Raw genomic sequence first — 55283 nt, 5'->3', positions numbered from 1 at the left:
GAGCGATCAGCATGTGTTCTTTCCTTCAGTCGTGGGCGCCCGCTATATGACGCCCGCTGTACTGACAAGGGTACGGGCGGTACGACGCACACGGCGCCGTACCGCCCACACCACCCGAACCCTTACTTGGAGTAGAGCTCGACGATCAGCTGCTCCTGCACCTGGGTGTCGATCACCTGGCGCTCGGGCAGCGAGTGCACGAGGATCCGAAGCTTCGCCGGGCTGGCCTCCAGCCAGGCCGGAACCGTCTTCTCGCCGGCCTCGGCAGCGGCGACCTGGAACGGGGTCAGCTGCTTGGAGGACGGGCGGACCTCGATGATGTCGTTCGGGGAGACCCGAGCCGACGGGATGTCCGTCTTGCGGCCGTTCAGCGTGATGTGGCCGTGGCGGACCAGCTGACGGGCGTGGTCGCGGGACTTGGCGAAGCCAGCCCGGTACACCACGTTGTCCAGCCGGGACTCCAGGATGCGGAGCAGGTTCTCGCCGGTCTTGCCGGACTTCCTGTTCGCCTCCTCGTAGTACCCGCGGAACTGCTTCTCAAGGACACCGTAGATGCGCGCGCACTTCTGCTTCTCGCGCTTCTGCAGCAGGTACTCGCTGTCCTTGGTGCGCCCGCGACCGTGCTCACCCGGGGGGTAAGGACGGATCTCGATCGGGCACTTCGCGCTCTCGCACTTAGCTCCCTTGAGGAAGAGCTTCTGCTTTTCCCGACGGCAACGCTTGCAGTCGGCCCCGGTGTAACGCGCCATTGTCTTCGTTCTCCTACTTCAGCTGGTCAGACGCGGCGGCGCTTCGGCGGGCGGCAGCCGTTGTGCGGGGTCGGGGTGACGTCCTGGATCGAGCCCACCTCGAGGCCGGTGGCCTGCAGCGAGCGGATCGCGGTCTCCCGGCCGGAGCCCGGACCCTTCACGAACACGTCGACCTTGCGCATGCCGTGCTCCTGGGCACGACGGGCGGCCGACTCGGCGGCCATCTGCGCGGCGAACGGGGTCGACTTGCGCGAGCCCTTGAAGCCGACGTGGCCGGCCGAGGCCCACGAGATCACGTTGCCGGTCGGGTCGGTGATCGAAACGATGGTGTTGTTGAACGTGCTCTTGATGTGAGCGTGCCCGTGGGCAACGTTCTTCTTCTCCTTGCGGCGCACCTTCTTGGCGCCGGCCTGACGGCCCTTCGGAGGCATAGGTAATTACTCCCGTGGAGGTGGTCGGTCCTACAGCACGGACCGCTTGCAGCGTCCTGCTCTCGGACTACTTCTTGCCCGGCTTCTTCTTGCCGGCGATGGCGCGACGCGGGCCCTTGCGGGTGCGGGCGTTGGTGTGGGTGCGCTGACCGTGCACCGGCAGGCCACGGCGGTGCCGCAGGCCCTGGTAGCAGCCGATCTCCACCTTGCGCCGGATGTCCGCCTGGATCTCGCGGCGGAGGTCACCCTCGGTGCGGTAGTTGGCGTCGACCCACTGGTTGATCTTGACGAGGTCGTCCTCGGACAGATCGCGGACGCGGGTGTCCGGGTTCACGCCGGTGTTCTTCAGGGTCTCCTGGGCACGGGTGCGACCGATGCCGAAGACGTAGGTCAGAGCGACCTCGACGCGCTTTTCGCGCGGGAGGTCAACGCCTGCGAGGCGTGCCATGAATCTGGCTCCTGTTGATGTCGGAGGTCTTCCGCAGCACCGTTCCCGTAAGACTCGTTCCTAAGGCTTACGAGCCGGGTCCCCGGCCTCCACCGGGGGTGTCGTCCCCGCGCTCGCGCGAGGGGTCGGGTGACTGCGTATGTACGTGTTTTGCTGCGTCGCGCGAAGAACTGCGAGTGCGAATCAGCCGTCGTGCGTCAGCCCTGGCGCTGCTTGTGGCGCAGGTTGTCGCAGATGACCATGACCCGGCCGTGACGGCGGATCACCTTGCACTTGTCGCAGATCTTCTTGACGCTCGGCTTGACCTTCATGGGATGTGAGGTTCTCCGGGTCGTGCCAGCACCCCACGGGAGCGGGGTAACGGGCTGAGATCTACTTGTAGCGGTAGACGATCCGACCGCGCGTCAGGTCGTACGGAGACAGCTCCACCACGACCCGGTCGTCCGGCAGGATGCGGATGTAGTGCATGCGCATCTTGCCGCTGATGTGCGCGAGGACCTTGTGCCCGTTCTGGAGCTCCACCTTGAACATAGCGTTCGGCAGAGACTCGATCACGGTGCCCTCGATTTCGATGGCCCCTTGCTTCTTGGGCACGCTTCGCCTTTCGAGATCGGCTACCTTGATCGACTCGCATATACGCACGCAGGCATGCGGGTATACGTGAGCCGACGCATCAGTCTACGTCAGCCCGCGCGGAATGACGAATCGGGGTTCCGTGCCCGTGCCAGCGGCATGCCCAGCCCGGGAGATCGTTACGCCAGCGGGTCGGGGGCGGCCGTGACGCCGTACTCGGCGAGCTTCGCCTTTCCGCCGTCGACGGCGGTCAGCACCAGCGGGCCCTGCTCGGTCAGCGCCACCGAGTGCTCCCAGTGGCAGGCCCACGTACCATCGTCGGTCTTGACCGTCCAGTCGTCCTCGAGGACGTGGGTGGTCGCGGCCCCCAGGCTCACCATCGGCTCGATCGCCAGGCACATGCCGGGCACCAGCTTCGGGCCGCGGCCGCGCTTGCGGGTGACGTAGTTCAGCAGGTGCGGGTCCATGTGCATCTGCGAGCCGATGCCATGGCCGCCGTACTCCTCGATGATCCCGTACTTGCCGGTGGCCGGACGCGGCTGGCGGCGGATGTAGGACTCGATCGCCTTGGAGATGTCGACCAGCCGGTCACCGCTCCGGAACGCGGCGATCCCGGCCCACATCGACTCCTCGGTCACCCGGCTCAGCTCGTGCAGCTCGGGGGCGTGGCCGTCGCCGACGAAGACGGTGATCGCGGCGTCACCGTGCCAGCCGTCCACGATGGCGCCGGCGTCGATGGAGATGATGTCGCCGGAGCGAAGGATCGTTTCGCGGTCCGGGATGCCATGCACCACGACGTCGTTCACCGAGGTGCAGATGTTGCCGGGGAACCCTCCGTAGCCCAGGAAGTTCGGCTTGGCACCGTGGTCGGAGAGCACCTTGGCGGCGATCTCGTCCAGCTCCTTGGTGCTGGCCCCCGGTACCGCCGCCTCGGCGCAGGCCTTGTGCATCGCCGCCACGACCAGTCCCGCGGCGCGCATCTTCGCGATCTGCTCCGGGGTCTTGATCTCCACCATCGGCTCGCGCCTTCCGTCGTCAGCCAGTCCTGGGAATACAGCAACAGTACGGCCGCGGCGCCACTCGGGCGCCGCGGCCGACCGTGCTACGTCGGGAAACCGGGCCTGCGGCCCGTGGGGGTACTAGGCGGCCTTGGCGCGCTGCAGCGCGTCCATGGCGCGCTGGGTGACCTCGTCCACCTTGCCGAGCGCCGAGATCGTCACCACGAGGTTCTGCGCCTTGTAGTAGTCGATGATCGGCTCGGTCTCGTTGTGGTAGACCTCAAGGCGCTTGCGAACGGTGTCCTCGTGGTCGTCGTCGCGCTGGTACAGCTCACCGCCGCAGATGTCGCACACGCCCTCCTGCTTGGGCGGGCTGTACGTGACGTGGAAGACGTGGCTGGAGTCGTTGCGGCAGATCCGGCGGCCCGCGATCCGCTTGACCACCTCGTCCTCCGGCACCTCCAGGTCCAGCACCGCGTCCAGCGCCAGGTTCCGGTCAGCCAGGAACCGGTCCAGCGCCTTGGCCTGGGCGAGGTTGCGCGGGAAGCCGTCGAGCAGGAAGCCCTGCTCGGTGTCCGCCTGCGACAGACGGTCCTCCGCCATCGCGATGGTGACCTCGTCCGGCACCAGCTGCCCGGCGTTCATGTACTCCTGCGCCTTCTTGCCGAGCAGCGTGCCCTGGCTGATGTTGGCGCGGAAGAGGTCGCCGGTGGAGATGTGCGGGATCGACAGGTTCTTGGCGAGGTACTGGGCCTGAGTGCCCTTACCAGCGCCAGGCGGCCCGACGAGGACGATTCGCATCAGCGGAGGAACCCTTCGTAGTTGCGCTGCTGGAGCTGGCTCTCGATCTGCTTAACGGTCTCCAGGCCGACACCCACGATGATCAGAATGCTGGTGCCTCCGAAGGGGAAGTTGTTCTGGCTCCCCTGGAAGAACGCGATCGCCACCGTGGGCACGAGGGCGATCAGACCCAGGTAGAGCGAGCCCGGCCAGGTGATCCGGTTGAGCACATAGCTCAAGTACTCCGCGGTGGGTCGTCCCGCCCGGATGCCCGGGATGAAGCCACCATACTTCTTCATGTTGTCGGCAACTTCCTCGGGGTTGAAGGAAATGGCCACGTAGAAGAAGGCGAAGAAGACGATCAGCAGGAAGTACAGGGTCAGGTAGATCGGGTGGTCGCCCTTGGTCAGGTTGGTGCTGATCCACTGGGCCCACCCGGCCGTGGAGTTTCCGCTGAACTGGACGACCAGGGCCGGAATGTAGAGCAGCGACGAGGCGAAGATGACCGGGATGACACCGGCCTGGTTGACCTTCACCGGAATATAGGTCGAGGTGCCGCCGTAGGACCGCCGCCCGATCATCCGCTTCGCGTACTGGACCGGAATTCGGCGTTGCGCCTGCTCGACGAAGACCACGAGGCAGACCATCGCCAGGCCGACCGCGATGACGATGGCGAACTCGCCCCAGCCGCCAATGATCTTGCCGGACTTCTTGATCGCCCACAGCGAGCCCGGGAAGCCCGCGGCGATCGAGGTGAACATCAGGATCGACATGCCGTTGCCGATGCCGCGGTCGGTGATCAGCTCACCGAGCCACATGATCATGACGGTGCCCGCGGTCATGGTGATGACCATGACGGCGGTGCGGAAGATCGACTGGTCCGGCACGATCTGGTTGCCGACCTGGCAGGTGCGGAACAGCGTGCCGCTCTGCGCGGTGGCCACCAGGCCGGTGCCCTGCAGGATGGCGAGCGCCAGGGTCAGGTAGCGGGTGTACTGCGTGATCTTCGCGGTACCGGCCTGACCCTCCTTCTTGAGGGCCTCGAGGCGGGGGATGACCACGGTCAGCAGCTGGAGGATGATGCTTGCCGTGATGTACGGCATGATCCCCAGCGCGAAGATCGTCAGCTGCAGGAGCGCTCCGCCGCTGAACATGTTGATCATGCCGAAGAGACCGCCGTTGCCGCCGGCCTCCTTGATGCACTGGTTGACGTTCTGGTAGTCCACCCCGGGCACCGGAATGTGCGCACCGAGCCGGAACAGCACCAGGATGCCCAACGTGAACAGCAGCTTCTTTCGCAGGTCGGGCGTCTTGAACGCCCGGGCGAACGCGGTGAGCACGGTGCCTCCTGCGCCTCCCGCGCGTCGCGGAAGGTGACGGTCGTGAGGTCGACTGGGTACTGGAGTGGGTACCGAAGAGGTACCAACGGGTTACCTCGCCACCTTACCGGCGACGAAGCCACCCGAGGAATGACCAACCGGGGATGCCCTGACTTCTTTGGGCATCCCCGGTTGGTTTGGTCACCGAGCTTGGGACAAGCTCAGGCTCAGACGAGCTCGGTGACGGTGCCGCCAGCGGCGGTGATCTTCTCCTTGGCGGAGCCGGAGACGGCGTCGACCGTCACCTGCAGCGCCACGGAGAGGTCGCCCTGGCCGAGCACCTTGACGAGCTCGTTCTTGCGAACAGCGCCCTTGGCGACCAGGTCGGCCACCGTGACCTCGCCACCCTGCGGGTAGAGCTCGGCCAGCTTGTCCAGGTTCACCACCTGGAACTGCTTGTGGGCGGGGTTCTTGAAGCCCTTGAGCTTCGGGAGCCGCATGTGGAGGGGCATCTGCCCACCCTCGAAGCGCTCCGGAACCTGGTAACGGGCCTTGGTGCCCTTGGTGCCACGACCGGCCGTCTTGCCCTTGGACGCCTCACCACGACCCACACGGGTCTTGGCGGTCTTGGCGCCCGGAGCCGGACGGAGGTTGTGGACCTTCAGCGGCTTAGCCTCCGCCATGTCAGTCAACCTCCTCGACCGTGACGAGGTGACGCACGGTGTGCGCCATGCCGCGGATCTCCGGGCGGTCCTCCTTGACGACCACGTCGTTCAGGCGCTTCAGCCCGAGCGAACGCAGGGTGTCACGGTGGTTCTGCTTGCTACCGATGTAGGACTTGGTCTGCGTGATCTTCAGGCGAGCCATCAGACACCCGCCCCAGCACGCGCCCGCAGCAGAGCGGCGGGAGCGACGTCCTCCAGCGGCAGGCCACGACGGGCGGCGATCTCCTCGGGACGCTGCAGCCCCTGGAGCGCGGCCACCGTGGCGTGCACGATGTTGATCGGGTTGGACGAGCCGAGCGACTTGCTCAGCACGTCGTGGATGCCCGCGCACTCCAGCACGGCGCGCACCGGGCCACCGGCGATAACACCGGTACCGGGGGACGCCGGCTTGAGCAGCACGACACCCGCGGCCTTCTCGCCCTGGATCGGGTGCGGGATGGTGCCCTGGATACGGGGGACCCGGAAGAAGTGCTTCTTGGCCTCCTCCACACCCTTGGCGATGGCGGCCGGCACCTCCTTGGCCTTGCCGTAACCGACACCCACCTGACCGTCGCCGTCGCCCACCACGACCAGCGCGGTGAAGCTGAAGCGACGACCACCCTTGACTACCTTGGCGACGCGGTTGATCGCGACGACGCGCTCGACGTACGCGGTCTTCTCAGCCGCGGCGCCGCCGTCGCGCCGGTCCTTCCGGTCCCGCCGCTCGCCGCCACCGGCGCCGCCACCGCGGCGCTGGGGTCCAGCCATTGGAATTACCTCTCTCGTTGACTTCCGCTGCTACGGAACCGGCTCAGAACTTGAGCCCGGCCTCACGGGCGGCGTCCGCCAGGGCGGCGATGCGCCCCGCGTACCGGTTACCCGCGCGGTCGAACACGACGCTCTCGATGCCGGCGGCCTTGGCCCGCTCGGCGACCAGCTCGCCGACCTTCTTGGCCTGGACCGACTTGTCGCCCTCGGTGCCCCGGATCGAGGCGTCCAGGGTCGAAGCGGACGCCAGCGTGTGGCCCGCGACATCGTCGATGACCTGCGCGGCGATGCCCCGGTTGGACCGGGTCACGACCAGACGCGGGGTCTCCGCCGTACCGTTGATCCGCTTGCGGCCACGGATCTGGCGACGCTTGCGAGCGGTGCGCTTGTAGGCGTCGCCCTTGGCGATCTTCACACCGTATGCCATGGCTTACTTACCAGCCTTTCCGACCTTGCGGCGGATGACCTCGCCCGCGTACTTCACGCCCTTGGCCTTGTACGGGTCGGGCTTGCGCAGCTTGCGGATGTTCGCGGCGACCTCGCCGACCTTCTGCTTGTCGATGCCCTCGACGCTGAACTTGGTCGGGGACTCCACCTTGAAGGCGATGCCCTCCGGGGCCTCGACGAGGATCGGGTGGCTGTAGCCCAGCGAGAACTCCAGGTTGGAGCCCTTCGCCTGGACGCGGTAACCAACACCGCTGATCTCCAGCGCCTTGCTGTAGCCCTGGGTCACGCCGGTGATCATGTTCGCCACCAGCGTGCGGGACAGGCCGTGCAGGGCCTTCGACTCACGCTCATCATTCGGGCGGGTGACAACGAGGTTGTTGTCCTCGCCCTTGGCGATCTCGATGGGCGCGGCAACGGTGTGGGAGAGGGATCCCTTGGGACCCTTCACCTGGACCGTACGGCCATCGATGGTGACGTCCACGCCGGCGGGAACCTGGATGGGCAGCCGTCCAATACGCGACATGGCTTTACCTCCGTTTCCCGAGTTACCAGACGTAGGCGAGGACTTCCCCGCCCACGCCCTTCTTGGCGGCCTGCTTGTCGGTGAGCAGACCGTGCGACGTGGAGATGATCGCCACGCCCAGGCCGCCGAGCACCTTCGGCAGGTTGGTGGACTTTGCGTAGACCCGCAGACCCGGCTTGCTGATCCGCTTGATGCCGGCGATCGAGCGCTCGCGGTTCGGGCCGAACTTCAGGTTGATGTGGAGGTTCTTGCCGACCTCGGCGTCCTCCACCTTCCAGTCGGCGATGTAACCCTCCTGCTGGAGGATCTCCGCGATGTGCGACTTGATCTTGCTGTGCGGCATCACGACGTCGTCGTGGTAGGCCGAGTTCGCGTTACGCAGACGCGTGAGCATGTCTGCGATGGGGTCGGTCATGGTCATGATGGCCTGTGGCCTCTCTCGCCGGGGTTTCCTATATGCGCCATCCCTCTCCCCCATCAGTCTGGGGACGGGTGCGGCGCGGGGACCTACGGCGTAGTAAGCGACTTCTAGCGGGCTGGGCCCGCGGGCGGTCATGGGCGGCGGGCGCCCAACCCTTCTACTCTACGGGAGTTGAAGGACGGGACCCGCCACCCACTCTTGCCACTCTTGCTTACCGAGAGTCCTGGCTTCCCAACTGGGGGATTACCAGGAGCTCTTGGTCACGCCCGGCAGCTCGCCACGGTGAGCCATCTCACGAAGGCACACGCGGCACAGGCCGAACTTGCGGTACACGGAGTGCGGACGGCCGCAGCGCTGGCAGCGCGTGTAGGCACGCACGGCGAACTTCGGCTTGCGGGCAGCCTTGGCAATGAGAGCCTTCTTCGCCACGGCTCACGCCTCCTTGAACGGGAAGCCGAGGTGACGAAGGAGCGCGCGGCCCTCGTCGTCGTTGGTCGCCGTGGTCACCACGGTGATGTCCATACCCCGGACGCGGTCGATCTTGTCCTGGTCGATCTCGTGGAACATGACCTGCTCCGTGAGACCGAAGGTGTAGTTGCCCCGGCCGTCGAACTGCTTCGGCGACAGACCCCGGAAGTCGCGGATGCGCGGCAGCGCGAGCGACAGCAGGCGGTCCAGGAACTCCCACATGCGGTCACCCCGGAGGGTGACGTGGGCGCCGATCGGCTGGCCCTCACGCAGCTTGAACTGCGCGATGGACTTCCGGGCCTTGGTAACGGCGGGCTTCTGGCCGGTGATCGTGGCGAGGTCGCGGATGGCGCCCTCGATCAGCTTGGAGTCGCGGGCGGCGTCGCCCACACCCATGTTGACCACGATCTTGGTCAGACCCGGGATCTGCATGACGTTCTCGTACTTGAACTCGTCACGCATCTTGCCCGCGATCTCGTCGCGGTAGCGCTGCTTGAGGCGCGGGGAAGTGGTGGTGGCAGTCATCAGATGTCCTCACCGGTCCGCTTGGCAACGCGGATCTTGTTGCCGTCCTCGTCGAAGCGGTAGCCGACGCGGGTGACGACCTTCTTGCCGTCCTTCTCCACGACCAGCTGAACGTTGCTGACGTGGATGGGGGCCTCGACGGTCACGATGCCGCCGGTCTTCGACCCACGCGCGGTCTGGCCGACCTTGGTGTGCTTCTTGACCCGGTTGACACCCTCGACCAGGACACGGTCCTCGCGCGGGAAGGCCTGGATGACCTTGCCCTGCTTGCCCTTGTCCTTACCGGTGATGACCTGGACCAGGTCGCCCTTCTTGATCTTCATCGGTTACAGCACCTCCGGCGCGAGCGAGACGATCTTCATGAACTTCTTCTCGCGCAGCTCCCGGCCGACCGGGCCGAAGATGCGGGTACCGCGGGGGTCACCGTCGTTCTTGAGGATGACGGCGGCGTTCTCGTCGAAGCGGATGTACGAGCCGTCGGGACGGCGCCGCTCCTTGACGGTACGGACGACGACGGCCTTGACGACCTCGCCCTTCTTCACGTTGCCACCGGGGATCGCGTCCTTGACGGTGGCGACGATGACGTCACCGATTCCCGCGTAGCGGCGACCCGAGCCACCGAGAACACGGATGCAAAGGATCTCCTTGGCACCAGTGTTGTCGGCGACACGCAGTCGCGACTCCTGCTGGATCACGTCTATCTCCTGATCGTCTGCCGGTTCCCGGCAGGGGCTCTGTGCGAGCCCCTGCCGAGCCTGGCGGAACTGTCCAGAAGGCTTATGCCTTCAGGAATTACTTGGCCTTCTCGAGGATCTCGACGACGCGCCAGCGCTTGGTCGCGGACAGCGGCCGGGTCTCCATCAGGAGGACGCGGTCGCCGACACCCGCGGCGTTCTGCTCGTCGTGCGCCTTGAGCTTGTTGGTACGGCGGATGACCTTGCCGTACAGCGCGTGCTTGACGCGGTCCTCGACAGCGACGACGACGGTCTTGTCCATCTTGTCGCTGACGACCAGGCCCTCACGGGTCTTGCGGAAACCGCGCTCGTTCGTCTCAGTCACATTCTTCTCGCTCATCAGGCGCTCTCCACCGTCTCGATGCCGAGCTCGCGCTCCCGCATCAGGGTGTAGATCCGGGCGATGTCCTTGCGGACGACCTTGAGCCGGGAGTTGTTCTCAAGCTGTCCGGTGGCCGCCTGGAAGCGGAGGTTGAACAGCTCCTCCTTGGCCTCACGAAGCTTCGCAACGAGTTCCTCGTTGTTCAGCTCGCGCAGCTCGGTCGCCTTGGTACCGGCCGCCATCACGACTCACCTGCCTCGCGCCGGACGATCCGGCACTTCATCGGAAGCTTGTGGGCGGCGCGGGTCAGCGCCTCCCGGGCAACCTTCTCGTTCGGGAAAGACAGCTCGAACATCACCCGACCGGGCTTGACGTTCGCGACCCACCACTCGGGCGAGCCCTTACCGGAACCCATGCGGGTTTCGGCCGGCTTCTTCGTCAGCGGACGGTCCGGGTAGATGTTGATCCACACCTTGCCGCCACGGCGGATGTGACGGGTGATGGCGATACGAGCGGACTCGATCTGCCGGTTCGTCACGTAGGCCGGGGTCACGGCCTGGATGCCGTACTCACCGAACGCCAGCTCGGTGCCGCCCTTGGCCATGCCGTCGCGCTTCGGGTGGTGCTGCTTGCGGTGCTTGACCCTACGGGGGATCAGCATTGGGGTCAGGCCTCCGTTCCGGTGGTCTCCGCTGCCGGAGCCTCAGCGGTGGGAGCCTCGGCCTTGGGGGCCTGCTCTCCGCCCTGCTGGGGCCGACGGCCACGGCCGCCGCGCTCGCCACCGCGGCGCTGCGGACGGTCACTGCCGCCACCGGGACCGCGCGACGGGCGGTTGCCGGCGCGGGCGGCGGCGCCTTCGGCGCGGACCTCGGCGATGTTCTTCACGTCGCCCTTGTAGATCCACACCTTCACACCGATGCGGCCGAAGGTGGTCTTGGCCTCGAAGAAGCCGTAGTCCACGTTGGCGCGCAGGGTGTGCAGCGGAACCCGACCCTCGCGGTAGAACTCGGAGCGGGACATCTCGGCGCCGCCGAGACGGCCACCGCACTGGATCTTGATGCCCTTGGCGCCCGCCTTCATCGTGCCCTGCATGCTCTTGCGCATGGCACGACGGAAGGAGACACGGGAGGCCAGCTGCTCGGCGACGGCCTGGGCCACCAGCTGAGCGTCGGTCTCCGGGTTCTTGACCTCGAGGATGTTCAGCTGGACCTGCTTGCCGGTCAGCTTCTCCAGGTCACCGCGGATGCGGTCGGCCTCCGCGCCGCGACGGCCGATGACGATGCCCGGCCGGGCGGTGTGGATGTCGACGCGGACGCGGTCGCGGGTGCGCTCGATCTCCACCTTGGAGATACCGGCACGCTCCATGCCCTGCGTCATCATCCGGCGGATGGCGACGTCTTCCTTGACGTAGTCCTTGTACAGCTTGTCGGCGTACCAGCGGGACTTGAAGTCCGTGGTGATGCCGAGCCGGAACCCGTGCGGGTTAACCTTCTGGCCCATTACCGGGTCCCTTCCTTGCTGGCGACGACCACGGTGATGTGGCTGGTCCGCTTACGGATCCGGTAGGCACGGCCCTGGGCGCGCGGCCGGAACCGCTTCAGGGTCGGGCCCTCGTCCACGTACGCCTCGCTGATGTACAGCGAGTTGGCGTCCGTGTGGTCGTAGTTGTGCGCGGCGTTGGCGATGGCGCTGTCCAGCACCTTGCCCACCGGCACGCTCGCGGCCTGCGGAGCGAATCGCAGGACCGCCTGAGCCTCCGTGGCATCCATGCCACGGATGAGGTCCACCACGCGGCGGGCCTTCATGGGCGTGACGCGGATGTACCGCGCCTGGGCCCTGGCTTCCATGGTTGTCCCTTCGGTGTCAGTCATGAGTCTTCGCGTACTCCGCTGATCAGCGACGCCGCGACTTGCGGTCGTCCTTCTCGTGGCCGCGGAAGGTGCGGGTCGGCGCGAACTCGCCGAGCTTGTGGCCAACCATCGACTCGGTGACGAACACCGGGACGTGCTTGCGGCCGTCGTGCACCGCGATCGTGTGGCCGAGCATGGCCGGGACGATCATCGAGCGGCGGGACCAGGTCTTGATGACGTTCTTGGTGCCTGCCTCGTTCTGTACGTCCACCTTCTTGATCAGGTGGTCGTCGACGAAGGGCCCCTTCTTCAGACTGCGCGGCATCTAAACCCGCTCCTAGCGCTTCTTGTTCGTCTTGCGGCGGCGGACGATGTACTTGTCGCTGGCCTTCTTCGGCCGACGAGTACGTCCTTCCTTCTGGCCCCAGGGGCTGACCGGGTGGCGACCACCGGAGGTCTTGCCCTCACCACCACCGTGCGGGTGGTCAACCGGGTTCATCGCGACACCACGAACGGTCGGGCGGACGCCCTTCCAGCGCATGCGGCCGGCCTTGCCCCAGTTGATGTTCGACTGCTCGGCGTTGCCGACCTCACCGACGGTGGCGCGGCAGCGGACGTCGACCAGGCGGATCTCACCGGACGGCATGCGCAGGTGGGCCATGGAGCCCTCCTTCGCCAGCAGCTGCACGGAGGCACCCGCGGAACGGGCGAACTTCGCGCCGCCGCCGGGCCGCAGCTCGATGGCGTGGATGGTCGTACCGACCGGGATGTTGCGCAGCGACAGGTTGTTGCCCGGCTTGATGTCGGCCGCGGGGCCGTTCTCCACCCGGTCGCCCTGCTTCAGGCCACGCGGGGCGATGATGTAGCGCTTCTCGCCGTCCGCGTAGTGCAGCAGCGCGATGCGCGCGGTGCGGTTGGGGTCGTACTCGATGTGCGCGACCTTGGCCGGCACGCCGTCCTTGTCGTGCCGACGGAAGTCGATCACCCGGTAGGCGCGCTTGTGGCCGCCGCCCTGGTGACGAACGGTCACACGACCGGCGTTGTTACGGCCGCCCTTGCTGTGCAGCGGGCGGACCAGCGACTTCTCCGGCGTGGACCGCGTGATCTCGACGAAGTCGGCGACGCTGGAGCCACGACGGCCCGGGGTCGTCGGCTTGTACTTGCGGATACCCATTTCTCAGTCCTCGTCCGATTCCGGACGACTCGGACTCCTGATTCAGGAGACCGGGCCGCCGAAGATGTCGATACGGTCGCCCTCGGCGAGGGTCACGATGGCGCGCTTGGTGTCCTTGCGCTTGCCGAAACCGGTGCGGGTGCGCTTGCGCTTGCCCTGCCGGTTGATCGTGTTGACCCCGGTGACCTTGACCGAGAAGACCGACTCGACGGCCTGCTTGATCTGGGTCTTGTTGGCGCGCGGGTCGACGATGAACGTGTACTTGTTCTCGTCCAGCAGCGCGTAGCTCTTCTCCGAAACCACCGGCTTGAGCAGCACGTCACGCAGATCGGTGAACGTCTTGCTGGTGGCGACAGTCGCCTCGCTCATCAGGCGGCGCTCCCTTCGGTCTCAGCGGCGCCGTTACCGGTGAAGCGGTCGAAGGCGTCCTTGGTGAAGACCACGTCGTCGGAGACGAGCACGTCGTACGCGTTGAGCTGACCGGCCTCCAGGATGTGGACCTGGGGCAGGTTGCGCGCCGACAGCCAGGAGGCCTCGTCGGCCCGCTCGACGACCAGCAGCACGTTCTTGCGGTCGCTGATCTTGCCCAGCAGCGCCTTGGCGGCCTTGGTCGACGGGGCGGAGCCCTCGACCACGCCGGACACGACGTGGATGCGGTTGTGACGCGCGCGGTCGGTCAGGGCGCCACGCAGGGCGGCCTTGATCATCTTCTTCGGCGTCCGCTGCGAGTAGTCGCGCGGCACCGGGCCGTGCACGACGCCACCGCCGGCGAACTGCGGAGCGCGGGTCGAACCCTGACGGGCGCGGCCGGTGCCCTTCTGGCGGTACGGCTTCTTGCCACCGCCGCGGACCTCGCCGCGGGTCTTGGTCTTGTGCGTGCCCTGACGGGCAGCGGCCAGCTGCGCGACAACGACCTGGTGGATCAGCGGAACGCTGACCTTGGCGTCGAAGATCTCCTCGGGGAGCTCGACGGTCCCGGCCTTGTCGCCTGCCGGCGAAAGGATGTCAATGGTGCTCATCGGTTACCTCAGGCCCCCTTGGCCGCGGTACGGACCAGGACGAGGCCGCCGTTCGGACCAGGAACCGCGCCCTTGATGAGCAGCAGGCCCTTCTCCGCGTCAACGGCGTGGACGGTCAGGTTCTGGGTGGTGACCCGCTCGTTGCCCATACGGCCTGCCATGCGCAGACCCTTGAACACACGGCCCGGGGTGGCGCAGCCACCGATGGAACCGGGCGAGCGGTGCTTGCGCTGGGTGCCGTGCCCGGCGCCGAGGCCACGGAAGTTGTGGCGCTTCATGACACCGGCGAAGCCCTTGCCCTTGCTCTTGCCGGTGACGTCGACCTTGACGCCGGCCTCGAACACGTCGGCGGTGATCTCCTGGCCGAGGGTGTACTCGCTGGCGTCGGCGGTGCGCAGCTCCACCAGGTGGCGGCGCGGCGTCACCTCAGCCTTGGCGAAGTGACCCTTGAGGGGCTTGTTGACCTTGCGCGGGTCGATCTCGCCGAAGGCGATCTGCACGGCCTCGTAGCCGTCGGTGTCGGCGGTGCGGACCTGGGTAACGACGCAGGGCCCGGCCTTGACCACGGTCACCGGGACGACACGGTTGTTCTCGTCCCAGACCTGGGTCATGCCGAGCTTCTCGCCCAGGACGCCCTTAATCTGCTTAGCCATCTCGCGCGTCACCTCAGAGCTTGATCTCGATGTCGACGCCGGCCGGCAGGTCGAGACGCATCAGCGAGTCAACCGTCTTCGGCGTGGGGTCGAGGATGTCGATGAGGCGCTTGTGCGTACGCATCTCGAAGTGCTCGCGCGAGTCCTTGTACTTGTGCGGCGACTTGATGACGCAGTACACGTTCTTCTCAGTGGGCAGCGGCACCGGGCCCGCGACCTGCGCACCAGTACGGGTCACCGTCTCGACGATCTTCTTCGCCGAGGAGTCGATGACCTCGTGGTCGTAGGCCTTGAGCCGGATGCGGATCTTCTGTCCCGCCATGGCTACTCCGTAGTCCTGTCTCTCGTAACGCTCTGGGACCCGGTGGCTGGCGCTTTCCCTGCGACTTCCCCGACCCACGCGGTCGGGCGTGTCGCGAGCCCTCTCACAGAAATCCACATGCGGGATCCCCGTTCGGGGGGTTTGGGGGAAAGACATCCACCGGGTGCCTGGCGAGTTCCGCGCTGACGCTTCCCGGAAGATTCCCGTACTTCCGCCCCTGACAAGGGGCGACGAGTACTGCGGGACTCGCTTCCAGTCCTCCCGACGGGAGGCGCGCAGCATCGGCACTCAACCGAGCAACCTGGCAAGTGTGCCATATCGCTGGCCACTCTGGCCAATCGGGCGGGGGTGCGCCTTGACGCTCCGCGTCGGGGATGGGGGAAGGGCCTTTCCGTGGCGGACCCCAGAACCCGTTTCCGTCGTCAAGCACCCGGATCCCCAGGGAAATTGACGGCGACGCCCCCGCGGGAAAACGCAAAACCCCGCACACCCGAAGGATGTGCGGGGCTCGCGTTAGCGCTGGGTCACTTGTTGATCTTGGTGACCTGGCCGGCGCCGACGGTCCGACCACCCTCACGGATGGCGAACTTCAGGCCCTCCTCCATGGCGACCGGCTGGATCAGCTGGACCGACATGGTGGTGTTGTCGCCCGGCATGACCATCTCGGTGCCCTCGGGGAGGGTCACAACGCCGGTCACGTCCGTGGTACGGAAGTAGAACTGCGGGCGGTAGTTGTTGAAGAACGGGGTGTGACGACCACCCTCGTCCTTCGACAGGATGTAGGCCTGGGCCTCGAACTCGGTGTGCGGGGTGACCGAGCCCGGCTTGATGATGACCTGGCCGCGCTCGACGTCCTCGCGCTTGATGCCGCGGAGCAGCAGACCGACGTTCTCACCGGCCTGGCCCTCGTCGAGCAGCTTGCGGAACATCTCGATGCCGGTGACCGTGGTGGTGGTCTTCTCCGGCTTGATGCCGATGATGTCGACGGTCTCGTTGACCTTGAGGACACCACGCTCGATACGGCCGGTGACGACCGTACCGCGACCGGTGATGGTGAAGACGTCCTCGATCGGCATCAGGAACGGCTTGTCGACGTCGCGCTCCGGCTGCGGGATCGCCTCGTCGACGGCGTTCATGAGGTTGAGGACCGACTCGCCCCACTCGGCGTCGCCCTCGAGCGCCTTGAGCGCCGAGACCTTGACGACCGGGACGTCGTCGCCCGGGAACTCGTACTCGGAGAGGAGCTCACGGACCTCGAGCTCGACGAGCTCCAGGATCTCCTCGTCGTCCACCATGTCGGCCTTGTTCAGGGCAACGACGATGTACGGAACGCCGACCTGGCGGGCCAGGAGCACGTGCTCCTTGGTCTGCGGCATCGGGCCGTCGGTGGCGGCGACCACCAGGATGGCGCCGTCCATCTGCGCCGCACCGGTGATCATGTTCTTGATGTAGTCCGCGTGACCCGGGCAGTCGACGTGCGCGTAGTGACGCGACTCGGTCTGGTACTCGACGTGCGCGATGGAGATGGTGATACCGCGCTGACGCTCCTCAGGAGCCTTGTCGATCTGATCGAACGCCGAGGCCTCGTTCAGGTCCGGGTACTTGTCGTGCAGCACCTTGGTGATCGCCGCGGTAAGGGTCGTCTTACCGTGGTCGATGTGACCGATGGTGCCGATGTTGACGTGCGGCTTAGTCCGCTCGAACTTCGCCTTCGCCACTGGGGTCCTCCTGTGGAGTGGTTCTGTACGCCTTACTTCATCGGCGCCAGGTGATCTTTGCCGGGTTGGTGAGGACCCCGAAGGGCCTGCTTACGTGTGCCAACCCGCGGATTAAGTGCCGGCTGCCGGGGCACCCGCCGCGTTCCTCACGGTTCGCGGCGGAATGCCCCGTACTGCCTGCCGTCAAGCCTAAGGCTTGTAGGACGTTGCGAGAACGTCGGCTACTCGCCCTTGGCCTTCGCGATGATCTCCTCGGCGACGTTCCGCGGAACCTCGGCGTAGGAGTCGAACTGCATGGAGTAGCTGGCCCGGCCGGAGGTCTTGCTGCGCAGGTCGCCGACGTAACCGAACATCTCCGAGAGCGGGACGAGACCCGTCACGAGCTTGGCGCCCGAACGCTCCTCCATGGCCTGGATCTGGCCACGCCGCGAGTTGAGGTCACCGACGACATCGCCCATGTAGTCCTCGGGCGTGGTCACCTCGACCTTCATCATCGGCTCGAGCAGGGCCGGGCTGGCCTTGCGGGCGGCCTCCTTGAAGGCCATCGAACCGGCGATCTTGAACGCGAGCTCGGAGGAGTCGACGTCGTGGTAGGCGCCGTCGAGCAGCGTCACCTTGACACCGGTCAGCGGGTAGCCCGCCAGCACACCGAACTCCATTGCCTCCTGGCAACCAGCGTCCACGGACGGGATGTACTCCCGCGGGATGCGGCCACCGGTGACGGCGTTGACGAACTCGTAGCCCTCACCCTCAAGCGGCTCGATGGTGATCTGGACCTTACCGAACTGGCCAGAACCACCCGTCTGCTTCTTGTGGGTGTAGTCGACCTTCTCGACCATCTTGCGGATGGTCTCGCGGTACGCCACCTGCGGCTTGCCGACGTTGGCCTCGACCTTGAACTCGCGCTTCATGCGGTCGACCAGCACGTCCAGGTGCAGCTCGCCCATGCCCGCGATGATGGTCTGGCCGGTCTCCTCGTCGGTGTGGACCTGGAAGGACGGGTCCTCCTCGGCGAGGCGCTGGATGGCGATACCCAGCTTCTCCTGGTCGCCCTTCGACTTCGGCTCGATGGCGACCTGGATGACCGGAGCGGGGAACTCCATCGACTCCAGGATCACCGGGTGGGCCGGGTCGCAGAGCGTCTCGCCCGTGGTGGTGTCCTTCAGGCCCATGACGGCGACGATGTCACCGGCGCCCACCGACGCGATCTCCTCACGCTTGTTGGCGTGCATGCGGTAGATCTTGCCGATGCGCTCCTTCTTGCCCTTGACGGAGTTCTGGACCTGAGTACCAGTCTCCAGGCGGCCCGAGTACACCCGGACGAAGGTGAGCTTGCCGAGGTGCGGGTCGCTCATGATCTTGAACGCCAGGGCGGACAGCGGCTCGTCCACGGACGGCTTGCGGGCGATGACCTCGTCGGCGTCCTTCACCGAGTGGCCCTCGATCGCCTCGACGTCCAGCGGCGCGGGGAGGTAACGCACCACCGCGTCGAGCAGCGGCTGAACACCCTTGTTCTTGAAAGCGGTTCCGCAGAACACCGGAGTGACGGTGACGCCGTCGCTCTTGCCGGAGTTGATGGTGATGCGGCGGATCGCCGCGATCAGCTGCTCCTCGGAGGGCTCCTGGCCCTCCAGGTACAGCTCCATCATCTCCTCGTCGTTCTCGGCCACGGCCTCCAGCAGCTTGCCGCGCCACTCGTTGGCGGCATCGACGTGCGTGTCCGGGATGTCGACGGTGTCGTACATCTCGCCCTTGGCGGCCTCGGCGGACCAGACCAGGGCCTTCATGCGGACCAGGTCGATGACGCCCTTGAAGTCGGCCTCGGCACCGATCGGCAGCTGCATGACCAGCGGCACCGCGCCCAGCCGGTCGACGATCATGTCGACGCAGCGGTGGAACTCGGCACCGACGCGGTCCAGCTTGTTGACGAAGCAGATGCGCGGCACGCCGTAGCGGTCCGCCTGACGCCAAACGGTCTCGGACTGCGGCTCGACACCGGCGACACCGTCGAACACCGTGACGGCACCGTCGAGGACGCGCAGCGAACGCTCCACCTCGACGGTGAAGTCGACGTGGCCCGGGGTGTCGATGATGTTGATGGTGTGGTCGACCTCGTCGACCTTCCAGTGACAGGTCGTCGCGGCCGACGTGATGGTGATGCCGCGCTCCTGCTCCTGCTCCATCCAGTCCATGGTGGCAGCGCCGTCGTGGACTTCACCGATCTTGTACGAGACACCGGTGTAGAACAGGATCCGCTCGGTGGTCGTCGTCTTGCCCGCGTCGATGTGGGCCATGATCCCGATGTTGCGGACCTTGGCCAGGTCAAGTGAAGTGGTGGCCATATGGCTCAGTCTTCTCTCGGTTCTCGATGGGGTTGCGACTACCAGCGGTAGTGCGCGAAGGCCTTGTTGGACTCGGCCATCTTGTGGGTGTCCTCACGGCGCTTGACGGAGGCGCCAAGACCGTTCGAGGCGTCGAGCAGCTCGTTCATGAGGCGCTCGGTCATGGTCTTCTCGCGACGGGCGCGGGAGTAACCGACCAGCCAACGCAGCGCCAGCGTGGAGGAACGCGCGGGGCGGACCTCGACCGGCACCTGGTAGGTGGCGCCACCGACGCGGCGGCTGCGGACCTCAAGGGTGGGCTTGACGTTCTCAAGCGCGCGCTTGAGGGTGATGACCGGGTCGTTGCCGGTCTTCTCGCGCAGGCCCTCCATGGCGCCGTAGACGATGCGCTCGGCGGTGGAGCGCTTGCCGTTCAGCAGCACCTTGTTGATGAGGGAGGTCACCAGAGGAGAGTTGTAGACCGGGTCGATGATGACCGGGCGCTTCGGGGCGGGGCCCTTACGAGGCATTCTTACTTCTCCTTCTTGGCGCCGTAGCGGCTGCGAGCCTGCTTGCGGTTCTTGACGCCCTGAGTGTCGAGGGAGCCGCGGATGATCTTGTAGCGAACACCCGGCAGGTCCTTCACACGACCGCCACGCACGAGCACGATGGAGTGCTCCTGCAGGTTGTGGCCCTCACCCGGAATGTAAGCGGTGACCTCGATCCCGCTGGTCAGACGCACACGCGCGACCTTACGCAGGGCCGAGTTCGGCTTCTTCGGGGTGGTCGTGTAGACACGCGTGCAGACGCCACGGCGCTGCGGGGAACCCTGCAGTGCGGGCGTCTTGTTCTTCTCGACCTTGTCCTGCCGGCCCTTGCGGACCAGCTGCTGGATCGTAGGCACCGTTTCTCCGGTTTCTGTGTGCCAGTCTCGTTAAAGCTAACCCGAGGCGTTCTGCTGGGCCACAAGCGCTGATCACCGCCACTTTTCCCGACCCACGCGGTCGGGTGTGTCGGAGGCTCCGCGCATACCCGCTGGGCGGGCACAGGCTTCACATCTCTTGGATGTCGCAGTTTCGGAATTCCGTGCGGACTGAGAGCACGCACAAGAACCCGGGGACACCCCAGGCACAAGGTCAGAGCGTACCTAGCGCATCGGCTCCGGTCAAAACAAATGCACACGCGTAGGACAGGCCGGGCCGCGCGGACGTTGACGCCACGGTAGTGGCCCCGTCGCGGTCAGGGAAGGGAGCGGATCCGGCCGGGCGGCACAGCGCTGCCGGCTCAGCCCGCGGCGATGCCCAGCAGGATGATCAGCGTCCAGAACGAGGCCACCAGCCAGCCCAGCACCAGCCCGGTCGTCGCCATGGCTTCGCCGCCCTCACCGGTGGCGCGGAGCTGTGCCCGTGCCCGGTGCCCCAGCACGATCGCCGGGACCGCGGGCACCGCCAGGACGACCCCGGCGAGGCCGCAGATCAGCGAGGCCGCCGCCAGCCCGTTCGTCGGCCGTGGCGGCGCCGGCAGGAAGGTCGGGGGCAGCGATGGCGCCCGCTGCGGCACGGCCGTGGGCATCGGCATCGGCACCGGCCCCTGCGGCAGGTCGGCGACCAGGCCGCCCAACTCGCCGTAGGTCAGCGCGCGGTAGGCCGCCGCCACCCGCTGCTCGTACTCCTGCTGGCCCAGGCGCCCTTCGGCGAACGCGGCCTTGAGCACGTCCACCGTGCGCTCCCGGTCGGCGTGCGAGGCGCGCATGCCCGAGGCCGGGCCGTTGTCCCAGGGCTGCAGCCCTCCGTAGTGCGCCATCCGCCCGCGTACCTCCCCCACTGATAGGGACCATGCTCCCCGGCTAGGGATCGTGCCCCCATAGTGCTTGACGCGGCGGCGGCGCGTGGAGTTCCGCGTGAATCGCCTCCCGCGGGGTTTGTGGATCCTTCCGGGGCTACGCCCCCAAGTCCCGGCATCCGCAGGGGATTTCGGCGCCAATGGCCTCCGTCGAGGTTGGGTCCTCCCTGGGCCGCGCGCCCCACCCCCTGGAGCTACGCCCCCAGAGCCCCGAGCCGCCGGCTCTCCACCCGGCCCGGTGCCGCCGCCGTCACGGTTTTGAACTCCCCCTGGGCAGTGGCCATCCAGAACCGCTCCCCCACCCCGGTCACCGCGACCGGCAGACTGCGCCGCCGCAACGGCCCGCCGCCCTCGAACGCCACCGCGGGCGCTCTCCCATCCGCCCCCGTCCTCCCCCAGGCCAGCGCCCAGGCCGCCCCCCGCTGCCGCCCGCGCAGCGCGCCGAGCAGCAGCCCGCTGAACGCGGTGTCCACGTAGACGCCCAACACCCCTTCCCCGTCGAGGAGTTCGACCGCGGCCCGCCCCCGGGTGCCCAGTGCCGGACGGAGGGCGAGTCCGCCGTACGCCCTGGCCGTGCCCGACGACTCCACGAGTTCGAGCTGATGCCCCATCATGTCCCCCCGTACCTCACCAGAACCTTCGTTGATCAGCCTCCACCCCGGAAGTCGCCCGGCGGATCGTCCCCAGGTACCGTCCGTCCCACGGGAGCCCTAGGGAATCCCCGGGCCCCTGGACCACCCGCCCCCGTTGGCCTGGATGGTCTTCCGAAAGGTCGCCGCCGTGGCGGTGAAGGTGGCCGCGCGCTTCTCCTGCCTCGGCGCGGTGCTGGTGATCGCAAAAGGGCGGCCCGCCCCCTCCGAAGAGGGGGCGGGCCGCCCTTTGACGGTCCCTCGCCAGGAGGCGACTACGCGTTGTACGGCCCGTAGTCGTAGTCCTCCAGCGGAACGGCCTGGCCGGAGCCGGTGCCGAACGGCGAGTAGTCGATGTCGTCGTAGCCGACGGCCGAGTACATGGCGGCCTTGGCCTCCTCGGTCGGCTCCACCCGGATGTTGCGGTAGCGGGACAGACCCGTACCGGCCGGGATGAGCTTACCGAGGATGACGTTCTCCTTGAGGCCCAGCAGGGAGTCCGACTTGGCGTGGATCGCCGCGTCGGTGAGCACCCGGGTCGTCTCCTGGAAGGAGGCGGCCGACAGCCAGGACTCCGTGGCCAGCGAGGCCTTGGTGATACCCATCAGCTGCGGGCGGCCGGAGGCGGGGTGACCACCCTCGGCGACCACACGGCGGTTCTCCTGCTCGAAGCGACCGCGCTCGACCAGCTCGCCGGGCAGCAGCTCCGCGTCGCCCGACTCGATGATCGTCACCCGGCGCAGCATCTGCCGGATGATGATCTCGATGTGCTTGTCGTGGATCGACACACCCTGCGAGGTGAAGACCTTCTGGACCTCGCCCAGCAGGTGGATCTGGACGGCGCGCTGGCCGAGGATCCGCAGCACGTCGTGCGGGTTCTCGGTACCGGCCATCAGCTTCTGGCCGACCGTGACGTGGTCGCCCTCGTCCACCAGCAGGCGGCCACGCTTCGAGACCGCGTAGGCGATCTCGTCGCTGCCGTCGTCCGGGGTGATGACGATCTTGCGGGTCTTCTCGGTCTCCTCGATCCGGACCCGGCCCTCGGCCTCGCTGATCGGGGCCAGACCCTTCGGGGTACGGGCCTCGAAGAGCTCGACCACACGCGGCAGACCCTTGGTGATGTCGTCACCGGCCACACCACCGGTGTGGAAGGTACGCATCGTCAGCTGGGTACCGGGCTCACCGATCGACTGGGCGGCGATGATGCCGACCGCCTCGCCGATGTCCACCAGCTTGCCGGTGGCCAGCGAACGGCCGTAGCACATCGCGCAGGTGCCGACGGCGGACTCGCAGGTGAGGATCGAGCGGGTCTTGACCGTCTCGACACCGTGCAGGATCAGCTGGTCGATGAGCACGTCGCCGAGGTCGGTACCGGCCGGGGCCAGCACCTTTCCGTCGACCACGATGTCCTCGGCCAGGCTGCGCGCGTACACGCTGGTCTCGACGCCGGCCGCCTTGCGCAGCACGCCGTCCTCGCCGCGCTCGGCGATGGCCAGCTTCAGGCCGCGCTCGGTGCCGCAGTCCTCCTCGCGGATGATCACGTCCTGCGAGACGTCCACCAGACGACGGGTCAGGTAACCCGAGTCGGCGGTACGCAGCGCGGTGTCCGCGAGACCCTTACGGGCACCGTGGGTGGAGATGAAGTACTCCAGCACGGTGAGACCCTCACGGAACGACGCCTTGATGGGCCGCGGGATGGTCTCGTTCTTCGCGTTGGACACCAGACCACGCATACCCGCGATCTGACGCATCTGCATCATGTTTCCACGAGCACCCGAGTCGACCATCATGAAGATCGGGTTGGTCCTCGGGAAGTTCTCGTTCATGGCCTCGGCGACCTCGTTGGTCGCCTTGGTCCAGATCGCGATGAGCTCCTGGGACCGCTCTTCCTTGGTGATCAGGCCGCGCTCGTACTGCTTCTGGACCTTCTCGTCCTGCGCCTCGTAGCCCGCGAGGATGGTCTTCTTGGCCTCCGGGACGACCACGTCGGAGATCGCGACGGTGACACCGGACCGGGTCGCCCAGTGGAAACCGGCCGACTTCAGGTTGTCCAGCGTCGCCGCGACGACGACCTTCGGGTAGCGCTCGGCGAGGTCGTTGACGATCTCGGAGAGCTGCTTCTTGCCCACCGAGTAGTCCACGAACGGGTAGTCCTCGGGCAGCAGCTCGTTGAACAGCGCCCGGCCCAGCGTGGTGGTCAGACGGAACGGGTCACCCTGCTGCCACTCCGGCTCGCCCTCCTCGGCGGGCGGCGGGGTCCAGCCACGCGGCGGGACGGTGCCGACCGGGAAGCGGATGTCCACCTTGGCCTGGAGCGACAGCTCGCGGGCGTCGAGCGCCATGATGGCCTCGGCGACCGAGCCGAACGCCCGGCCCTCGCCCTTGACCTCGCGCTCCTCGGAGTCCGTGGTGAGGAAGAACAGACCCAGGACCATGTCCTGCGTCGGCATCGTCACCGGACGGCCGTCGGCGGGCTTGAGGATGTTGTTCGAGGACAGCATCAGGATGCGGGCCTCGGCCTGCGCCTCCGCGGACAGCGGCAGGTGCACGGCCATCTGGTCACCGTCGAAGTCCGCGTTGAACGCGGTGCACACGAGCGGGTGGATCTGGATGGCCTTGCCCTCGACCAGCTGCGGCTCGAACGCCTGGATACCCAGACGGTGCAGGGTCGGCGCACGGTTCAGCAGCACCGGGTGCTCGGCGATGACCTCTTCCAGCACGTCGTACACGACGGTGCGGCCACGCTCGACCATGCGCTTGGCCGACTTGATGTTCTGCGCGTGGTTGAGGTCGACCAGCCGCTTCATCACGAACGGCTTGAACAGCTCCAGCGCCATGGCCTTGGGCAGACCGCACTGGTGCAGCTTGAGCTGCGGGCCGACGACGATGACGGAACGGGCCGAGTAGTCGACACGCTTACCGAGCAGGTTCTGCCGGAAGCGGCCCTGCTTGCCCTTCAGCATGTCGCTGAGGGACTTCAGCGGACGGTTGCCCGGGCCGGTGACCGGACGGCCGCGGCGGCCGTTGTCGAACAGCGCGTCGACGGCCTCCTGGAGCATCCGCTTCTCGTTGTTCACGATGATCTCGGGGGCACCGAGGTCAAGGAGACGCTTGAGGCGGTTGTTCCGGTTGATCACACGGCGGTACAGGTCGTTCAGGTCGGAGGTCGCGAAGCGGCCACCGTCCAGCTGCACCATCGGGCGCAGGTCCGGCGGGATCACCGGGACGCAGTCCAGCACCATGCCGTTGGGGCTGTTGCGGGTCTGCAGGAACGCGGAGACGACCTTGAGGCGCTTGAGCGCACGGGTCTTCTTCTGGCCCTTGCCGGTCCGGATGATCTCGCGGAGCTTCTCGGCCTCCTCCTCCAGGTCGAAGGACTCCAGGCGCTTCTGCAGCGCCGCGGCGCCCATGCCGCCCATGAAGTAGGTGCCGAAGCGGTCGCGCAGCTCGCGGTAGAGCAGCTCGTCGCCCTCCAGGTCCTGGACCTTGAGGGACTTGAAGCGGCTCCACACCTCGTCGAGGCGGTCGATCTCGCGCTGCGCACGGTCACGCAGCTGCTTCATCTCGCGCTCGGCGCCCTCGCGCACCTTGCGGCGCACGTCGGCCTTGGCGCCCTCGGCCTCCAGCTCCGCCAGGTCGGCCTCAAGCTTCTTCTGGCGGGCCTCGACGTCGGCGTCACGGCGCTGCTCGACCTGCTGGCGCTCGACGGAGACCTGGGCCTCCAGCGACGGCAGGTCGCGGGTGCGGCGCTCCTCGTCCACCCACGTGATCATGTAGGCGGCGAAGTAGATGACCTTCTCCAGGTCCTTCGGCGCCAGGTCCAGCAGGTAGCCCAGGCGCGACGGGACGCCCTTGAAGTACCAGATGTGCGTGACGGGCGCGGCCAGCTCGATGTGGCCCATCCGCTCACGACGCACCTTGGCGCGAGTCACCTCGACACCGCAGCGCTCACAGATGATGCCCTTGAAGCGGAAACGCTTGTACTTGCCGCAGTAGCACTCCCAGTCCCGGGTCGGACCGAAGATCTTCTCGCAGAAGAGTCCGTCCTTTTCGGGCTTGAGGGTGCGGTAGTTAATGGTCTCCGGCTTCTTTACCTCGCCGTGCGACCACTGACGGATGTCGTCCGCGGTGGCCAGGCCGATCCGCAGCTCGTCGAAGAAGTTGACGTCGAGCACTGGTCGTCAATCCCTCTTTCGGGGTCGAGTGTCAAACATGGTCTGAACGGGTCCGGGGAGAGCCGGGGGCCCTGTGGTGAGGCCCCCGGCCAACCCGTCAGACCTCTTCGACGCTGCTCGGCTCGCGCCGGGACAGGTCGATACCGAGTTCCTCCGCAGCGCGGAAGACATCCTCGTCGGTGTCACGCATTTCGATGGACATACCGTCGCTGGACAGCACCTCCACGTTCAGGCAGAGCGACTGCATTTCCTTGATGAGCACCTTGAAGGACTCGGGAATGCCGGGCTCGGGGATGTTCTCGCCCTTGACGATGGCCTCGTAGACCTTCACACGACCGAGAACGTCGTCGGACTTGATGGTCAGCAGCTCCTGGAGGGCGTAAGCGGCGCCGTAAGCCTCCAGCGCCCACACCTCCATCTCACCGAAGCGCTGGCCACCGAACTGGGCCTTACCACCCAGCGGCTGCTGGGTGATCATCGAGTACGGACCGGTGGACCGGGCGTGCAGCTTGTCGTCCACCAGGTGGTGCAGCTTCAGGATGTACATGTAGCCGACGGAGATCGGCGCCGGGAACGGCTCGCCGGAGCGGCCGTCGAACAGCCGGGCCTTACCCGAGGGCAGCACCATCCGGTCGCCGTCGCGGTTCGGGATCGTCGACTCGAACAGACCGGCGATCTCGTCCTCACGGGCACCGTCGAAGACCGGGGTGGCCACGTTGGTGCCGGGCTCGACCCGGTCGGCCTCGATGACCTGCAGCCGGCGCGCCCACTCCTCGGCGATGCCGGAGACGTCCCAGCCCTGCTTGGCCAGCCAGCCCAGGTGGATCTCCAGGACCTGTCCCGGGTTCATTCGGGACGGCACACCCAGCGGGTTGAGGATGATGTCGACCGGCGTGCCGTCCTCCAGGAACGGCATGTCCTCGACCGGGAGGATCTTGGAGATGACACCCTTGTTGCCGTGCCGGCCGGCGAGCTTGTCGCCGTCGGTGATCTTGCGCTTCTGCGCCACGTAGACGCGGACCAGCTGGTTCACGCCCGGCGGCAGCTCGTCGCCCTCCTCGCGGTCGAAGACGCGCACGCCGATGACCTTGCCGGTCTCACCGTGCGGCACCTTCAGCGAGGTGTCACGGACCTCACGGGCCTTCTCACCGAAGATCGCGCGCAGCAGGCGCTCCTCCGGGGTCAGCTCGGTCTCGCCCTTCGGGGTGACCTTGCCGACCAGGATGTCGCCCGCGACGACCTCGGCACCGATGCGGATGATGCCGCGCTCGTCGAGGTCGGCCAGGACCTCCTCGGAGACGTTCGGGATGTCCCGGGTGATCTCCTCGGGGCCGAGCTTGGTGTCACGGGCGTCGACCTCGTGCTCCTCGATGTGGATCGAGGAGAGGACGTCGTCCTGCACGAGGCGCTGCGAAAGGATGATCGCGTCCTCGTAGTTGTGGCCCTCCCACGGCATGAACGCCACGAGCAGGTTCTTGCCGAGCGCCATCTCACCCTGGTCGGTGGACGGGCCGTCGGCGAGCACCTGGCCGGCGACCACGCGGGCGCCGTCGTCCACGACGACCTTCTGGTTGAAGGAGGTGCCCTGGTTGGAGCGGTTGAACTTGGCGACCCGGTACGTGGTGTACGTGCCGTCGTCGTTGGCGACGGTGACGTAGTCCGCGGAGACCTCCTGGACCACACCGTCCTTCTCGGCGGTGATCACGTCACCGGCGTCGACCGCGGCGCGGTACTCGATGCCGGTACCCACCAGCGGCGACTCGGCCTTGAGCAGCGGCACCGCCTGGCGCATCATGTTCGAACCCATGAGCGCGCGGTTGGCGTCGTCGTGCTCCAGGAACGGGATCATGGCGGTCGCGACCGACACCATCTGGCGCGGCGAGACGTCCATGTAGTCCACGTCCTGCGACGGCACCAGGTCGACCTCACCGCCACGGCGGCGGACCAGCACACGGCCCTCGGCGAAGGTGCCCTCCTCGGTCAGCGCGGCGTTCGCCTGCGCGATGAGGTAGCGGTCCTCCTCGTCGGCGGTCAGGTAGTGCACCTCTTCGGTGACCCGGCCGTCCTCCACCTTGCGGTACGGGGTCTCGATGAAGCCGAACGCGTTGACCCGGCCGTACGAGGCGAGCGAACCGATCAGACCGATGTTCGGGCCTTCCGGCGTCTCGATCGGGCACATACGGCCGTAGTGCGACGGGTGCACGTCACGGACGTCAAGACCGGCCCGCTCACGGGACAGACCGCCCGGACCCAGCGCCGACAGACGGCGCTTGTGGGTCAGACCCGACAGCGGGTTGGTCTGGTCCATGAACTGGGACAGCTGGCTGGTGCCGAAGAACTCCTTGATGGAGGCGACGACCGGCCGGATGTTGATCAGGGTCTGCGGCGTGATCGCCTCGACGTCCTGGGTGGTCATCCGCTCGCGGACGACACGCTCCATACGAGCCAGACCGGTGCGGACCTGGTTCTGGATCAGCTCGCCGACGTTGCGCAGACGGCGGTTGCCGAAGTGGTCGATGTCGTCCACCTCGACCGGGATGGTCTCGCCGTCCGTGGAGACCGTCTCGGTCTCACCGGCGTGCAGCTTGACCAGGTACTTGATGGTGGCGATGACGTCGTCGGTGGTCAGCACACCGGCGTCCAGCGGCTGCTCGGCGCCGAGCTTCTTGTTGACCTTGTAGCGGCCGACCTTCGCCAGGTCGTAGCGCTTCGGGTTGAAGTAGAGGTTCTCCAGCAGGGTCTGGGCGGCCTCGCGCGTCGGCGGCTCGCCCGGACGCAGCTTGCGGTAGATGTCGAGCAGCGCGTCGTCCTGGCCCTGGGTGTGGTCCTTCTCCAGGGTGGCGCGCATCGACTCGTACTCGCCGAACTCCTCCAGGATCTGCTCGGTGGTCCAACCGAGCGCCTTCAGGAGTACGGTCACGGACTGCTTGCGCTTGCGGTCGATGCGTACACCGACCATGTCGCGCTTGTCGATCTCCATCTCCAGCCAGGCACCCCGGGACGGGATGATCTTGGCGGTGAAGATGTCCTTGTCGGAGGTCTTGTCGATGGTGCTGTCGAAGTACACACCGGGCGAGCGGACCAGCTGGGAGACCACGACACGCTCGGTGCCGTTGATGCAGAAGGTGCCCTTGTTGGTCATGAGCGGGAAGTCGCCCATGAAGACCGTCTGGGACTTGATCTCACCGGTCTCGTTGTTGGTGAACTCGGCGGTGACGAACAGCGGAGCCGCGTACGTGAAGTCGCGCTCCTTGCACTCGTCGATCGAGTTCTTCGGAGGCTCGAAGCGGTGGTCGCGGAAGGTCAGCGACATCGACCCGGAGAAGTCCTCAATCGGGGAGATCTCCTCGAAGATCTCCTCCAGACCGGACTTGGTCGGCACATCCTGCCCGTTGTCGAGAGCCGCCTCGACACGAGCCTTCCATGCGGCATTGCCGAGCAGCCAATCGAAGCTCTCGGTTTGCAACGCTAGAAGGTTCGGAACCTCAAGCGGCTCCTTGATCTTCGCGAAGGAGATGCGCAGCGGGGCGGTGCTTGCGCCGTTGTTCGTATTGGCAGTCGAGGCGTTGCGCGAGGCGGCCAAGAGGGGGTCCTTCCGAGGGCTCGGACTCACTACGCGCGTACCGGTCCACCCCTGGGCACACCGGTGACATCCTGGTCGTGGACATCTCCGCTTTTTCGTGCTCAGACTCGGGCTCGCCGCTGGTGACGGGCCAGGCGGCAGCTAACAGGCAGCGCAAAGGGTCAGTGTAGCCACTCGGCACACTGATGTCCAGAGCAGAGATTCGGAGACCGAATCTTCTCCCCCTCGTCATCCATAGGCCCGGCCGTGGCCGGGCACTACTCCTTGGATCCCGCCTACTTGGATCCTGTCTGGGTCCTGCTGGGTGCTGCGCTCGACCTCAGTCATTCCCGCATCGTCCGCGATCCATGCCTCGACACCCGGACCGACATCACGACGCGTCCTGAGAATTGCGCGCTGCGTCCGGTTCGTCAAGGCCCCCGCCCCTCGGAGATCCTCACATCGGACCCCACGACGGACCCTCGCGGCGGGACTCGGCGAACCAGCGAAGATCACCATACCCGGGTCCGCCGACAACGGCGCGGAACCAGGTGCCCGTCGAGCGGAAGACCGCAGGGCGGCCACCCGAAAGGGTGGCCGCCCTGCGGCTGATCAGCCCCTCGAAAGGGGCACACACGGCCTGCGCCGTGTTGGGCCTTACTTGACCTCGACGGAGGCGCCAGCGGCCTTGAGGGCCTCGGCAGCCTTGTCCGCGGCCTCCTTGGTGGCCTTCTCCAGGACCGGCTTCGGGGTGCCGTCGACCAGGTCCTTGGCCTCCTTCAGGCCGAGCGAGGTCAGCTCACGCACGACCTTGATGACCTGGATCTTCTTGTCGCCGGCGCCGGTGAGGATGACGTCGAACTCGTCCTTCTCCTCCTCCTGCGCGGCCTCGGCGCCACCGGCGGCACCGCCAGCCATGACGACGGGCGCGGCAGCGGCGGCGGTGACGTCGAACTTCTCCTCGAAGGCGGAGACGAACTCGGCCAGCTCGATGAGGGTCATCTCCTCGAACTGCGACAGCAGCTCGTCCTTGGTCAGCTTCGCCATGATGGCGGGTCCTTCCACTAAGTCGGCAGGTGCCGGATGTACATGTCGGCGGGCGTGCGGCCCGCTACGACCAGCGCGCTCGGGCGGCGCTGGTCAATGCGCGAGCCGAATTACTCGGCACCGCCCTGCTCGGCCTGCTTGGCGCGCAGCGCGTCCACGGTGCGGACGAGCTTCGACGGCAGCGCCTGGAAGAGGGAGGCAGCCTGGGACTGCTTGCCCTTCATGGCACCGGCCAGCTTGCTGAGCAGCACCTCGCGGGACTCGAGGTCCGCGAGCTTCTTGATCTCGTCGGCGGACAGCGCCTTGCCCTCAAGGACACCGCCCTTGATCACGAGCGCGGGGTTGTCCTTGGCGAAGTCACGAAGCGTCTTCGCCGACGTCACCGGGTCACCGGTGACGAAGGTGATCGCCGTCGAACCCATGAACAGGTCGTCGAGCGTGGTGATCCCGGCCTCGTTGGCCGCGATCTTGGTCAGCGTGTTCTTGGCCACGCTGTACTGGGCGTCCTCACCGAGCGAACGACGCAGCTGCCTGAGCTGCGCCACGGTGAGACCGGTGTACTCGGTGAGCACAGCGGCGTTGGAGTTGCGGAACTTGTCCGTCAGCTCGGCAACCGCGGCAGCCTTGTCGGGCCTCGCCATGAGCCTCGGCCTCCTTCCGGGTGATTGCGGACCGCACGGAAGGGGCTTCGAACGTACAAACGCCCCGGCGCAGGGGCGCACGGGGCGTGGCTCGACCGGACATGGTCCGGGAGCTGGTCCTCAAACACACCTGCGCGGGCCGTCCGCATCTAGCGGATCCTTCGGTCACCATGCCCGGATATGGGCACGACGACGACCAGCGGTCTCTGGCTTCTGGATGAGAGTACGCGAGTGCCGCTCCGGGAGGCAAATCGCCTCCCGGCGGGGGCCCCGGTCAGTTCCCGAGGTTCTGCGCCTGCTTGGTGATGTCGGCGACGTCGGTGGTCTGCGATGCCGGGGGCGGGGTGACGTTCACCTTCACCCCGTAGTCGGAGTAGTAGATCTCCTGCCGGATGTTGGACGTCGGGGTGTGCACCTGCTCAAGCTTCTTCACCAGCAGGTTGTCCCCGTTGACCCAGATGTCGATCTGGTCGGAGGTCACCCCGTCGTCGTGCAGCTGCTGCTTCAACTGGTTCTGCTCGGTCCGGCTCAGGCCGGGAGTGGTGTCCGCGGCGAGCTTCCCGGCGTCCACCAGGCCCGAGTAGTGCGTCGTCTCGACTCCGCGGACGGTCTCCTTGCCGACCACCTTGACGTCGCCGCTGGCGATCAGCATCAGCACCGTCTGGTTGGGGCTGCCGCTCTGCATCTGCTGGCGTATGGCCTTGCCGTTGGCGCCCTGCTTGTCCAACTCGGCGTAGGGGTACTGCAGCCAGTGGTCGCCGCCCGACTTGCCGCCCATCCGCATGTACAGGGCGTCCTTGGTGTATCGAGCCTCGTTCATGCCCATGGCGCCCGCGACCGAGCCCCCCTCCGGGGTGATCGTCACGTCGCCTTGGTAGCCGTCCGACCAGTCCACCGCACCCGACTGGTGCGTCTTACCCAACTGCCCCTGGTCGATCTCGGCGTCCACCTTGGCTGAATGGGCCTTGTCCGTGCTGCTCTTGACCTTCAGCAGGTCGCTGATGGCCGAGGCGATCACCGGCTGCTGCTGGCCGCCGGACGGCGCACCGGCCTGCCGGGCGCCGGTGTTGGACTTGCCGCCGCCGCAGGCCGAGACGGTGCCCAGTGCGGCGACGACGGCAACTGCCGTGGCGGCGTTGCGTAGTTGGGTGCTGCGCATGCTGCTTCTCCCCCATGATCGATGTGCGGCAAGAACGCTAGCGCATGCCACTGACAACACGACCGGACCCCCGGTCGCCCGTGGTGACACGGGTGACCGGGGGTCCGGAAGCGGTGCGCCGCGGATCAGACGGCGGCGGCGTCCTCCTCGGCGAGGAGGTTACGGGTGCGGTTCGGGTCGACCGGAACGCCGGGGCCCATCGTGGTGCTGATGGCGGCCTTCTTGATGTAGCGGCCCTTGGCGGCCGACGGCTTCAGACGGAGGATCTCGTCCAGCGCCGCGGCGTAGTTCTCGACCAGCTGCTGCTCACCGAACGACGCCTTGCCGATGATGAAGTGCAGGTTCGAGTGCTTGTCGACGCGGAACTCGATCTTGCCGCCCTTGATGTCGGTCACGGCCTTGGCCACGTCCGGCGTCACGGTGCCGGTCTTCGGGTTCGGCATCAGACCACGCGGACCGAGCACCCGGCCCAGGCGGCCGACCTTGCCCATCAGGTCCGGGGTGGCGACGACGGCGTCGAAGTCCAGGCGGCCCTTGGCGACCTCGTCGATCAGTTCGTCGGAGCCGACGATGTCGGCGCCCGCGGCTTCCGCGGCCGCAGCACGGTCACCGGTCGCGAAGACCAGGACCCGGGCGGTCTTACCGGTGCCGTGCGGAAGGTTCACGGTGCCGCGGACCATCTGGTCGGCCTTGCGCGGGTCAACGCCCAGACGCATGGCGACCTCGACGGTCGAGTCGAACTTGGTGGTGGAGGTCTCCTTGGCGAGACGGACGGCCTCAAGCGGGGCGTACAGCCGCTCCCGGTCGATCTTGGCGTCCGCAGCCTTGAGGTTCTTGCTGCGCTTCACTGCTGCTCCTACGAGTTAATGGGAGTCGTGGTACGGGCCAGCGCTGGCCCTGCCACGGAAGACCTACGAGTGGTCGATCAGCCCTCGACCGTGACGCCCATGGAACGGGCGGTGCCGAGGATGATCTTCTCGGCGGCGTCCAGGTCGTTGGCGTTCAGGTCGGGCATCTTGGTGGTGGCGATGTCGCGGACCTGGGCGCGGGTGATCTTCGCGACCTTGGTCTTGTGCGGCTCGCCGGAGCCCTTGTCCACACCCGCGGCCTTGAGGATCAGCTTGGCGGCCGGCGGAGTCTTGGTGATGAAGGTGAAGGAGCGGTCTTCGTAGACCGTGATCTCCACCGGCACGACCATGCCACGCTGCGACTCGGTCGCGGCGTTGTAGGCCTTGCAGAACTCCATGATGTTGACGCCGTGCTGACCCAGCGCGGGGCCGACCGGCGGAGCCGGGTTGGCCGCACCAGCCTGGATCTGGAGCTTGATCAGCCCCGTGACCTTCTTCTTCTTGGGAGGCATTGCTCTCTCCGGGTCCTAGTCGAGAGTGTTTATGCCTGCTGACAGGCATACCGAGCCACGATAACGGGTAGCCCGGCGAAACAGGAAATTGGGGCCCGAGGCGATGCCTCGGGCCCCACAGGGCATGGGGGACGATCCCCCCGCGCCCTACCTCAGTTCTTCTGGATCTGGTCGAAGGACAGCTCGACCGGGGTCTCCCGGCCGAAGATCTCCACCAGGCCCTTGACCTTCTTGGAGTCGGCGTTGATCTCGTTGATCGTCGCCTGGAGGGTCGCGAACGGGCCGTCGGTCACCGTCACGGAGTCGCCGACCTCGAAGTCCAGCACCTGGACCTCGACCTTCTTCTTCGGCGCGGCCTCGCCGCCCTCGGCGGTCGCGGCGGCCTGCTCCTCGACCTCCGGCGCGAGCATCTTGACGACCTCGTCCAGGGTCAGCGGGTACGGGTCGTAGGCGTTGCCCACGAAGCCGGTGACACCGGGGGTGTTGCGGACGACGCCCCAGGACTCGTTGGTCAGGTCCATGCGGACCAGCACGTAACCGGGGAGCTTGTTCTGCTTCACGGTACGGCGGTCGCCGTTCTTGATCTGGACGACTTCTTCCTGCGGCACCTCGGCCTGGTAGATGTAGTCCTCGACGTTCAGCGAGACGGCACGCTGCTCCAGGTTGGACTTCACGCGGTTCTCGTAGCCGGCGTAGGTGTGGATGACGTACCACTCGCCGGGCTGGCTGCGGAGCTCCTCGCGGAACGCGGCGACCGGGTCGACCGGCTCCTCGGCGATCTCCTCGTCAGCTACCTCGTGCAGCGCGGCCTCTTCGGCGGGCACACCGGCTTCCGCGTCCTCGGCGTCGAGCTCGTCGGTCTCGTCGACCGCCTCGACGATCTCGCGTTCGGTGTCGTCGCCCTCGACCTCGGCCGAAACGGCAGCGTCAACGTCGGCCTTCGCCGCCGCTGCGGTCTCATCGGCGTCGTACAGGTTCGGGTCAGACACGATGGCTGCTTCTTCCTGACTTCAAAGGGTTGAACATGCGAACAGGCGCCCCGCTCGGGCGCCCTCCGCGGGGTTGTTAACCGAAGACGTACTTAATGAGTTCGGTAAATCCCCAGTCAATCACAGTCACGATGCCGATCATCACAGCAACGAAGGCGATCACCACGGTGGTGTACGACATGAGGTCGCTGCGGCTGGGCCAGACGACCTTGCGCAGTTCGGCGATGACCTGCCGGTAGAACAGGCCCATACGCGCGAAGGGGCCCTTCTTGCCGCGCTTGCCGCCGCGCTTCTTCTTCGCCTGCGAGTCCAGAGCGCCTTCGGTGGCGTCCGTGGGCCGACCACTTTCAGGCGTCGCGGTGGAGCCAGTGGAGCCAATGGCTTCCGTCACTCGGTCCTCACCTGAATCCGGGTCATGGCCGCGCCGCGTCCGGCCCGGCCAGGTGCGTTCTTACGTACGTACGTGCACGCACCCTGGTGATGAATGCGTGTAGCAGGGCCGGAGGGACTTGAACCCCCAACCGCTGGTTTTGGAGACCAGTGCTCTACCAATTGAGCTACGACCCTTTGGTTCCCCCAACGTACCGCACCCGAACCACCGCACAGAGTGCGCGGCCCGGGTCTGCCCTCGGAGGTCACGAGGGATGAGTGTACGTGTTCAGGGCCCGGCCGTCGAACGAGCAAGGCCGAGCGGGTCGTTCCGGCCACCGTCGGCACCGCCGCCGCACGAGTTGACGGGCCCATCCGAAACCACCGTGCCACCCCCGGTACCGGTCTGCGACGATGGCAGCCATGACCGCTACTTCCCCCGAAACGTCTCCCACCGACCGACGGGTCTCGGCCCGCATCGGCGCGATCTCCGAGTCCGCGACCCTCGCCGTGGACGCCAAGGCGAAGGCGCTCAAGGCCGCCGGACGCCCGGTCATCGGATTCGGCGCGGGCGAGCCGGACTTCCCGACGCCCGACTACATCGTCGACGCGGCGGCCAAGGCCTGCCACGACCCCAAGTACCACCGCTACAGCCCCGCGGGCGGCCTGCCCGAGCTCAGGCAGGCCATCGCCGCCAAGACCCTGCGCGACTCCGGTTACGAGGTCGACGCCTCCCAGGTGCTGGTCACCAACGGCGGCAAGCAGGCGATCTACGAGGCCTTCGCCGCGATCCTGGACCCGGGCGACGAGGTGATCGTCCCGACGCCGTACTGGACCACCTACCCGGAGTCGATCCGGCTGTCCGGCGGCGTTCCGGTGGAGGTGGTGGCCGACGAGACCACTGGCTACCGGGTCAGCGTCGAGCAACTGGAGGCGGCCCGCACCCCGAACACCAAGGTGCTGCTGTTCGTCTCGCCCTCGAACCCGACCGGCGCGGTCTACTCGCGCGAGCAGGTCGAGGAGATCGGCCGCTGGGCCGCCGAGAAGGGCCTGTGGGTCCTCACCGACGAGATCTACGAGCACCTGGTGTACGGCGAGGCGCGGTTCTCGTCGCTGCCGGTGGTCGTCCCCGAGCTGCGGGACAAGTGCATCGTGGTCAACGGCGTCGCCAAGACCTACGCGATGACCGGTTGGCGGGTCGGCTGGCTGATCGGCCCGAAGGACGTCGTCAAGGCGGCCACCAACCTGCAGTCGCACGCCACCTCGAACGTGTCCAACGTCGCACAGGTCGCCGCGCTGGCGGCGGTCTCCGGTGACCTGGACGCGGTCGCGACGATGCGCGAGGCCTTCGACCGGCGGCGCCGGACGATGGTGCGGATGCTCAACGAGATCAACGGCGTCGTCTGCCCGGAGCCGGAGGGCGCGTTCTACGCGTACCCGTCGGTCAAGGGCCTGCTCGGCAAGGAGATCCGCGGCAAGCGCCCGCAGACCTCGGTCGACCTGGCGGCCCTGATCCTGGAAGAGGTCGAGGTCGCGGTGGTCCCCGGTGAGGCCTTCGGCACCCCCGGCTACCTGCGCCTGTCCTACGCCCTGGGCGACGAGGACCTGGTGGAGGGCATCTCCCGCGTGCAGAAGCTCCTGGGCGAGGCCCGCGACTGACACGGTTACGCCCACCCGTCCCGCCCGCCCCGCTTGTGGGCGGCAGCCCCGCGGGGTCGGGGTACTCCCAGCGGTAGCCGGGGGGAGGGTGGGCACCACCGGCCCCCGGGTCGCATCCGCCCGGGGGGCGGAGCGGGCGAAGCCCCCGAAATCGGCAAAACGGTTCCCCCGGCGGTGGCCGCTGCGGCAGGATCCTGGGATGGCGCGCGACGTATCCCAACTGCCGAAGGCACACCTGCACCTCCACTTCACCGGCTCCATGCGACCCGGCACCCTGCTGGAGCTCGCCGACAAGTACGGCGTCCACCTGCCTGACGCCCTCACCGCGGCGGAGCCGCCCAAGCTGCGCGCCACCGATGAGCGCGGCTGGTTCCGCTTCCAGCGGCTGTACGACATCGCGCGCTCTGTGCTGCGCAGTCCCGAGGACATCCAGCGGCTGGTCCGCGAGGCCGCCGAGGAGGACGTACGGGAAGGCTCCGGCTGGCTGGAGATCCAGGTCGACCCCACCTCGTACGCCCCCCGGCTGGGCGGCCTGATCCCGGCCCTGGAGATCATCCTGGACGCGGTGGAGACGGCCTCGCGGGAGACCGGCCTCGGCATGGCGGTGCTGGTCGCCGCCAACCGTACGAAGCACCCGCTGGACGCCCGTACCCTGGCCCGCCTCGCGGTACGGTACGCGGACCGCGGGGTGGTCGGCTTCGGGCTGAGCAACGACGAGCGGCGCGGCCTGGCAAGGGACTTCGACCGCGCCTTCGCCATCGCGCGGGACGGCGGGCTGCTGGCGGCGCCGCACGGCGGCGAGCTGGCCGGGCCGTACAGCGTGCGGGACTGCCTGGACGACCTGCGCGCCGAGCGCATCGGCCACGGCGTACGGGCCGCCGAGGACCCACGGCTGCTGGCCAGGCTCGCGGAACGGCAGATCACCTGTGAGGTGTGCCCGTCGTCCAACGTGGCCCTGGGCGTCTACGCGAACCAGCGGGACGTACCGCTGCGGACGCTCTACGAGGCGGGCGTCCCGGTAGCGCTGGGCGCGGACGACCCGCTGCTGTTCGGCTCCCGGCTGGCCGCCCAGTACGAACTCGCCCGCTCCGCGCACGGTTTCACCGACGAGCAGCTGGCCGACCTGGCGAGCCAGTCGGTACGCGGCTCAAGGGCGCCGCGGGAGGTCCAGGAGCGCCTGCTGTCGGGCGTCAAGGAGTGGCTGGCGTCATAGGCGCCCGTCCCCAACGGGCGGGTCAGCCCGCCGGGTTGGCGTACAGCGGGTGGAGGTGCTCGTCGACCGGGCTGCGCTGCTGGGGCACGGTGCCCGCCGTACGCCGATTGCCGCCGCGCCGATTGCGCGGCTCCCGCATCGGCCACAGCAGCACGTAAGCCGCCGAGCCGACCGCGAAGGCGAGCCTGATCAGGCCCCGGGCGGAGTCCGACGGCACGATCAGCACGCTGCCGTACAGCGAGATCAGCGCGATCCAGCTCACCCACGGCACCAGGCGGCGCTGCCCGATGGCATCCCAGATCAGGGTGCCCAGCAGCACCGAGGCGTTGTAGTACGTGTACACGCTGGGGTCGAGCACGATCCGCGCGTCGGCCGCCAGCAGCACCACCGCGGGCCAGCGCCCCCTGCGCACCGCCAGCGCGCCCAGCCCGAGGCCCAGCGCCATCTGCGCGGGCCGGTCCCACCACGGGGTGACGGGATCGTTGCCGCCGAGCCAGCGCAGCGAGGAGGCGGCCTGGTTGGGGATGGTGAAGTGGGCGGCCGCCATGGTGTGCATGTTGCCGAGGTAGAACGGCAGCCAGGCGATCGCCACCAGTCCGACCGTCCAGGCGGCCGACCGCAGCCAGGTCTGCTTCGGCAGCGCCAGCAGCAGCGGCAGGAACGCCACCGCCCACGGCTTGGAGTCGCAGGCGAGGGCGAGGAAGACACCGGTCGCGGTGGCCTGGCCGCGGACCAGGGACCGTACCGCGAGCGTGGTGAAGAACAGCGCCAGCACGTCGTCGAGGTGGGCGAAGCGCACCGAGACCTCGACCCACATCGGGATGAACGCGGCCCCGGCGATCAGCACCCGCTGCTGCAGCCGCTTGTGGTTGGTCCCGGTGCCCAGGTAGTGATCGGCGGCGGCGCGTCCGATCAGCACCACCATCCACAGGCCGAGGCCCGACATGGCGGCCTCGGCGAGCTTCTCGCCCACGCCGGCGGGGAACGGTGCGAACAGCCCGGCGGCCAGGAAGCTGACCGGGCCGATCTGCAACTCGGGGTGGTTGGCGTACAGCGCCAGGCCGCCGCCGCCCACCTGGCCGAACAGCAGTTGCTCGCCCTGCTTGAGGTAGTGCCAGGAAACTCCGCCGTGCCGGGTGGCCACGAAGAACCAGCACGCGGTCCACAGCGTCAGTACCGCGTGGTGCCACCGCACCGGCCCGAGACCGATACGTCCGATATGTGCCGCGTCCTGGGCCGCGTCAGCGGCCGTACCCGCGTTCCGCACGTGTCTCGTCCTCCCCATCTGCCCGCCTGTCGGCGTTGGGATGAGAATCTCATGAGTGCCTCGTCGACGGTTACCGGGGCGAGACCGGCGGGCTCACCATGGTCCGCCCCGTTTCACAGACGGACGCCGACCATAACCGGTTCATTCACGAGCGTCACCCCGAAGGTGTCCCGCACCCCGTCCCTGACCTCACGGGCCAGCGCGAGCAGGTCCTCGGTGGTGGCGGCGCCGCGGTTGGTGAGCGCCAGCGTGTGCTTGCTGGAGATGCGGGCCGGGCCGGTGCCGTAGCCCTTGGTGAACCCGGCCTTGTCGATGAGCCAGGCGGCCGAGGTCTTGGTGTGGCCGCCGCCCGCCGGATAGGCGGGCGGGCGTACGTCGTCGCCGAGCCGGGCCCGCACCCGGTCCAGGAACTCCTCGTACGTGCGCTGGTCGAGGACGGGATTGGTGAAGAACGACCCGGCCGACCAGGTGTCGTGGTCCTCGGGGTCCAGCACCATGCCCTTGCCCGCGCGCAGCTTCAGCACCGTGTCACGGGCCTGCGCCGCGGGGGCCCGCTCGCCCTGGGCGACGCCCAGGGCGCTGGCCACCTCGGCGTACCGGATCGGCGCGGACAGCCCGCCCGCGTCCTCCAGCCGGTAGCGCACCCGCAGCACCACGTAGCGCTGCGGGTCGGCCTTGAAACGGCTGTGCCGGTAGTCGAAGCCGCACTCCTCGTTGGCCAGCGACACCGTCTCGCGTGCGGCCCGGTCGTAGGCGATCACCTCAGTGATCGTCGAGGCGACCTCCTGCCCGTACGCTCCGACGTTCTGGATGGGCGTGGCGCCCGCGGAGCCGGGGATTCCGGCCAGGCACTCCACACCGGCGAGGCCCGCCTCCACGGTGCGGGCGACGGCCTCCGACCAGTTCTCACCGGCGGCCAGCTCCAGATCCGCGCCGTTGAGGACCAGGCCCTTGGTGGCGATGCGCAGGACGACACCGTCGAAGCCGTCGTCGCCGATGACGAGGTTGCTGCCGCCCGCGATGACCAGCAGGGGCGTACGGGACTCGTCCGCGGCGCGGACGGTCTCGATCACCTCTTCGTCGGTGGTTGCCGTCACCAGGCGGGCGGCGGGGCCGCCCAGCCGGAAGGTGGTGAGGGGGGCCAGGGGGGTGTCGTGGGTTACCTGCACCCCACCACATTAAGGGGGCGGGGTTCTCTCCCACCGGCCCACCCGCTTGCCCTCGGCCCTCGCCTGCCCTGCGCGCGGCTGGTGGTGGGCCGGGGTGCCCGGCGAAAGGGCGGGCGGGAAAGGCCCCCGGGCGGTCAGGAGACGGTTACCGGCGGGTGGCTGGGCAGATCAACCGCGCGCCGGCGCGGGCTCGCCGGAAGCGCCACCACCGCCGCGGCCACCGCCACCGCTGCCGCACCCACCCACAGCGCGGGGGTCAGGCCGTCCACAAAGGACTGCGCGGACGTGTAGCCGCCCTGGGAGGAGAAGACGGAGGACAGCACGGCGACCCCCAGCGAGCCGCCCACCTCCCGCATCGCGTTGTTCGCGCCGGAGGCGATCCCCTGCTCGTCGGGTCGGACGCTGCTCATGACGAGGTTGGAGCTGGGCGCGAAGTACAGCGCCATCCCCGTGCCGCTCACCACGAGCGCCGGTATCAGCGTGGCGTACGACACGTTTGTGGCGGCGACGAGTGCGAAGAGGGCCAAGCCGACCGCCTGTAGGGCCAGTCCGACGGCGACGACGGGACGGCCGCCGATCCGGTCGGAGACGAACCCGGCGAGCGGAGCGACGATCATCGGCATGCCGGTCCACGGCAGCATCCGCACCCCGGCCTCGACCGGCGTGTAGCCCTGTACGCCCTGCATGAACTGGCTGAGCAGGAAGATCGATCCGAACATGCCGACGAACATCAGCAGGCTCGCCACGTTGATGGTGCTGAAGGCCCGGCTGCGGAACAGCCGCATCGGCAACATCGGGTTGGCGGCGCGCAGTTCGTACCAGACGAACGCGGCCAGTACCAGCGGCCCGGCGATCAGCCCGGTCAGCACGGGGGTGCTGGTCCAACCGTCCGGCTGGCTGCGCACCAGCCCGTAGACGATGCCGAACAGGCCGGCGCTGGCGAGCACGGTGCCGGGCAGGTCGAGCCGCGGGTTGGGACCGCGGCTCTCGCCCAGCCGCAGCAGCGCCAGCGGCAGCAGGAGCAGGCCGATCGGGACGTTCAGCCAGAAGATCCACTGCCAGGAGAAGTGCTCGGTGAGGGTGCCGCCGATCAGCGGGCCGGTGGCCACCGCGAGGCCGTTGACGGCGCCCCAGATGCCGAACGCGGTACCGCGCCGCTCGGCCGGAACGGCCGCCGAGAGCAGGGTGAGGGTGAGCGGCAGCAGCATCGCCGCCCCGACGCCCTGTACCGCCCGGGCGGCGATCAGCTCCCCCATGCCGGGCGCCAGCGCGGCTGCGGCGGAGGCGGCGGTGAAGACCGTGAGGCCGATGGCGAACATCCGGCGGCGTCCGAAGCGGTCGCCGAGCGCGGCGCCGAACATCAGCAGTACGGCGAAGGTGAGCGTGTAGGCGCTCACCGTCCACTCCAGGTCGGTGAGCCCGCCGCCGAGGTCCTTGCGGATCGAGGGCAGTGCCGTGGTGACCACGAGGTTGTCGAGCGCCGCCATGAATCCGGCGACGCTGGTGACGACCAGTGCCCATATGGCGGTGGCCCTGGACGTGCCTGGTTGTGCCATGGGTTCCCCCTGAGTTTAGTTAGCAGTCACTAAGCTGTCCGGTGATGAAAAAGCCCTCCCGACAGGGAGGGCCTCGGCTCAGCGCTGTTGCGCGTAAACCTCCGCGGCGGCCACCTTGCAGGCGCCGTCGAAGCCGTTCCAGCAGCGGTCCTCGACCGGGATGCCGAGCGCCAGCAGGGTGTTGATCAACATGCCGTGCCCGAAGAAACCGGTCAGCTCCTCGTCACTGGCGCCGGTGCGGCCGCGGACGATGTCCCACAGCCCGGTCCAGCGCCGCCGGATGAAGTCGGCCAGTTCCGGGTCCTCGGCCGAGGCCGCCGCCGTGTACAGCTGCATCTGGAGCATCAGCACGTCCCGGTCGCGGATCAGCAGGGAGTACGCCTCCCCCATCGCCTCCAGCGCCTCCGCCCCGGACATCCCGGCCGCCGCCGCCTCGAAGGTCTCCGCGGTGCGGTCGAAGCAGCGTTCGGCGGCGGCGCGGAACAGCGCCTGCTTACCGGGGAAGAGGCGGAAGAGGTACGGCTGGGAGACGCCCACCCGGCGGGCGATCGCCTCGGTCGAGGTGCCGTGGTAGCCGGTGCGGGCGAACTCGACGACGGCCGCGCGGATGACGCTCTCGCGCCGCTCCTCGGCCGACATCCTGGGTCCCGAGTTCACCATGCGGACTAAGTTAGTACTCAATAACTTCCGCGTCAAGCGGCATGCGCCGCCCGCGCGGTGGGGCCCGGTACTTCGCCCCCGGGCCATCCCAGCCCGCGCGGGAGGCGCTCCGTCAGCCGAGCCGGACGACGGCCCGCGACTGCCCCAGCACCTTCTGCCCGGCGGCCGTCACGGTCAGCTCGACGCGCACGGTGCGCTCCTCGTCGTCCAGCTTCGCCGCGACCTTGCCGCGGACCTCGATCAGCGCGCCCTTGTCGTCGTTGGGCACCACGACCGGCTTGGTGAACCGCACCCCGTACTCGACCAGCGCCCCCGGGTCCCCCACCCAGTCGGTGACCACCCGGGCCGCCGACGCCATGGTGAACATGCCGTGCGCGATCACGTCCGGCAGCCCGACCTCCCTGGCGAACTTCTCGTTCCAGTGGATCGGGTTGAAGTCGCCGGACGCGCCCGCGTACTGCACCAGGGTCGCGCGGGTCACCGGGATGGTCAGCGGCGGCAGTTCGGTTCCGGCCTCGACCTCGTCGTAACGCACCTTCGCGGCCACGTCAGCCCCCCACCTTCTGCTCGGCGGACTCCGCCTCGACCGCGCGCACGACCAGCATCATCAGCGACGTCACCACGTGCTCGCCGTCCGCGTCGTACACCTCGCCGCGCACCGTCAGGAAGTCGTTGCCCGCCATCGACTTGATCGCCTCGATGCTCACCGTCACCGAGAGCCGGTCACCGGCCCGCACCGGGCGGGTGTAGGCGAACTTCTGGTCGCCGTGCACGACCCGGCTGAAGTCCAGCCTCAGATCGGGGTCGTTGACCACCTGGGCGGCGGCCCGGTAGGTCAACGCGAACGGGAAGGTCGGCGGCGCGATCACATCGGGGTGCCCGAGCGCCCGGGCCGCGTCGGCGTCGTAGTACGCGGGGTTGGCGTCGCCCACCGCCTCGGCGAACTCGCGGATCTTCTCCCGGCCCACCTCGTATGCCTCGGTGGGCGGGTACGTACGCCCGACGTAGGACGGGTCGAGCGGCATCGGCACCTCCAGTGCTCCGGTGTGCGGTCCGGTACGGCCGGTGGCGCGAGCGCTCGGACCGGCTCAACGCCGTAAGGCCGCCCCCGGGCATGGGGGCGGCCTTACGGTGGTGCTTGGGTCAGCGCGTCTCGCGGTGCGCGGTGTGCGCGTTGCAGCGCGGGCAGTGCTTCTTCATCTCAAGACGGTCCGGGTCGTTGCGCCGGTTCTTCTTGGTGATGTAGTTCCGCTCCTTGCACTCCACGCAGGCCAGCGTGATCTTCGGGCGGACGTCGGTGGCAGCCACGTGAGTGCTCCTTGACGGACGGATGGATTTAACGCAGCAAGAGTAGCCGATTGAAGGACCGATCCCGCAATCGGCTACACAGGGTAGCGGCGACCGGACTTGAACCGGTGACACAGCGATTATGAGCCGCTTGCTCTACCGACTGAGCTACGCCGCTGTGATGAACGGTTCCCCCCGCCAGAGGCGGGGACAGCCGTCACATCAGAGCCCCAATACGGAATCGAACCGTAGACCTTCTCCTTACCATGGAGACGCTCTGCCGACTGAGCTATTGGGGCGAGCGAGGAAGACATTACACGCTCCGCCGCGATACGTGAAATCCGTATCGAGCCCCCACAACCTGTCGTCTCCCCACCCGTCGCCGCCCCGTCACCGGTGCCCCGCGAGACCACCCGCACCCCGTGGGCGAACGGTGTCCCACCAGCGGCTCCTCGACACGCACGCCGAACGTGTACGACAGCGCCGGTACGACTATTCCCCTCCTGCGCGATCGGCCGCTTCACGGCCCATAGGCTCATGCCGCGTGATCTTGCGCAGTTACTCCGCGTGATCTTTCGCACCGACCCGCCGCCCCCCACCCGAGGAGCGCGATGACCGAGAGCGTGCCGTCGCAGCCGCACCAGCCCAAACCCCAGGGAAGGCCGGAAACCGACGACGCCCCGGACGATCGCGCGCCCGCCCTGCTGCTCAGCGGCGCCCGGCTGGGCGACGGGCGGGTGGTGGACGTACGGCTCAGCGGTGGCCGGATCGAGGCGGTCGGCACGGCGGGCAGCCTGGCCGCGCCGGACGCCACCGGCGGCACCCGGGTGGACCTCGCCGGCTATCTGCTGCTGCCCGCCCCCGCCGAGCCGCACGCGCACCTGGACTCGGCCCTCACCGCCGACTGCCCCGGACCGCCGAGCGAGGCGCAGCAGGACGTACAGCGCCGGGTCACCGAGGCCGCACTGCTGCAACTCGGCCATGGTGCCACCGCCTTGCGCACCCATGTGCGGGTCGGCGACCTGCGCGGCCTCACCGCCCTGGAGGCCGTCCTGGAGTCCCGGCGGGCGCTGCGCGGCCTGGTCGAGCTGACCGCGGTGGCGATGCCCCGGGTGCTCACCGGCACGGCGGGCGCGGAGGGTCTCGCGGTACTGCGGGACGCCGTGAAGACCGGCGCCGGCGTGGTCGGCGGCTGCCCGGACCTGGACCCCGATCCGACCGGCTACGTGGAGGCGGTGCTCGGGGTGGCCGCCGAGTTCGGCTGCGCGGTCGACCTGCACACCGAGGGCGGCGATCCGGCCCGGCTGGCGCGGCTGGCGGCGATGGCGGGCGGGCTGCGGCCCGGGGTGACCATCGGACCGTGCACCGGTCTCGCCGCGCTGCCGCGCGAGGCGGCCGAGCGGGCCGCCGCCCGGCTCGCCGCCGCCGGGATCTCGGTGGCCTGCCTGCCGCAGGGCGGTTGCGGGGCGCTCGCCGGCAGCGCTTCCAGCGGCTACGCGCCGGGGGTCGCACGCCTGTTGCGCGCCGCGGGGGTACGGGTCACCGCGGGTGGCGGCGCGCTGCGGGACGCGGCCAATCCGGTCGGCCGGGGCGATCCACTGGAGGCCGCCTTCCTGCTGGCCTCGTACGGCGAGTGCGGGGCACAGGCCGCGTACGAGGCGGTGAGCGGGCGGGCGCGCGAGGTGCTGGGACTGCCCGAGGTACGGGTCGAGGCGGGCTTTCCGGCGGAGCTGCTGGCGGTGCGCGGGCAGCGGATCGACGCGGTGCTGTCGCTCGGGTACAGCCGGATCGTCATCCACCGGGGCCGGGTGGTCTCGCGCACCAGCGCGGTGCGCGAGTACGCGGACTGCGCGACCACGGCGGCACTCGATCTGCCCAGGCAGTCGCGCAGCGGCGGCACCCCGGCCTGAACTGGTCTTGCGCACAAGGGCCTTCGCTCCGGCGGCGGGTGTCGGTGGCCGGGCGTACGGTCGTGAGTATGCGCATCGTGATCGCTGGTGGACATGGCAAGATCGCGCAGCGGCTGGAGCGCCTGCTGGCCGCGCGCGGTGACAGCGTGGCCGGGATCATCCGCAATCCCGACCACGCCGAGGACCTGCGGGCGAACGGCGCCGATCCGGTCGTCTGCGACCTGGAGCGGGCCGACGTCGAGGAGGTGGCCGCTCATCTGCGAGGCGCCGACGCCGCGGTGTTCGCCGCGGGCGCCGGGCCGGGCAGCGGCGCGGCCCGCAAGTGGACGGTGGACCACGCGGCGGCCGTACTGTTCGCGGACGCGGCGGAGCGGGCCGGGGTACCCCGCTATCTGATCGTCTCCTCGATGGGCGCCGACAGCGAGCCACCCCCGGGAACCGACCTGGTCTTCGCCGAGTACCTGCGGGCCAAGGCGGCGGCCGACGACGACGTACGGTCCAGGCCCGGCCTGGACTGGACCGTGCTGCGCCCCGGCCGGCTCACCGACGATCCCGGGACCGGCCATGTCACGCTCGCGGAACGGACCGGTCCCGGCTCGGTGCCCAGGGACGACGTGGCGGCGGTACTGGCCGCGCTGCTGGACGAGCCGCGTACGGCGGGCCGCACCCTGGAGCTGATAGGCGGCCCGGTGCCGATCGCGGAGGCGGTCAAGGCGGCGGCCGCGCGCTGACCTTCTCCATGGATTCCCTGTGCATTTGCTGTGCATCTACCCGGCGTACCGAAATGTTCGCGATGTGTAATGAACGCCGGATGCCGGTTAAAGGCAGCCCCACGTCTTTTCAAAGCTTCTTCTTGGCCCGATGAGAAGTTCCTTGAATACGGCCGCATTGGCATAGAGGACGCCCGCGGGTGACGAAGACTGCCGTACATGGCTACAACAGTCCTCGACCCGACCGTCCCCACCGGCGCGGACCGGCGCGCGCCCTGGAGATCGCCGGTGGACCAACCCGCGTACGCGCGGCCGGCTCTGCTGGTTATCACCGTGCTCGCCGCCGTGCTCTACGCGTGGGGGATCAATCACAGCCAGTACCACACGTTCTACGCGAACGCCGCGCGCAGCATGACCGAGAGCTGGAAGGCGTTCTTCTACGGCTCCTTCGATCCCGGCAATTCCATCACGCTGGATAAATTGCCTGGATTCCTGTGGCCGCAAGCCATTTCGGCCCGCATCTTCGGATTTCATCCCTGGGCGCTGACGCTTCCTCAGGTAATTGAGGGGGTGGCCAGCCTCCTGGTGCTTTACCGGGTGGTCCGCCGCTGGGCCGGCGTCAACGCGGCGCTGATCGCCAGCACGGCCTTCCTGGTCACGCCGGTCGCCGTGGGGCTGTTCCGCACCGCGGTGGAGGACCCGCTGTTCACCCTGTGCGTGCTGCTGGCGGCGGAGGCCACCCAGCGGGCCGCGGAGGCGGGCCGGCTGCGTCCGCTGGTGATGGCGGGCGTCTGGGTCGGCATCGGCTTCCAGTCCAAGATGCTGGAGGCGTGGGCGGTGCTGCCCGCGCTGGCGCTGGTGTATCTGATCTCGGCGCCGATCGCGCTGCGGAAGCGGCTGGCGCACATCGGACTGTCCGCCCTCGTGATGGCCGCGGTCTCCTGCTCGTGGATGCTCGCCGTCACCCTCACCCCGGCCAAGGACCGGCCCTATGTGGACGGCACCACGAACAACTCCGCTTTCAGCATGGTCGTGGGCTACAACTTCCTGAACCGCTTCTCGTCACTGGGCATCAGCGCCGCCTCAACCGGCAGCATCAGCGCCACACAGGGCGGCGGCCACGGCGGCGGCCAGCACGGCGCGACCGGCGCCCCCGGCGCGGGCCAGAACGCGGCCCAGGGCGCAGGCGGCCAGTCCGGCGCCGGCCGCGGCGGCGGCCAGTCCGGGGTGACCGCGCCCGGCCTGCCCGGCACCTCAGGCATGGGCCAGCACTCGGGCGCGGGCCACCACGGTTCCGGCGCCCACCACCGTCAGGGCGGCTTCAACGGCGCCTCCGCCTCGGGCCAGCGCTTCGGTTCCGGTTCCGGTTCGGCTTCCGGTTCCGGTTCCTGGCAGGGGACCGGGGGTGCCGCTCAGCAGTCGGCCGGGCAGCAGTCGGCCGCCGGGCACGGGGGCCAGCAGGGCCGTGGCGGCGGCGGAGGCGGCGGCTGGGGCGGCGACCAGAACGGCTGGTCGAAGATGTTCGGCTCCTCGCTCGCCTCGCAGACCGGCTGGCTCTACCCGCTGGCCGCCATCGCCGTCGTCTGCGGCCTGTGGTGGCGCCGCGGCAAGCCCCGTACGGACCGGATCCGCATCGGCTTCGTCATGTGGGGCACCTGGCTGGCCACGTACTTCCTGGTCTTCAGCGCGGGCAGCGTCGGCGGCCACACGTACTACATGGGCGTGATCGCGGTGCCGCTCGCGGCGCTCGCCGGTGGTGGGATGACGCTGCTGTGGCGCGCGTTCCGGGCCGGTGGCCGTCGCGCCTGGGTGCTGCCCGGCGCGGTCGCCGCGACGGCCGCATGGGGTGCCTACATAGCCAGCGGATTCCCGACCTTCCTGCCATGGCTGGCGCCGGCCGTGGGCGTGCTCGCGGTGGCCGCCGTCGTGCTGCTCGTCCTGGCCCGCCCGGGCGGCGTGCGGTCCGGTGGGCGGCTCGCCCTCGCGGGTCTCGCCGCGTCGCTGGCGGCGGTGCTGTTCGCGCCCAGCGCGTGGGCGGTGCAGGTGTTCAACCCGTCGTACGGCAGCTCCGGCATGGGCTCGGTCGGTCCGTCCGGCACGGGCCACGGAGGCGGCGGCCACGGCCAGTCGAAGCTGGCGGGTGGCCGGATGGGCCAGCTGCCTTGGGGCGGCGCGGCGGGCGGCGCCCCCGGCAAGCGCGCGACGCACGGCGGCGGCATGGGCGGATTCGGCGACAGCAGCGGCCAACTGACCGCGCAGCAGCAGAAGTTGCTGGACTACACGACCGCCCACCGCGGTTCCGCGCAGTACGTGTTCGCCACCACCAGCTGGAGCAGCGCCTCTCCGTACATCCTCGCCAAGGGCGCCGACGTGCTTCCGCTGGGCGGCTTCACCGGCCAGGTGCCGTTCCCCACCGAGAGCCAGTTCCAGCAGCTGGTGAACTCCGGCAAGCTCAAGTACGTGCTGGTCAGCGGAAGCGGCCGGGGCATCGGCGCGATGTTCGGCAACAGCGACGCCGGTACGACGAGCACCACCCAGATCACCAACTGGGTCAAGTCCGGCTGCACTCCGGTACCGGCCTCGGCCTACGGCGGAACGCAGTCGTCCGCGGCGGCCACGAACGGGTTCCCCGGCATGGGTGAGGCCAACGCGGCGCAGACCCTCTACCAGTGCAGCCCGGCGCATTAACCACGTCATCCGCTGGTAAACCACCGCCCCCGACCGGATTCATCGGCCGGGGGCGGTGCCATGTCCGCACCCCGCGGCGTGCCTCCGGGCGCCACTCGAACGCAACGTAAGCTGCACGCAAAGCCGCTGGAGCGAGGAGGAGCGGGTGGGGCGGGACGCGATGCTCGGCGGGCGCTACGAGCTGGTCGAGCGGCTCGGTCAGGGCGGCATGGGCACGGTCCACCGTGCCGTGGACCACCGGCTGCGGCGCACGGTGGCCATCAAGCTGATGTCCGCGGAGCTGGCCCACCACCCGGAGTCGCGGGCGAGGTTCCAGCGCGAGGCGCACGCCGTGGCGGCGCTGAACCACTCCGCGGTGGCCACCATCCACGACGTCGGGGAGGAACCGGGCTCCGAGGGTCCGCGGCCGTACCTGGTGATGGAGTTCGTGCCGGGCGGCACCCTCGCCGAGGCGCTGCGCGCCGGGCCGCTCCCGATCAGCCGGGCGATCACCCTGGCCGGCGAGGTGCTCGACGCCCTGGGGCACAGCCATCAACACGGCATCGTGCACCGGGACATCAAGCCGTCGAACATCATGCTCACCGGCCCCACCACGGTGAAGGTCCTCGACTTCGGCATCGCCAAGGCGCTCACCGAGGCCGCCACCCGGCTCACGGGCAGCGGCGCCGCGCCCGGCACGCCCGCGTACCTCTCACCCGAGCAGATCAGCGGCGGCGAGATCGACCACCGGGCGGACCTGTACGCCATGGGTTGCCTGCTGTACGAACTGCTCACCGGGGCACCGCCGTTCCGGGCCGACTCGCCGTTCGCCGTGATGCACCAGCATGTGTACGCCGAGCCGGTGCCGGTCTCCCGGCTGCGCGCCGAGGTGCCGCCGGCGGTGGAGGCGGTGATCGCACGGGCGCTGCGCAAGGATCCGGCGGATCGTTTCGCCGACGCGGAGTCCATGCGGGCCGCACTGACGGAGGCGGTCGACCAGGCGGCGGCGCCCGTACCGGTGCCGACGCCCGAGCAGGAGACGGCCGTACCGACGCGGGCACCTGTTCAGGAGACGCCTCGAAAGCCCGTACGAGAATCCGGGTTCAGCGCGGGTAAACGGCTCAGGCACGCGCTGCGGCCTTCCAGCGCAGGTGCGTTGGCGCTGGTCGGGTGCGTACTGTCGTTCCTGTGCGCCCGTGCGCAGACGGTGGAGACCGCGCACTTCGGTCAAGTCGCCGTGGCGGCGGGCCTGTTGGGGCTTGCCGCGCTACCGGTATCACCCCGGCTGTCCTGCGTGGTCGCCTGGGGGCCGGTGGCCGAGGCCGTCGCGGTCAACTCCGAGCTACGGCGGGCGAACCTCGGGTGGGACAGCTCGTACGCCAGCATCGCCCTGATGCTGGCGATGGCCTCCGCCGTCTGCCTCGCCCGCGCGGCCCGTGTCCGCGGTGACGCCGCCTTCGCGGTGGTCGCCTTCTGGCTCACCGCTACTTCGGCGATCTGGTACTTCCTGGACGACCTGCGCAAGCTCGTCGTCTTCTACCTGCTGCTGGCGGCCGCCACCGCCGCGGCGGGCGCCCAGGAACTCGCCGGGTGGTACCGCCGCCGGACGGTACGCCGCCGAGCGCCCGCCCGGGTGCCGCGTACCCCCGCCCGCGTACCGACCGGCGGTTAGCGCCGTCGCGGCGGCGAAAGCCGTCCACCGCGACGGCGCGCGGCCGGGAGTCAGGGGAGCTGTGCCCCGAACGCCTGGAGGGCCTGCGGTACCGGCTGGTAGAAGGTCTCACCGCCCGTGGTGCAGCTGCCGCTGCCGCCCGAGGTGAGCCCCAGAGCGCTGGCGCCGTCGAACAGCGGACCGCCGGAGTCGCCCGGCTCGGCGCACACATCGGTCTGGATCAGTCCGTTGACCTGGCCTTCCGAGTAGTTGACCGTGGCGTTCAGCCCGGTGACACGGCCGGAGTGCACACCGGTGGTGGAGCCGCTGCGCTGGACCGACTCGCCGGTGATGGCGTCGGCGGACTGGGTGATGGGCTGTGTTCCGCCGCTGTAGAGGTCCACCGCGCTGGGGTGGCCGACAGCGGCGGTGTAGCGCACCAGCGCGTAGTCGTGGCCGGGGAAGGTGGACGCCTCGGTGACCGCCATCTGCGGGCCGTTCTGGGTCGCGGACCAGCTGCTGACGGCGTTGCCGCAGTGCCCGGCGGTCAGGAAGTACGGCTGGCCGCCCTTGACGACGTTGAACCCGAGCGAGCAGCGCGCGGTGCTGCCCCAGATCGCGTCGCCGCCCGCGATCAGCGGTCTGAGCTGCGCCGACGTTCTGCGTACCGCCACCCCGTCGCCGAGCGACCTGGCGACCGCGGTCAGCCTCACCATGTCCGTGGCCGAGACCGTGCGGTCGGCGGTCACCACCACCTGGTTGACCCGTGGGTCCTCGGCCCATGCGGTGCCGGGGATGGCGGCCTGGGCGTCGAGCACCGCGCGGTCGGCCTCCAGCCGGGCCTGCGAGTTGCGCACCAGCTTCGGTACGGCGCCGGCGTCGCGCACGGTGGCGGCGGAGCCGTTGTCGAGGACGTTGACCACGAGCCGCCGCGTCGCGGCGTCGTAGTAGGAACCGGCCGCGGCGCCCTTCAGCTTCGCGACCAGGGTGGTGGCCAGATGTGCGGCCTGAACTGCGGAGACGGGATTCGGGGCGGGGGCGGGTGACGCACTGGCGTGCTGCGGGGCGAGCGTCACAGCCATGAGAGCGGCGGCCGCCGCACCGAACAGGGCTGCGCGCCGCGCAGGCATCCGACGGTTCTTCAACTCAGGACCTCCAGAGGGGCAGTGGGCCTGACAACGGCGCCGCTCAGCACCGGAGAACCGACAAATGCCGCATCTCCGGCAAAGCCACGCCTGTCCTCAGAGTCTGCCGTCCAGGTCTCCCCGCCACCCACGGTCGGCACATCAAGTACGGACCACGTTCACCCGTACGTGGCCGCCGCACTCCCCCGAGACCCGCGCCGCCCGACCGGCGACGCCCCACACCCCGAAACGCAACGGCCCCCGACCCGCTCTTCAGCAGGCCAGGGGCCGTTTCTTCCGTGTGGCGGCGGCAGGGTTCGAACCTGCGTAGGCGTAAGCCGACAGATTTACAGGCTTCCTAACGGCCCGGTCGGCCGCCAGCTCCGCCGCAGGTCAGCCGGGTACGAGCGCCCCCGCCGCGCCGTCGTCATCGTCGTCGTGCCACCTACGTGCCAGATCGGCGTCCGGAGCCGTTCACGCGTCCCACACGACGGGATCACCCCGCCCACGGTCTCCTGCACTCCACACTCCTTCCGTTCGGTCTCAGCCCGCTGGACGCCATGTCGCGGGCCTTACCTACATCAAGTAGGTCCGAAAGCCGCGATGTGACATCACATCCAAAACTCGTCCAAGACCACCCAGCGCAGGCATGACCCACCCCGCTATCCCCAGCCTGTGGACAGAGTTCGGCGACAGCTGCCCGTGACCACGCCAACCACCTCCCGCGTCACGAAAGCCGCGCCGTGGGCCTCACCTTCTATGGAGAAAGCCGGGGGCCCCAGTGACCACGCACTCACTCGCCCGGTGGAATCCGTTGCGGAAACACATCCGTTCAGCCGTACCCAAGGCCAGCGAGCACCGCGCAAGCACAGTTCCGAACGAGGCGGAGTGACAGCACGGCCGGGAGCGGGCGACAGCGCCCGTGCGCTGCGCGACGGCGGACTAGGCCGGTGCACTGGCGGAGCTGTTCAAAGTTTCTTTACTGGATCAAGGCGGCCCGCATGCGCGGGCCGCGCGCTGGCGGCCCGTGGCCGCCGCACGCTCCTGCCTACCGCCCCGCTTAGCGCCGTCCCCGGGCCACTCAGCGCGCGGACCAGGCAGCGCACGCCAAGCCCCGGCAAGAACCCCGACCAGTCCGCGCAGTCCCGCCAGGCCGACGCCGCAAAGCGCTTCGGCGAGTCGACGGTCAAGGCAGCAGCCCACCGCACCGGCCGGAGAGTCTCCGCGCCGTGACGCCTTATTGGGCACGGTGGCCGGCGCCGGTGGGGTGCAGGTGGCATACGCGCGCCTGATCGTTCAGGTTCCCCACCACTGTGGCCGACTTTCTGTGGCCGAGGTCCACCAGCGCCACCCGTCCCGCCACATGACACCCTGATCTTCGGGCCATGCTGGCGGATGGGCTACCGGTGAGAGGGCTCAGTGGAGCCAGGAGCGGATCTGAGTCCGGCTCCACAACGTCATCCCGCCGCTCGCCTGCCACCCGTCCCATTGAGCGGGCTATGGGAGTGATAAGCAGCTAGATCATCCTGCGGTCACGATGGCGGATCATCTCCGACCATGGACAACGACGGCATCCGGGCGCAACTTCCCACCGCAGTCAAGGCGCGGACTGGGCCACCCGACTGGACATACCCCATCAAGGCCGACTCGGGGCGGATCCTCCATAGAGCACCGGCATGTCACCTGAACCCATGTGCACACCTTCTCGCACCCGCAGGGCTGTCAGGTGACGGGAACGATGGCTACCGGGCACGGCGAGTGGTGGAGCATCGCGTGCGTGACCGGCCCCAGTTGGCCATGGCGTCTACGCGAGCCGAGTACCACCAGGTCGGCGTCGGCTGCGGCGTGCAGCAGGGCCGGGGCTGGCGCGCCGGGCACTGGGCACGGGCGTACCCGGATGCCAGTGGCGTCCTGTTCCAGCGGTGCGGTCACTGCGGCCAGCAGCACTTGTGCCCGTTCCTGGGCGGTTCCGCTGTCCATCACCACGGACAGACCCGACAGGTCCAGGTCCGGCTGCCACGCGTACACCACGTCCAGTACGGCCTTGCGGCGGATGGCTTGGTCAAGGGCGAAATCGGCGGCACGTCCCGGCGGATAGTGCGCACCCACCCCCAGCACCACCCGGCCCCGCGGGGGGGCGATGCCGTCTCCGCGTACCACCACCACGGGGAAGTCGGCCCGACCGACCACGCGCAGGCTCACCGAGCCCAGCAGCATGCCCTCGAAGCCGCCGCGGCCTCGGGAGCCGAGTACCAGCAGGTCCGCAGCGGCCCCCTCCCGCAGTAGCGCTGTGACGGTCTCCTCGCCCATAGCCTCGGTGGAAACTTCAAGTTGCGGGCAGCGCGCCAGGGCACGCCTGGCCTCCTCGGCCACCAGCTCCCGGGCAGCCTCGCCAGCCCCCGTTACGACGTCGATGTCATCGCCGAACGCGTATGGCTCCCACCGGTCGGCGTGGACCACCTTCAGCGGCGCTCCTCGCCGTTCGGCCTCGTCCGCTGCCCACTCCAGGGCCAAGCGGGCGGCTTCGGATCCGTCAACCGCTACTACCACGCGACTCATGCCAAGACCACACCTTTCCGCACCCAGGCAGGTCAGCCGTTGCCACATCTCGAACAACACAGTGCACCCCAGAGTCCACGTTAGAGCCGATAGTCCTTGTGGTGAGGTGCTGAAACGGTGGCCATTCACCCGACGGCGTTGTGACGCACTGTTGTGCCACCGGCTTGTCGAGTAGTCAGGGCCGTAACTCCGTCCAGAGCGGAGGAGGCTCCCTGAGTTCGCCGCCCCTAGCGGAGACGCGACACGTGGCCCATTCCCATCTGCAAATCCCGTCAGTTGCTCGGGAGATCACGCCTGGTATCACGCAGCATGGCGCCGCCTTGTCCAGCGGCGATTACGCGGAGGAGCGATGGGATGCGGAGCGTCAGGGCACATGTGGCGGCGATCATCGCACCATTCGCGGCCGGAGGGTGTGCGGGGCGGCCCTGACCAGCGGGTTCGTTGTTGACGGAGCGGTAGTCGACGGCATGGCGAGGCGGCGATGCGTCAGGATTTTCCAATTTATGGCAGTTTTATGGTGATTTGCTTGTAGGTGGGTGGGGAGTGGACGCACCCTGGGGGTGAGGAGCGGCAATCCGCCGCGCTCGCACAAGTTAGGAGAGCGCAATGCGTAAGCCGATACGGCGTCTCGCCGTGGCTGCCGCCACGGGGATGCTCACTGCCGGTGCGTTCGCGACCGCTGGCGGTCTGTCCACCGCGTCAGCGGCTCCCCAACACCCGACCCACGTTGCAACCGTCAGCGTTCGTGGCGGAGGCGGCGGCTGGGGCGGGGGCTGCTGCGGCGGCTGGGGCGGGGGCTGGGGTGGCGGCT

General features: G+C 68.5%; 60 protein-coding genes, 3 tRNA genes and 1 pseudogene (1 of these 64 running past the window's edge). 7 read left to right on the top strand and 57 right to left on the bottom strand.

Going from position 1 to position 55283, the window contains the following annotated elements; translation table 11 throughout:
- From P3G67_RS17675 to P3G67_RS17450, 46 genes are all read right to left on the bottom strand, one after another.
- Positions 1-13, bottom strand: the beginning of a protein-coding gene (locus tag P3G67_RS17675; protein ID WP_269853720.1) for a DNA-directed RNA polymerase subunit alpha. Its footprint begins 1007 nt before the window's first position; only the first 13 of its 1020 coding nucleotides appear in the window; its start codon is at positions 11-13; its stop codon lies beyond the left edge, outside the window.
- A 109-nt stretch (positions 14-122) separates the two neighbouring features.
- Complete coding sequence (gene rpsD, locus P3G67_RS17670) at positions 123-749, bottom strand: 30S ribosomal protein S4 (RefSeq protein ID WP_269853721.1); 627 nt, start codon at positions 747-749, stop codon at positions 123-125.
- Between the two features lie 26 nt (positions 750-775).
- A complete protein-coding gene (gene rpsK / locus P3G67_RS17665; RefSeq protein WP_014144338.1) occupies positions 776-1180 on the bottom strand; it encodes a 30S ribosomal protein S11 in 405 nt (134 codons plus the stop codon).
- Between the two features lie 67 nt (positions 1181-1247).
- Positions 1248-1628 (bottom strand): 30S ribosomal protein S13, encoded by a 381-nt coding sequence (gene rpsM / locus P3G67_RS17660; protein ID WP_269853722.1) that lies wholly within the window; start codon positions 1626-1628, stop codon positions 1248-1250.
- A gap of 197 nt (positions 1629-1825) precedes the next feature.
- A complete protein-coding gene (rpmJ, locus tag P3G67_RS17655; RefSeq protein ID WP_003956441.1) occupies positions 1826-1939 on the bottom strand; it encodes a 50S ribosomal protein L36 in 114 nt (37 codons plus the stop codon).
- A gap of 61 nt (positions 1940-2000) precedes the next feature.
- Positions 2001-2222, bottom strand: coding sequence for a translation initiation factor IF-1 (infA, locus tag P3G67_RS17650; RefSeq protein ID WP_014144336.1), 222 nt, complete (start codon positions 2220-2222; stop codon positions 2001-2003).
- Between the two features lie 158 nt (positions 2223-2380).
- Complete coding sequence (gene map, locus P3G67_RS17645; RefSeq protein WP_276094308.1) at positions 2381-3217, bottom strand: type I methionyl aminopeptidase; 837 nt, start codon at positions 3215-3217, stop codon at positions 2381-2383.
- 123 nt (positions 3218-3340) lie between these two features.
- Positions 3341-4000: an adenylate kinase gene (locus P3G67_RS17640; RefSeq protein ID WP_276094307.1), complete on the bottom strand. Its 660-nt coding sequence runs from the start codon at positions 3998-4000 to the stop codon at positions 3341-3343.
- Entirely contained in the window at positions 4000-5319 is a 1320-nt protein-coding gene (gene secY, locus P3G67_RS17635; RefSeq protein WP_276094306.1) for a preprotein translocase subunit SecY, read from the bottom strand. Before secY ends, P3G67_RS17640 begins: the two co-directional genes overlap by 1 nt.
- 206 nt (positions 5320-5525) lie before the next feature.
- Positions 5526-5981 (bottom strand): 50S ribosomal protein L15, encoded by a 456-nt coding sequence (gene rplO / locus P3G67_RS17630; RefSeq protein ID WP_269853726.1) that lies wholly within the window; start codon positions 5979-5981, stop codon positions 5526-5528.
- Between the two features lies 1 nt (position 5982).
- On the bottom strand, positions 5983-6165 hold the full coding sequence (gene rpmD / locus P3G67_RS17625; RefSeq protein WP_014144331.1) for a 50S ribosomal protein L30: 183 nt from the start codon (positions 6163-6165) through the stop codon (positions 5983-5985).
- A complete protein-coding gene (gene rpsE, locus P3G67_RS17620) occupies positions 6165-6770 on the bottom strand; it encodes a 30S ribosomal protein S5 (protein WP_269853727.1) in 606 nt (201 codons plus the stop codon). Before rpsE ends, rpmD begins: the two co-directional genes overlap by 1 nt.
- A 43-nt stretch (positions 6771-6813) precedes the next feature.
- A complete protein-coding gene (gene rplR, locus P3G67_RS17615) occupies positions 6814-7197 on the bottom strand; it encodes a 50S ribosomal protein L18 (RefSeq protein ID WP_269853728.1) in 384 nt (127 codons plus the stop codon).
- A gap of 3 nt (positions 7198-7200) precedes the next feature.
- Positions 7201-7740: a 50S ribosomal protein L6 gene (gene rplF / locus P3G67_RS17610; protein ID WP_269853729.1), complete on the bottom strand. Its 540-nt coding sequence runs from the start codon at positions 7738-7740 to the stop codon at positions 7201-7203.
- A 22-nt stretch (positions 7741-7762) separates the two neighbouring features.
- The gene (gene rpsH / locus P3G67_RS17605; RefSeq protein WP_269853730.1) at positions 7763-8161 is read right to left on the bottom strand and encodes a 30S ribosomal protein S8; all 399 of its coding nucleotides are present in this window, start codon (positions 8159-8161) and stop codon (positions 7763-7765) included.
- A gap of 243 nt (positions 8162-8404) precedes the next feature.
- On the bottom strand, positions 8405-8590 hold the full coding sequence (locus P3G67_RS17600) for a type Z 30S ribosomal protein S14 (RefSeq protein WP_004571834.1): 186 nt from the start codon (positions 8588-8590) through the stop codon (positions 8405-8407).
- Between the two features lie 3 nt (positions 8591-8593).
- Positions 8594-9154: a 50S ribosomal protein L5 gene (gene rplE / locus P3G67_RS17595; RefSeq protein ID WP_269853731.1), complete on the bottom strand. Its 561-nt coding sequence runs from the start codon at positions 9152-9154 to the stop codon at positions 8594-8596.
- On the bottom strand, positions 9154-9477 hold the full coding sequence (rplX, locus tag P3G67_RS17590; RefSeq protein WP_255930075.1) for a 50S ribosomal protein L24: 324 nt from the start codon (positions 9475-9477) through the stop codon (positions 9154-9156). Before rplX ends, rplE begins: the two co-directional genes overlap by 1 nt.
- Before the next feature lie 3 nt (positions 9478-9480).
- Positions 9481-9849 (bottom strand): 50S ribosomal protein L14, encoded by a 369-nt coding sequence (gene rplN / locus P3G67_RS17585; protein ID WP_269853732.1) that lies wholly within the window; start codon positions 9847-9849, stop codon positions 9481-9483.
- 97 nt (positions 9850-9946) lie between these two features.
- On the bottom strand, positions 9947-10228 hold the full coding sequence (gene rpsQ, locus P3G67_RS17580) for a 30S ribosomal protein S17 (protein ID WP_019888756.1): 282 nt from the start codon (positions 10226-10228) through the stop codon (positions 9947-9949).
- Positions 10228-10452 carry a 50S ribosomal protein L29 gene (gene rpmC, locus P3G67_RS17575; protein ID WP_255930069.1) on the bottom strand — a complete coding sequence of 75 codons (225 nt, stop codon included), beginning with the start codon at positions 10450-10452 and terminating at the stop codon, positions 10228-10230. Before rpmC ends, rpsQ begins: the two co-directional genes overlap by 1 nt.
- On the bottom strand, positions 10452-10871 hold the full coding sequence (rplP, locus tag P3G67_RS17570) for a 50S ribosomal protein L16 (protein WP_269853733.1): 420 nt from the start codon (positions 10869-10871) through the stop codon (positions 10452-10454). The genes rpmC and rplP overlap by 1 nt, the downstream gene beginning before the upstream one ends.
- A 5-nt stretch (positions 10872-10876) precedes the next feature.
- Positions 10877-11710, bottom strand: a complete 834-nt coding sequence (gene rpsC, locus P3G67_RS17565; protein ID WP_276094305.1) for a 30S ribosomal protein S3 — start codon at positions 11708-11710, stop codon at positions 10877-10879.
- Entirely contained in the window at positions 11710-12057 is a 348-nt protein-coding gene (gene rplV / locus P3G67_RS17560; protein WP_269853916.1) for a 50S ribosomal protein L22, read from the bottom strand. The genes rpsC and rplV overlap by 1 nt, the downstream gene beginning before the upstream one ends.
- A gap of 46 nt (positions 12058-12103) precedes the next feature.
- On the bottom strand, positions 12104-12385 hold the full coding sequence (gene rpsS / locus P3G67_RS17555; RefSeq protein WP_014178772.1) for a 30S ribosomal protein S19: 282 nt from the start codon (positions 12383-12385) through the stop codon (positions 12104-12106).
- A gap of 12 nt (positions 12386-12397) precedes the next feature.
- Positions 12398-13234 carry a 50S ribosomal protein L2 gene (gene rplB, locus P3G67_RS17550; RefSeq protein WP_269853735.1) on the bottom strand — a complete coding sequence of 279 codons (837 nt, stop codon included), beginning with the start codon at positions 13232-13234 and terminating at the stop codon, positions 12398-12400.
- A gap of 42 nt (positions 13235-13276) precedes the next feature.
- Positions 13277-13603 (bottom strand): 50S ribosomal protein L23, encoded by a 327-nt coding sequence (gene rplW, locus P3G67_RS17545; protein WP_269853736.1) that lies wholly within the window; start codon positions 13601-13603, stop codon positions 13277-13279.
- Positions 13603-14253 carry a 50S ribosomal protein L4 gene (gene rplD, locus P3G67_RS17540; protein WP_269853737.1) on the bottom strand — a complete coding sequence of 217 codons (651 nt, stop codon included), beginning with the start codon at positions 14251-14253 and terminating at the stop codon, positions 13603-13605. The genes rplW and rplD overlap by 1 nt, the downstream gene beginning before the upstream one ends.
- A gap of 8 nt (positions 14254-14261) precedes the next feature.
- The gene (gene rplC, locus P3G67_RS17535) at positions 14262-14906 is read right to left on the bottom strand and encodes a 50S ribosomal protein L3 (protein WP_269853738.1); all 645 of its coding nucleotides are present in this window, start codon (positions 14904-14906) and stop codon (positions 14262-14264) included.
- Between the two features lie 13 nt (positions 14907-14919).
- Positions 14920-15228, bottom strand: a complete 309-nt coding sequence (rpsJ, locus tag P3G67_RS17530) for a 30S ribosomal protein S10 (RefSeq protein WP_014144312.1) — start codon at positions 15226-15228, stop codon at positions 14920-14922.
- Between the two features lie 524 nt (positions 15229-15752).
- Positions 15753-16946, bottom strand: a complete 1194-nt coding sequence (gene tuf / locus P3G67_RS17525) for an elongation factor Tu (protein ID WP_269853739.1) — start codon at positions 16944-16946, stop codon at positions 15753-15755.
- 221 nt (positions 16947-17167) lie between these two features.
- Positions 17168-19288, bottom strand: a complete 2121-nt coding sequence (gene fusA, locus P3G67_RS17520) for an elongation factor G (protein ID WP_276094304.1) — start codon at positions 19286-19288, stop codon at positions 17168-17170.
- A gap of 38 nt (positions 19289-19326) precedes the next feature.
- Positions 19327-19797: a 30S ribosomal protein S7 gene (gene rpsG / locus P3G67_RS17515; RefSeq protein WP_255930051.1), complete on the bottom strand. Its 471-nt coding sequence runs from the start codon at positions 19795-19797 to the stop codon at positions 19327-19329.
- A gap of 2 nt (positions 19798-19799) precedes the next feature.
- Positions 19800-20171, bottom strand: a complete 372-nt coding sequence (gene rpsL / locus P3G67_RS17510) for a 30S ribosomal protein S12 (protein WP_269853741.1) — start codon at positions 20169-20171, stop codon at positions 19800-19802.
- A 380-nt stretch (positions 20172-20551) separates the two neighbouring features.
- On the bottom strand, positions 20552-21070 hold the full coding sequence (locus P3G67_RS17505; RefSeq protein WP_269853742.1) for a DUF1707 and DUF4190 domain-containing protein: 519 nt from the start codon (positions 21068-21070) through the stop codon (positions 20552-20554).
- A 233-nt stretch (positions 21071-21303) separates the two neighbouring features.
- Entirely contained in the window at positions 21304-21723 is a 420-nt protein-coding gene (locus P3G67_RS17500) for a hypothetical protein (protein ID WP_276094303.1), read from the bottom strand.
- Positions 21724-22013: 290 nt separating this feature from the next.
- Complete coding sequence (locus P3G67_RS17495) at positions 22014-25913, bottom strand: DNA-directed RNA polymerase subunit beta' (protein ID WP_276094302.1); 3900 nt, start codon at positions 25911-25913, stop codon at positions 22014-22016.
- 97 nt (positions 25914-26010) lie between these two features.
- On the bottom strand, positions 26011-29496 hold the full coding sequence (gene rpoB / locus P3G67_RS17490; RefSeq protein WP_269853746.1) for a DNA-directed RNA polymerase subunit beta: 3486 nt from the start codon (positions 29494-29496) through the stop codon (positions 26011-26013).
- A gap of 636 nt (positions 29497-30132) precedes the next feature.
- A complete protein-coding gene (gene rplL, locus P3G67_RS17485) occupies positions 30133-30522 on the bottom strand; it encodes a 50S ribosomal protein L7/L12 (protein WP_269853747.1) in 390 nt (129 codons plus the stop codon).
- Between the two features lie 110 nt (positions 30523-30632).
- Positions 30633-31163 (bottom strand): 50S ribosomal protein L10, encoded by a 531-nt coding sequence (gene rplJ / locus P3G67_RS17480; protein WP_269853748.1) that lies wholly within the window; start codon positions 31161-31163, stop codon positions 30633-30635.
- Between the two features lie 274 nt (positions 31164-31437).
- A complete protein-coding gene (locus P3G67_RS17475) occupies positions 31438-32322 on the bottom strand; it encodes a hypothetical protein (RefSeq protein ID WP_276094301.1) in 885 nt (294 codons plus the stop codon).
- A 125-nt stretch (positions 32323-32447) separates the two neighbouring features.
- A complete protein-coding gene (gene rplA / locus P3G67_RS17470; RefSeq protein ID WP_269853750.1) occupies positions 32448-33170 on the bottom strand; it encodes a 50S ribosomal protein L1 in 723 nt (240 codons plus the stop codon).
- Positions 33171-33247: 77 nt separating this feature from the next.
- Positions 33248-33682, bottom strand: a complete 435-nt coding sequence (gene rplK, locus P3G67_RS17465) for a 50S ribosomal protein L11 (protein ID WP_269853751.1) — start codon at positions 33680-33682, stop codon at positions 33248-33250.
- 152 nt (positions 33683-33834) lie between these two features.
- Entirely contained in the window at positions 33835-34671 is an 837-nt protein-coding gene (gene nusG, locus P3G67_RS17460) for a transcription termination/antitermination protein NusG (RefSeq protein ID WP_269853752.1), read from the bottom strand.
- Between the two features lie 76 nt (positions 34672-34747).
- Positions 34748-35062, bottom strand: coding sequence for a preprotein translocase subunit SecE (gene secE / locus P3G67_RS17455; protein ID WP_391858281.1), 315 nt, complete (start codon positions 35060-35062; stop codon positions 34748-34750).
- 103 nt (positions 35063-35165) lie between these two features.
- Positions 35166-35238: transfer RNA gene (locus P3G67_RS17450), tRNA-Trp, on the bottom strand.
- Positions 35239-35463: 225 nt separating this feature from the next.
- Here P3G67_RS17450 and P3G67_RS17445 point away from each other — a divergent pair.
- Entirely contained in the window at positions 35464-36699 is a 1236-nt protein-coding gene (locus tag P3G67_RS17445; RefSeq protein ID WP_276094300.1) for a pyridoxal phosphate-dependent aminotransferase, read from the top strand.
- A gap of 199 nt (positions 36700-36898) precedes the next feature.
- A complete protein-coding gene (locus P3G67_RS17440) occupies positions 36899-37912 on the top strand; it encodes an adenosine deaminase (protein ID WP_276094299.1) in 1014 nt (337 codons plus the stop codon).
- A 22-nt stretch (positions 37913-37934) separates the two neighbouring features.
- On the opposite strand, the gene P3G67_RS17435 is transcribed toward P3G67_RS17440, so the two are convergent.
- The 9 genes from P3G67_RS17435 to P3G67_RS17395 all read right to left on the bottom strand — a co-directional run bounded on the left by P3G67_RS17435 (position 37935) and on the right by P3G67_RS17395 (position 44150).
- Complete coding sequence (locus P3G67_RS17435; RefSeq protein WP_269853755.1) at positions 37935-39179, bottom strand: hypothetical protein; 1245 nt, start codon at positions 39177-39179, stop codon at positions 37935-37937.
- 113 nt (positions 39180-39292) lie between these two features.
- Positions 39293-40348 (bottom strand): UDP-N-acetylmuramate dehydrogenase, encoded by a 1056-nt coding sequence (locus P3G67_RS17430; RefSeq protein WP_276094298.1) that lies wholly within the window; start codon positions 40346-40348, stop codon positions 39293-39295.
- 134 nt (positions 40349-40482) lie between these two features.
- Positions 40483-41904 carry an MFS transporter gene (locus P3G67_RS17425; protein ID WP_276094297.1) on the bottom strand — a complete coding sequence of 474 codons (1422 nt, stop codon included), beginning with the start codon at positions 41902-41904 and terminating at the stop codon, positions 40483-40485.
- A 78-nt stretch (positions 41905-41982) separates the two neighbouring features.
- Positions 41983-42564, bottom strand: a complete 582-nt coding sequence (locus tag P3G67_RS17420) for a TetR/AcrR family transcriptional regulator (protein WP_391858280.1) — start codon at positions 42562-42564, stop codon at positions 41983-41985.
- 112 nt (positions 42565-42676) lie between these two features.
- Positions 42677-43111, bottom strand: coding sequence for a MaoC family dehydratase (locus P3G67_RS17415; RefSeq protein ID WP_269853759.1), 435 nt, complete (start codon positions 43109-43111; stop codon positions 42677-42679).
- A gap of 1 nt (position 43112) precedes the next feature.
- Positions 43113-43589, bottom strand: a complete 477-nt coding sequence (locus P3G67_RS17410; RefSeq protein WP_276094296.1) for a MaoC family dehydratase N-terminal domain-containing protein — start codon at positions 43587-43589, stop codon at positions 43113-43115.
- A gap of 118 nt (positions 43590-43707) precedes the next feature.
- On the bottom strand, positions 43708-43872 hold the full coding sequence (gene rpmG / locus P3G67_RS17405) for a 50S ribosomal protein L33 (RefSeq protein ID WP_004571794.1): 165 nt from the start codon (positions 43870-43872) through the stop codon (positions 43708-43710).
- A gap of 84 nt (positions 43873-43956) precedes the next feature.
- Positions 43957-44029, bottom strand: a tRNA-Met gene (locus tag P3G67_RS17400).
- Positions 44030-44077: 48 nt separating this feature from the next.
- Positions 44078-44150: transfer RNA gene (locus P3G67_RS17395), tRNA-Thr, on the bottom strand.
- Positions 44151-44462: 312 nt separating this feature from the next.
- Between P3G67_RS17395 and P3G67_RS17390 the strand changes: the two genes are divergently transcribed.
- The 4 genes from P3G67_RS17390 to P3G67_RS17375 all read left to right on the top strand — a co-directional run bounded on the left by P3G67_RS17390 (position 44463) and on the right by P3G67_RS17375 (position 50810).
- The gene (locus P3G67_RS17390; RefSeq protein ID WP_276094295.1) at positions 44463-45761 is read left to right on the top strand and encodes a hydrolase; all 1299 of its coding nucleotides are present in this window, start codon (positions 44463-44465) and stop codon (positions 45759-45761) included.
- Positions 45762-45829: 68 nt separating this feature from the next.
- Entirely contained in the window at positions 45830-46492 is a 663-nt protein-coding gene (locus P3G67_RS17385; RefSeq protein WP_276094294.1) for an SDR family oxidoreductase, read from the top strand.
- A gap of 198 nt (positions 46493-46690) precedes the next feature.
- On the top strand, positions 46691-49159 hold the full coding sequence (locus P3G67_RS17380) for an ArnT family glycosyltransferase (RefSeq protein ID WP_276094293.1): 2469 nt from the start codon (positions 46691-46693) through the stop codon (positions 49157-49159).
- A gap of 145 nt (positions 49160-49304) precedes the next feature.
- Positions 49305-50810 carry a protein kinase domain-containing protein gene (locus tag P3G67_RS17375; protein ID WP_276094292.1) on the top strand — a complete coding sequence of 502 codons (1506 nt, stop codon included), beginning with the start codon at positions 49305-49307 and terminating at the stop codon, positions 50808-50810.
- A gap of 50 nt (positions 50811-50860) precedes the next feature.
- On the opposite strand, the gene P3G67_RS17370 is transcribed toward P3G67_RS17375, so the two are convergent.
- Positions 50861-51934, bottom strand: coding sequence for a S1 family peptidase (locus P3G67_RS17370; RefSeq protein ID WP_449343253.1), 1074 nt, complete (start codon positions 51932-51934; stop codon positions 50861-50863).
- 1701 nt (positions 51935-53635) lie between these two features.
- The gene (locus P3G67_RS17365) at positions 53636-54472 is read right to left on the bottom strand and encodes a universal stress protein (protein WP_276094290.1); all 837 of its coding nucleotides are present in this window, start codon (positions 54470-54472) and stop codon (positions 53636-53638) included.
- A 606-nt stretch (positions 54473-55078) separates the two neighbouring features.
- On the opposite strand from P3G67_RS17365, the pseudogene P3G67_RS17360 reads away from it, so the two are divergent.
- Positions 55079-55283 (top strand): annotated as a pseudogene (locus P3G67_RS17360) (ABC transporter permease); the annotation flags it as partial.

It is taken from the genome of Streptomyces silvisoli (assembly GCF_029269905.1).
In the GTDB taxonomy this organism is placed as follows: Bacteria; Actinomycetota; Actinomycetes; order Streptomycetales; family Streptomycetaceae; genus Streptantibioticus_A; species Streptantibioticus_A silvisoli_A.
Note: the sequence above shows the minus strand (reverse complement) of the source record. Positions and strands in the feature narration are given on the sequence as shown.

Excerpts from the sequence above, each read along its gene's own strand:
- rplO (WP_269853726.1), bottom strand. The coding sequence starts at position 5,981 with ATGGCGGAGGCTAAGCCGCTGAAGGTCCACAACCTCCGTCCGGCTCCG.
- P3G67_RS17390 (WP_276094295.1), top strand. The coding sequence starts at position 44,463 with ATGACCGAGAGCGTGCCGTCGCAGCCGCACCAGCCCAAACCCCAGGGA.
- rplE (WP_269853731.1), bottom strand. The coding sequence starts at position 9,154 with ATGACTGCCACCACCACTTCCCCGCGCCTCAAGCAGCGCTACCGCGAC.
- rpsQ (WP_019888756.1), bottom strand. The coding sequence starts at position 10,228 with ATGAGCGAGAAGAATGTGACTGAGACGAACGAGCGCGGTTTCCGCAAG.
- rpmJ (WP_003956441.1), bottom strand. The coding sequence starts at position 1,939 with ATGAAGGTCAAGCCGAGCGTCAAGAAGATCTGCGACAAGTGCAAGGTG.
- rplC (WP_269853738.1), bottom strand. The coding sequence starts at position 14,906 with ATGGCTAAGCAGATTAAGGGCGTCCTGGGCGAGAAGCTCGGCATGACC.
- P3G67_RS17420 (WP_391858280.1), bottom strand. The coding sequence starts at position 42,564 with ATGGTGAACTCGGGACCCAGGATGTCGGCCGAGGAGCGGCGCGAGAGC.
- P3G67_RS17380 (WP_276094293.1), top strand. The coding sequence starts at position 46,691 with ATGGCTACAACAGTCCTCGACCCGACCGTCCCCACCGGCGCGGACCGG.
- rpsG (WP_255930051.1), bottom strand. The coding sequence starts at position 19,797 with ATGCCTCGTAAGGGCCCCGCCCCGAAGCGCCCGGTCATCATCGACCCG.
- P3G67_RS17410 (WP_276094296.1), bottom strand. The coding sequence starts at position 43,589 with ATGCCGCTCGACCCGTCCTACGTCGGGCGTACGTACCCGCCCACCGAG.
- rplF (WP_269853729.1), bottom strand. The coding sequence starts at position 7,740 with ATGTCGCGTATTGGACGGCTGCCCATCCAGGTTCCCGCCGGCGTGGAC.
- rpmD (WP_014144331.1), bottom strand. The coding sequence starts at position 6,165 with ATGGCTCGCCTGAAGATCACGCAGACCAAGTCCTACATCGGTAGCAAG.
- rplX (WP_255930075.1), bottom strand. The coding sequence starts at position 9,477 with ATGAAGATCAAGAAGGGCGACCTGGTCCAGGTCATCACCGGTAAGGAC.
- rpsC (WP_276094305.1), bottom strand. The coding sequence starts at position 11,710 with ATGGGCCAGAAGGTTAACCCGCACGGGTTCCGGCTCGGCATCACCACG.
- map (WP_276094308.1), bottom strand. The coding sequence starts at position 3,217 with ATGGTGGAGATCAAGACCCCGGAGCAGATCGCGAAGATGCGCGCCGCG.
- rpsH (WP_269853730.1), bottom strand. The coding sequence starts at position 8,161 with ATGACCATGACCGACCCCATCGCAGACATGCTCACGCGTCTGCGTAAC.
- rplK (WP_269853751.1), bottom strand. The coding sequence starts at position 33,682 with ATGCCTCCCAAGAAGAAGAAGGTCACGGGGCTGATCAAGCTCCAGATC.
- rplV (WP_269853916.1), bottom strand. The coding sequence starts at position 12,057 with ATGGAAGCCAGGGCCCAGGCGCGGTACATCCGCGTCACGCCCATGAAG.
- rpsK (WP_014144338.1), bottom strand. The coding sequence starts at position 1,180 with ATGCCTCCGAAGGGCCGTCAGGCCGGCGCCAAGAAGGTGCGCCGCAAG.
- rplB (WP_269853735.1), bottom strand. The coding sequence starts at position 13,234 with ATGGGTATCCGCAAGTACAAGCCGACGACCCCGGGCCGTCGTGGCTCC.
- P3G67_RS17445 (WP_276094300.1), top strand. The coding sequence starts at position 35,464 with ATGACCGCTACTTCCCCCGAAACGTCTCCCACCGACCGACGGGTCTCG.
- rplL (WP_269853747.1), bottom strand. The coding sequence starts at position 30,522 with ATGGCGAAGCTGACCAAGGACGAGCTGCTGTCGCAGTTCGAGGAGATG.
- rpsJ (WP_014144312.1), bottom strand. The coding sequence starts at position 15,228 with ATGGCGGGACAGAAGATCCGCATCCGGCTCAAGGCCTACGACCACGAG.
- P3G67_RS17440 (WP_276094299.1), top strand. The coding sequence starts at position 36,899 with ATGGCGCGCGACGTATCCCAACTGCCGAAGGCACACCTGCACCTCCAC.
- rpsS (WP_014178772.1), bottom strand. The coding sequence starts at position 12,385 with ATGCCGCGCAGTCTGAAGAAGGGGCCCTTCGTCGACGACCACCTGATC.
- rplW (WP_269853736.1), bottom strand. The coding sequence starts at position 13,603 with ATGAGCGAGGCGACTGTCGCCACCAGCAAGACGTTCACCGATCTGCGT.
- rpmC (WP_255930069.1), bottom strand. The coding sequence starts at position 10,452 with ATGGCGGCCGGTACCAAGGCGACCGAGCTGCGCGAGCTGAACAACGAG.
- P3G67_RS17500 (WP_276094303.1), bottom strand. The coding sequence starts at position 21,723 with ATGATGGGGCATCAGCTCGAACTCGTGGAGTCGTCGGGCACGGCCAGG.
- P3G67_RS17385 (WP_276094294.1), top strand. The coding sequence starts at position 45,830 with ATGCGCATCGTGATCGCTGGTGGACATGGCAAGATCGCGCAGCGGCTG.
- rplD (WP_269853737.1), bottom strand. The coding sequence starts at position 14,253 with ATGAGCACCATTGACATCCTTTCGCCGGCAGGCGACAAGGCCGGGACC.
- rplP (WP_269853733.1), bottom strand. The coding sequence starts at position 10,871 with ATGCTGATCCCCCGTAGGGTCAAGCACCGCAAGCAGCACCACCCGAAG.
- rplJ (WP_269853748.1), bottom strand. The coding sequence starts at position 31,163 with ATGGCGAGGCCCGACAAGGCTGCCGCGGTTGCCGAGCTGACGGACAAG.
- rpsM (WP_269853722.1), bottom strand. The coding sequence starts at position 1,628 with ATGGCACGCCTCGCAGGCGTTGACCTCCCGCGCGAAAAGCGCGTCGAG.
- fusA (WP_276094304.1), bottom strand. The coding sequence starts at position 19,288 with ATGGCCACCACTTCACTTGACCTGGCCAAGGTCCGCAACATCGGGATC.
- P3G67_RS17475 (WP_276094301.1), bottom strand. The coding sequence starts at position 32,322 with ATGCGCAGCACCCAACTACGCAACGCCGCCACGGCAGTTGCCGTCGTC.
- P3G67_RS17640 (WP_276094307.1), bottom strand. The coding sequence starts at position 4,000 with ATGCGAATCGTCCTCGTCGGGCCGCCTGGCGCTGGTAAGGGCACTCAG.
- P3G67_RS17505 (WP_269853742.1), bottom strand. The coding sequence starts at position 21,070 with ATGGCGCACTACGGAGGGCTGCAGCCCTGGGACAACGGCCCGGCCTCG.
- P3G67_RS17365 (WP_276094290.1), bottom strand. The coding sequence starts at position 54,472 with ATGAGTCGCGTGGTAGTAGCGGTTGACGGATCCGAAGCCGCCCGCTTG.
- rpsD (WP_269853721.1), bottom strand. The coding sequence starts at position 749 with ATGGCGCGTTACACCGGGGCCGACTGCAAGCGTTGCCGTCGGGAAAAG.
- rpsE (WP_269853727.1), bottom strand. The coding sequence starts at position 6,770 with ATGGCTGGACCCCAGCGCCGCGGTGGCGGCGCCGGTGGCGGCGAGCGG.
- P3G67_RS17425 (WP_276094297.1), bottom strand. The coding sequence starts at position 41,904 with ATGGCACAACCAGGCACGTCCAGGGCCACCGCCATATGGGCACTGGTC.
- rplR (WP_269853728.1), bottom strand. The coding sequence starts at position 7,197 with ATGGCATACGGTGTGAAGATCGCCAAGGGCGACGCCTACAAGCGCACC.